This window comes from Stenotrophomonas sp. STEN083, assembly GCF_056759195.1.
In genome coordinates, this window is sequence record NZ_JBRRCU010000001.1 from 1 (window position 1) to 57,671 (window position 57,671).

42 protein-coding genes and 4 pseudogenes (1 of these 46 running past the window's edge) are annotated in these 57,671 nt (G+C 59.4%); 26 read left to right on the top strand and 20 right to left on the bottom strand.

Going from position 1 to position 57,671, the window contains the following annotated elements; translation table 11 throughout:
• From ACVOK8_RS00005 to ACVOK8_RS00030, 6 genes are all read left to right on the top strand, one after another.
• A partial coding sequence (locus ACVOK8_RS00005) for a VWA domain-containing protein (RefSeq protein ID WP_481565009.1) occupies positions 1-1,957 on the top strand: 1,957 nt, incomplete at its 5' end.
• Positions 1,923-2,888, top strand: coding sequence for an OmpA family protein (locus ACVOK8_RS00010; protein WP_481565010.1), 966 nt, complete (start codon positions 1,923-1,925; stop codon positions 2,886-2,888). The genes ACVOK8_RS00005 and ACVOK8_RS00010, both read left to right, overlap by 35 nt.
• A 194-nt stretch (positions 2,889-3,082) precedes the next feature.
• Positions 3,083-4,471 (top strand): TolC family outer membrane protein, encoded by a 1,389-nt coding sequence (locus ACVOK8_RS00015; protein WP_481565011.1) that lies wholly within the window; start codon positions 3,083-3,085, stop codon positions 4,469-4,471.
• Complete coding sequence (locus ACVOK8_RS00020) at positions 4,468-6,750, top strand: type I secretion system permease/ATPase (RefSeq protein WP_481565012.1); 2,283 nt, start codon at positions 4,468-4,470, stop codon at positions 6,748-6,750. The genes ACVOK8_RS00015 and ACVOK8_RS00020 overlap by 4 nt, the downstream gene beginning before the upstream one ends.
• A complete protein-coding gene (locus ACVOK8_RS00025) occupies positions 6,747-7,931 on the top strand; it encodes a beta-barrel domain-containing protein (protein ID WP_481565013.1) in 1,185 nt (394 codons plus the stop codon). Before ACVOK8_RS00020 ends, ACVOK8_RS00025 begins: the two co-directional genes overlap by 4 nt.
• A 571-nt stretch (positions 7,932-8,502) precedes the next feature.
• Complete coding sequence (locus tag ACVOK8_RS00030; RefSeq protein WP_481565014.1) at positions 8,503-9,903, top strand: sensor histidine kinase; 1,401 nt, start codon at positions 8,503-8,505, stop codon at positions 9,901-9,903.
• Positions 9,904-10,877: 974 nt separating this feature from the next.
• Here ACVOK8_RS00030 and ACVOK8_RS00035 read toward each other — a convergent pair.
• The 3 genes from ACVOK8_RS00035 to ACVOK8_RS00045 all read right to left on the bottom strand — a co-directional run bounded on the left by ACVOK8_RS00035 (position 10,878) and on the right by ACVOK8_RS00045 (position 17,621).
• Positions 10,878-11,903, bottom strand: a complete 1,026-nt coding sequence (locus tag ACVOK8_RS00035) for a response regulator (protein ID WP_481565015.1) — start codon at positions 11,901-11,903, stop codon at positions 10,878-10,880.
• Between the two features lie 5 nt (positions 11,904-11,908).
• A complete protein-coding gene (locus ACVOK8_RS00040) occupies positions 11,909-16,405 on the bottom strand; it encodes a PAS domain-containing hybrid sensor histidine kinase/response regulator (RefSeq protein WP_481565016.1) in 4,497 nt (1,498 codons plus the stop codon).
• Between the two features lie 826 nt (positions 16,406-17,231).
• Positions 17,232-17,621: a MerR family transcriptional regulator gene (locus ACVOK8_RS00045; RefSeq protein ID WP_481565017.1), complete on the bottom strand. Its 390-nt coding sequence runs from the start codon at positions 17,619-17,621 to the stop codon at positions 17,232-17,234.
• Between the two features lie 71 nt (positions 17,622-17,692).
• On the opposite strand from ACVOK8_RS00045, the gene ACVOK8_RS00050 reads away from it, so the two are divergent.
• The 7 genes and pseudogenes from ACVOK8_RS00050 to ACVOK8_RS00080 all read left to right on the top strand — a co-directional run bounded on the left by ACVOK8_RS00050 (position 17,693) and on the right by ACVOK8_RS00080 (position 26,256).
• Positions 17,693-18,763 (top strand): SDR family oxidoreductase, encoded by a 1,071-nt coding sequence (locus ACVOK8_RS00050; RefSeq protein WP_481565018.1) that lies wholly within the window; start codon positions 17,693-17,695, stop codon positions 18,761-18,763.
• A gap of 87 nt (positions 18,764-18,850) precedes the next feature.
• Positions 18,851-18,990 (top strand): annotated as a pseudogene (locus ACVOK8_RS00055) (transposase); the annotation flags it as partial.
• A 366-nt stretch (positions 18,991-19,356) separates the two neighbouring features.
• Positions 19,357-19,974, top strand: a complete 618-nt coding sequence (locus tag ACVOK8_RS00060) for a TetR/AcrR family transcriptional regulator (protein ID WP_481565020.1) — start codon at positions 19,357-19,359, stop codon at positions 19,972-19,974.
• Between the two features lie 82 nt (positions 19,975-20,056).
• Positions 20,057-21,175: an efflux RND transporter periplasmic adaptor subunit gene (locus ACVOK8_RS00065; protein ID WP_481565021.1), complete on the top strand. Its 1,119-nt coding sequence runs from the start codon at positions 20,057-20,059 to the stop codon at positions 21,173-21,175.
• Positions 21,172-24,258 (top strand): efflux RND transporter permease subunit, encoded by a 3,087-nt coding sequence (locus tag ACVOK8_RS00070; RefSeq protein ID WP_481565022.1) that lies wholly within the window; start codon positions 21,172-21,174, stop codon positions 24,256-24,258. The genes ACVOK8_RS00065 and ACVOK8_RS00070 overlap by 4 nt, the downstream gene beginning before the upstream one ends.
• Positions 24,259-24,352: 94 nt before the next feature.
• Positions 24,353-25,642 carry a beta-ketoacyl-ACP synthase II gene (gene fabF / locus ACVOK8_RS00075; protein WP_481565023.1) on the top strand — a complete coding sequence of 430 codons (1,290 nt, stop codon included), beginning with the start codon at positions 24,353-24,355 and terminating at the stop codon, positions 25,640-25,642.
• A complete protein-coding gene (locus ACVOK8_RS00080; protein ID WP_481565024.1) occupies positions 25,639-26,256 on the top strand; it encodes a TetR/AcrR family transcriptional regulator in 618 nt (205 codons plus the stop codon). The genes fabF and ACVOK8_RS00080 overlap by 4 nt, the downstream gene beginning before the upstream one ends.
• A 100-nt stretch (positions 26,257-26,356) precedes the next feature.
• Here the strand turns inward: ACVOK8_RS00080 and ACVOK8_RS00085 are convergent, their stop codons facing one another.
• The 5 genes from ACVOK8_RS00085 to ACVOK8_RS00105 form a co-directional block, all read right to left on the bottom strand.
• Positions 26,357-27,919 carry a GH39 family glycosyl hydrolase gene (locus tag ACVOK8_RS00085; RefSeq protein WP_481565144.1) on the bottom strand — a complete coding sequence of 521 codons (1,563 nt, stop codon included), beginning with the start codon at positions 27,917-27,919 and terminating at the stop codon, positions 26,357-26,359.
• Between the two features lie 496 nt (positions 27,920-28,415).
• Positions 28,416-29,429: an NADP-dependent oxidoreductase gene (locus ACVOK8_RS00090; protein WP_481565025.1), complete on the bottom strand. Its 1,014-nt coding sequence runs from the start codon at positions 29,427-29,429 to the stop codon at positions 28,416-28,418.
• Positions 29,430-29,486: 57 nt separating this feature from the next.
• Entirely contained in the window at positions 29,487-30,350 is an 864-nt protein-coding gene (locus tag ACVOK8_RS00095) for an alpha/beta fold hydrolase (protein WP_481565026.1), read from the bottom strand.
• A 26-nt stretch (positions 30,351-30,376) separates the two neighbouring features.
• Positions 30,377-31,165, bottom strand: coding sequence for an SDR family NAD(P)-dependent oxidoreductase (locus ACVOK8_RS00100; protein ID WP_481565027.1), 789 nt, complete (start codon positions 31,163-31,165; stop codon positions 30,377-30,379).
• Between the two features lie 59 nt (positions 31,166-31,224).
• On the bottom strand, positions 31,225-32,322 hold the full coding sequence (locus ACVOK8_RS00105) for an alkene reductase (protein WP_481565028.1): 1,098 nt from the start codon (positions 32,320-32,322) through the stop codon (positions 31,225-31,227).
• Between the two features lie 153 nt (positions 32,323-32,475).
• On the opposite strand from ACVOK8_RS00105, the gene ACVOK8_RS00110 reads away from it, so the two are divergent.
• Entirely contained in the window at positions 32,476-33,057 is a 582-nt protein-coding gene (locus tag ACVOK8_RS00110; RefSeq protein ID WP_481565029.1) for a TetR/AcrR family transcriptional regulator, read from the top strand.
• A gap of 230 nt (positions 33,058-33,287) precedes the next feature.
• Here the strand turns inward: ACVOK8_RS00110 and ACVOK8_RS00115 are convergent.
• The 4 genes and pseudogenes from ACVOK8_RS00115 to ACVOK8_RS00130 all read right to left on the bottom strand — a co-directional run.
• Positions 33,288-33,515: pseudogene (locus tag ACVOK8_RS00115) on the bottom strand (PaaI family thioesterase); the annotation flags it as partial.
• 344 nt (positions 33,516-33,859) lie between these two features.
• Entirely contained in the window at positions 33,860-34,216 is a 357-nt protein-coding gene (locus ACVOK8_RS00120) for a YkgJ family cysteine cluster protein (RefSeq protein ID WP_481565030.1), read from the bottom strand.
• A complete protein-coding gene (locus tag ACVOK8_RS00125; RefSeq protein ID WP_481565031.1) occupies positions 34,213-34,884 on the bottom strand; it encodes a class I SAM-dependent methyltransferase in 672 nt (223 codons plus the stop codon). The genes ACVOK8_RS00120 and ACVOK8_RS00125 overlap by 4 nt, the downstream gene beginning before the upstream one ends.
• Before the next feature lie 405 nt (positions 34,885-35,289).
• A complete protein-coding gene (locus ACVOK8_RS00130) occupies positions 35,290-35,550 on the bottom strand; it encodes a hypothetical protein (protein ID WP_481565032.1) in 261 nt (86 codons plus the stop codon).
• A 135-nt stretch (positions 35,551-35,685) separates the two neighbouring features.
• On the opposite strand from ACVOK8_RS00130, the pseudogene ACVOK8_RS00135 reads away from it, so the two are divergent.
• Positions 35,686-36,072 (top strand): annotated as a pseudogene (locus ACVOK8_RS00135) (DUF6766 family protein); the annotation flags it as partial.
• 25 nt (positions 36,073-36,097) lie between these two features.
• Here ACVOK8_RS00135 and ACVOK8_RS00140 read toward each other — a convergent pair.
• Positions 36,098-39,016, bottom strand: coding sequence for an EAL domain-containing protein (locus tag ACVOK8_RS00140; protein ID WP_481565033.1), 2,919 nt, complete (start codon positions 39,014-39,016; stop codon positions 36,098-36,100).
• Between the two features lie 815 nt (positions 39,017-39,831).
• Positions 39,832-40,056, bottom strand: coding sequence for a hypothetical protein (locus ACVOK8_RS00145; RefSeq protein WP_481565034.1), 225 nt, complete (start codon positions 40,054-40,056; stop codon positions 39,832-39,834).
• A gap of 56 nt (positions 40,057-40,112) precedes the next feature.
• Here ACVOK8_RS00145 and ACVOK8_RS00150 point away from each other — a divergent pair, with 56 nt between their 5' ends.
• Positions 40,113-42,008 carry a S9 family peptidase gene (locus tag ACVOK8_RS00150; protein WP_481565035.1) on the top strand — a complete coding sequence of 632 codons (1,896 nt, stop codon included), beginning with the start codon at positions 40,113-40,115 and terminating at the stop codon, positions 42,006-42,008.
• Between the two features lie 16 nt (positions 42,009-42,024).
• On the opposite strand, the gene ACVOK8_RS00155 is transcribed toward ACVOK8_RS00150, so the two are convergent.
• On the bottom strand, positions 42,025-42,519 hold the full coding sequence (locus tag ACVOK8_RS00155) for a YciE/YciF ferroxidase family protein (RefSeq protein ID WP_481565036.1): 495 nt from the start codon (positions 42,517-42,519) through the stop codon (positions 42,025-42,027).
• A 597-nt stretch (positions 42,520-43,116) separates the two neighbouring features.
• On the opposite strand from ACVOK8_RS00155, the gene ACVOK8_RS00160 reads away from it, so the two are divergent.
• Together ACVOK8_RS00160 and ACVOK8_RS00165 are read left to right on the top strand one after the other, a co-directional pair.
• Entirely contained in the window at positions 43,117-44,595 is a 1,479-nt protein-coding gene (locus ACVOK8_RS00160) for a SulP family inorganic anion transporter (RefSeq protein WP_282271294.1), read from the top strand.
• A 107-nt stretch (positions 44,596-44,702) separates the two neighbouring features.
• Positions 44,703-45,218 carry an arsenate reductase ArsC gene (locus ACVOK8_RS00165; RefSeq protein WP_197639855.1) on the top strand — a complete coding sequence of 172 codons (516 nt, stop codon included), beginning with the start codon at positions 44,703-44,705 and terminating at the stop codon, positions 45,216-45,218.
• On the opposite strand, the gene ACVOK8_RS00170 is transcribed toward ACVOK8_RS00165, so the two are convergent.
• Genes ACVOK8_RS00170 through ACVOK8_RS00190 form a run of 5 tightly spaced genes read right to left on the bottom strand, consistent with a single transcriptional unit; the run spans position 45,197 to position 49,206 of the window.
• Complete coding sequence (locus ACVOK8_RS00170) at positions 45,197-46,282, bottom strand: ArsO family NAD(P)H-dependent flavin-containing monooxygenase (protein WP_197639853.1); 1,086 nt, start codon at positions 46,280-46,282, stop codon at positions 45,197-45,199. The two genes, ACVOK8_RS00165 and ACVOK8_RS00170, sit on opposite strands and share 22 nt — an antisense overlap.
• Positions 46,283-46,306: 24 nt before the next feature.
• Positions 46,307-47,293 carry a thioredoxin-disulfide reductase gene (gene trxB, locus ACVOK8_RS00175; RefSeq protein ID WP_282272492.1) on the bottom strand — a complete coding sequence of 329 codons (987 nt, stop codon included), beginning with the start codon at positions 47,291-47,293 and terminating at the stop codon, positions 46,307-46,309.
• Positions 47,294-47,296: 3 nt separating this feature from the next.
• Positions 47,297-48,355: an ACR3 family arsenite efflux transporter gene (gene arsB, locus ACVOK8_RS00180; RefSeq protein ID WP_049402941.1), complete on the bottom strand. Its 1,059-nt coding sequence runs from the start codon at positions 48,353-48,355 to the stop codon at positions 47,297-47,299.
• A 20-nt stretch (positions 48,356-48,375) separates the two neighbouring features.
• Positions 48,376-48,867: an arsenate reductase ArsC gene (locus ACVOK8_RS00185; RefSeq protein ID WP_049402942.1), complete on the bottom strand. Its 492-nt coding sequence runs from the start codon at positions 48,865-48,867 to the stop codon at positions 48,376-48,378.
• Positions 48,868-48,891: 24 nt separating this feature from the next.
• Positions 48,892-49,206: an ArsR/SmtB family transcription factor gene (locus ACVOK8_RS00190; protein WP_099472789.1), complete on the bottom strand. Its 315-nt coding sequence runs from the start codon at positions 49,204-49,206 to the stop codon at positions 48,892-48,894.
• A gap of 40 nt (positions 49,207-49,246) precedes the next feature.
• Between ACVOK8_RS00190 and arsH the strand changes: the two genes are divergently transcribed.
• From arsH to ACVOK8_RS00230, 8 genes and pseudogenes are all read left to right on the top strand, one after another.
• A complete protein-coding gene (gene arsH, locus ACVOK8_RS00195) occupies positions 49,247-49,987 on the top strand; it encodes an arsenical resistance protein ArsH (protein WP_282272509.1) in 741 nt (246 codons plus the stop codon).
• A complete protein-coding gene (gene arsC, locus ACVOK8_RS00200; protein ID WP_197639835.1) occupies positions 49,984-50,403 on the top strand; it encodes an arsenate reductase (glutaredoxin) in 420 nt (139 codons plus the stop codon). Before arsH ends, arsC begins: the two co-directional genes overlap by 4 nt.
• Before the next feature lie 54 nt (positions 50,404-50,457).
• A complete protein-coding gene (gene chrA / locus ACVOK8_RS00205) occupies positions 50,458-51,660 on the top strand; it encodes a chromate efflux transporter (RefSeq protein WP_481565037.1) in 1,203 nt (400 codons plus the stop codon).
• A gap of 541 nt (positions 51,661-52,201) precedes the next feature.
• Positions 52,202-52,356: pseudogene (locus tag ACVOK8_RS00210) on the top strand (transposase); the annotation flags it as partial.
• Between the two features lie 101 nt (positions 52,357-52,457).
• On the top strand, positions 52,458-53,162 hold the full coding sequence (locus tag ACVOK8_RS00215) for a hypothetical protein (protein ID WP_481565038.1): 705 nt from the start codon (positions 52,458-52,460) through the stop codon (positions 53,160-53,162).
• A gap of 512 nt (positions 53,163-53,674) precedes the next feature.
• Positions 53,675-54,862, top strand: coding sequence for a non-hydrolyzing UDP-N-acetylglucosamine 2-epimerase (wecB, locus tag ACVOK8_RS00220; RefSeq protein WP_481565039.1), 1,188 nt, complete (start codon positions 53,675-53,677; stop codon positions 54,860-54,862).
• Positions 54,863-54,921: 59 nt separating this feature from the next.
• Positions 54,922-57,075, top strand: a complete 2,154-nt coding sequence (locus ACVOK8_RS00225; protein WP_481565040.1) for a cellulose biosynthesis cyclic di-GMP-binding regulatory protein BcsB — start codon at positions 54,922-54,924, stop codon at positions 57,073-57,075.
• Between the two features lie 6 nt (positions 57,076-57,081).
• Positions 57,082-57,671: the start of a glycosyl transferase family protein gene (locus ACVOK8_RS00230; RefSeq protein ID WP_481565041.1), read on the top strand. The gene runs 1,555 nt beyond the window's last position; the window shows 590 of its 2,145 coding nt (coding positions 1-590); its start codon is at positions 57,082-57,084; its stop codon lies beyond the right edge, outside the window.

Below are 57,671 nucleotides of genomic sequence, written 5' to 3' on the forward strand. Positions count from 1 at the left end.
CCAGGTCCAGGCCGGTGACGTGGATGGCGACAACGTGACCTTCGCCATCAGCGCGGGTAACGACAATGGCTGGTACGCGATCGATCCGACCACGGGTGTGATCACCCTGACGCCGGCTGGTGCAGCGTCGCTGGCGAATGACTACGAGTCGACCGGCAACAGCCACCAGATCACGGTGGTGGCCAGCGACGGCAATGGCGGCACGACCACCATCACCGTCACGCTCAACGAGTTGGACGTGGATGACAGTTCGCCGCTCATCATTGACGCTCAGGCGGCGGTGTATGAGGAGGGACTGCCGGGTGGCTTCCCGGACGGAAACAACAGTCCGACAACCGCGACCGGTCAGGTCGACATCAACGACCCCGATACCGTAGGCGGTCCGCTGACGGTTACTTTGGCTGGCCCGGTTGGCCTGACCTCTGGTGGCGAGGTGGTGACTTGGAGTGGTACCGGTTCCGTGGGCGATCCGTTGATCGGCACGGCAGGTGGCGAGGAGGTTATCAATGCGACCATCGACAACGAGGGCAACTACACGGTCACCTTGCTGAAACCGCTTGATCACTCGGGCAGCGAGGACCAGGCCCTGGATATCGACCTGACGGTAACCGCTGACGATGGCGTCAATCCTCCAGCTACTGGCACCCTGACGGTGACGGTGCACGACGATGCACCTGTTGCCAACCCGGGTTCGGTGGACGTGGTGCTGCCTGAGCAGGACACCAACGTCATGTTGATCCTGGATATCTCAAGCAGCATGACCGCTAGCAGGGTTGCCGGCATGAAGGCGGCAGTAACCGAATTGCTCGATACCTATGCAGGGCTCGGAAATGTCGCGGTACAGATCGTGGTGTTCGGCACAGCCGCAGGCACCCAGGCCTGGGGGACTTCATGGGGTGACATCGACGCGGCGAAGGCATATGTCAATGGCATCAACGCAAACAGCCTTGGAACCAACTATGACGCTGCCCTGCTCAAAGCGATGGACGCATTCGATGATCCAGGCAAGATCGCTGGAGGCAAGAATGTCTCCTACTTCCTGACGGATGGTGAGCCAAATCAGAACAGCAACTGGGGCATTCCTGGTTCAGCTGGAAACGGCATCAATGATGCGGAAGAGGCCGCATGGAAAGACTTCCTGGAAGCCAACCAGATCCTCTCCCAGGTATTTGGCATGGAGGTTCCGACGGGTCAGCAGGCCAATGCACGCGGCAACATGGACCGCATCGCCTATGACGGTATCAACAACGAAGACACCGATTCCGTCTTTGTGAATGATATCGACGATCTGCCGCCCATCCTGCGCGACTCAGCCATTGATGCTTCCAAGGGTGCAGTGGTGGATATGGACGGCACTCTGGGCGGGAACTCTGGTCTTGGTGCCGATGGCGGCGGATTGCTCGACATCACCGTCAACGGCCGGACCTACCATGACGACGGAAGCGTGACGGGTGGTGCTGCCAACGGCTTGTTCGATGCGGCGACCAACACCTGGAACATCCTTACCGAAGGTCCAAATGGCTCCGTCAATACCGGAGGTCGGCTGATCGTCAACATGGAGACGGGGGAGTACAGCTACACCCCGCCGATCATCGATTCGGGCACTCGGGTCGAGGACATCGGCTTCACACTGATCGACAACGATGGCGACACGGCGTCGTCGACGTTGACCATCACGGTCCATCCGGTGGGCACCGTCCTTCCGAATAGTGCAGATGGCGGACCGTCATTCGCCTTCCATGGTGACGAAAGCATCACAGGAGTGACGGGCGAACAAGCGCATGCCTTGCCGGCGTTGAGCGATCTGGTCGTGTCGTACGGGAGTGGAAGCCTGGATGCATCGCTGCCTGGCGGCGACATGCAGACCTTCTCCGGTCCGCTTACGCCGGTCGCGATGCCATTGCCCCTGGTGCATCCGCTGGATGAGCTGGACCAGCATCATCAAGCGATGGTGTGACGCATCTGGAGCCGGGTTGGCCAGCGGCCCATCCGGCTCCATCGGAATCGATGGCGTGGTACGCGCCCCGCAAGGGCTGGACGTTCCCGCTTTCCTGAAGAATCGAGGTCAAGAAATGAACAAGAAACTACTGACAAGCATGCTGGCGGTTGCACTCTTGGCTCCGTTTGCGAGCCATGCCCAAAGTCGCAGCAGCGCGGCGGACATCAATCCGCACGGGCTGGATTACAGTGACGTGACGATGGAAGTACCCGACTACGACGAACCGTTCCAGCGTGACGGACGGCGTATTCCAACTGCTCAGATCCTGAGCGTGAAGCCGGGGATCAACGATGGGCAGGTACGAGAGCTGTTGGGTGCGCCGCTGTCCACTGAGAACGGTGAGCGGGGGCCTGAATGGAACTACAACCTCAAGCTTGACGTGGCTGATGAAGACTTCATCGTTTGCCAGTACAAGGTGGTGTTCGAAGCCGACGGAACAACCGTGCGCGAGACCTCTTGGCGGCGTTACCAGTGTCGACTGGCGATGGCGGCATTGGCCCCGCAGACGACGCCAGCGACGCCTGAGCGGATCGACTTGTCGGGCGATTTCTTGTTCGACTTCGATAAGGACCTGCTCAGTGTCGAGGGCATGCAGGTTCTCGACGGCATAGCCGCCAAGTTGTTTGGGAACAACAGCAAGGCCGACATCGTTGGCCATACCGACCGGCTTGGTAGCGCTGCATACAATCAGCGATTGTCCGAGCAGCGTGCGCGGGCGGTAGCTACGTACTTGGTGAATCGTGGTATAGCCATCGACAGGATCACCACGTCCGGACGTGGTTTGGCTGAGCAGGTTAAGCAGTGCGAAGGCGAGCGTTCCACACCTGAGCTGCGCGCCTGCCTCAAGCCCAACCGCCGCGTCGCCATCACCATTACGCCGGTCGATTGACCAAGATTGAAACGGGGATGGAAGCACGTAGATCCTTCCTTGTTGCGGGCCGCCACAGCGGCCCGCTCTTTTTGTGTTGGATATCAAATCCGACGGCTGTTGATGGCGGCCCCGGAATCGGGGAGCTGCCGGGTGGATGCCGGCGTTCGGTTTGTTCCTCAGCCAATCCTCGACTGTAAAAACAAGTATCTGAAATGAAGAATCTCTTGATGGATCGACATGCGTTGGCTCGACGGGTGGCAGTCCTGCTTGTCGTCCTGATCAACACCGCACCGGCATCGGAGCTGACGCGTTCTGTCAGGCCGGGTCAGCAGGACATGACGGGCCCATCGCTACCGATGCCGCTGGAACTCGGTCCGGCAGTGGAAATGGCCGTGAAGTGGCATCCGAGCATACGCAATGCCGCGGGCTACCTGATGGAATCGGATGAAGCGATCCAGGTGGCGCGTGCTGGCTACTACCCGCAACTGCGTGCAGGGTTGGGCTCAGACTGGCGCAACCGCGCTCTGTCGGGATACGACAGTCGTAGCGCTCATCAGCTGACCGTATCCGCCTCGCAGATGCTCTACGACTTCGGGAAGGTCTCCAGTGGCGTCGATCGTGCACAAGCCGATCACGAGGGAGCCCGGGCGAGAGTCCTGTTGGCGGTTGATCAACTTGTGCAGGAAACCGCGCATGCGTGGATCGAAGTCAGTCGTTACGAGGCGCTGTTGGAACTCGGCAAGGCACAGCGTTCGGGTGTGGGGTCCATCGCTGATCTGGCACGCGAGCGACGTGCGAAGGGAGCCAGCCCGTTGTCCGATGAACTACAGGCACAGGCACGTGAAGAAGCTGCATTCGCCAATCTTCTGGAGGTCGCCGCTCAACTGGAACGTTGGCGCCTGCAACTGCGGCAGCTCACCGGTGCGCCACGCTTGCCCGTGACGGAAGGCCTGGCGGACACGCAACTTGCAGACGCCTGCGACATCGTTGGAGGCGATGCCGGACCACTGTCCGTGCCGGCGGTGCTGATCGCTCAGGCGCAACTTCGCGCGGCGCAGGCGGATTTGGAAAATGCTCGCGCGCAGAGTCGGCCGACCTTGTCCGTGGATGGCGCTGTAAGCCGTGGCCTGAATGCTGACTCACGCATCAACAGGCCCTACGACGCGTCGATTTCGTTGAACGTAACGGCACCTCTCTACCAAGGTGGCGGTAACGCCGCGCGGCGACGGGCATCGGTCCATTCGCTGTCAGCGGCAGAGGCAGCGTTGGAGCATGTGCGACTGCAGGCCAGTCAGGAACTGACAGACGCGCGATCACGCGCGAAAGGTTATGCAGGCCGAAGAAGCGTGTTGGATGAGCGCACCGGCAGCATCGAACACACGCGGGACCTGTACCGGCAACAGTATCTGGATCTGGGAACCCGTTCCTTGCTGGACCTGCTCAATGCCGAACAGGAGTTCCATGGTGCGCGAGTGGAAAGCGTGAACAACATGCTCGATCTGCAGCGTATGCAGGTGGATTGCCTGGCTGCAGGTGGAGGTCTGCGCCGTGCATTCCATCTGGATGGCCACACACTGGCAGGCGTGGAGCTGACCCCATGAGCGTCTCCGCAGGAACAGGGGCGAATGCCCCCCAAGACTTGAACGGCTGGGTCGATGCGATCCTGTGCGTGGCGAATCACTACCGCATTGATTGTTCGCCTGAAGCGATTCGTATTGCAGCGGATTGGGATGGCCAGGCCGGTGAGCGGCGGCCGGTGGAGCAGCGCGTGCCGCAGCTGGCACGCCAGGTTGGACTAGCGTTACGCTGGGTGGCGCCAAACCCTAGCCGCCTGACTCCGTGGCGCCTACCTTTGATGGTGCAGCTGAACGACGGACAGGTCGGTGTTGTGACGGCCATGACGGCGGCGGGGTTCACCCTGGAGCTCGGTGGCGATAGCGGCCTGCCCACCACATTGGATGCCGTGACGCTGAACGCGGCGGTGGTACGCATGGCAGTGGCACGCCCGATGCGTTCGGTGCCGGATAGTCGCGTCGATGATTACATCAAACCGTTCGAGCCGGGCTGGTTGCGCCAACTGGTATTGGCCGACATGCGGCCATACTGGCACATCCTTCTGGCATCGCTGGTCACCAACTTTCTCGGTATCGCCAGTATCCTGTTCTCGATGCAGGTGTACGACCGGGTTGTACCAGCCCAGTCGATGCCCACGCTGTACGTGTTGTTCGGTGGAGTCCTACTTTCCATGGTGTTCGCTTACGTGTTGCGGCAGGCGCGTACCCGGATCACCGATGTATTGGGCAAGCGCGCCGATCTGCGTGTATCCGACAAGGTGTTTGGCCACGCACTTCGTGTGCGTAACGCTGCCCGGCCCAAATCGACGGGTACGTTCATATCCCAGCTGCGCGAGTTGGAGTCCGTACGGGACATGCTGACCTCCACGACCATCGCTGCCGTGGCTGACGTGCCGTTCTTCCTGCTTTTCTGCGTTTTTTTCTGGTACATCGCCGGCAGCCTGGTGTGGATTCCGGTGCTGGCAGCGGTGATCATGGTGTTGCCGGGAATCCTATTGCAGAAGCGCCTGCGCGCATTGGCCCAGGAGGGAATGCGGGAGTCGTCGCTGCGCAATGCGATGTTGGTTGAGGCGGTGCAGGGGATAGAAGACATAAAGCTGCTGCAGGCAGAGTCCAGATTCCAGACGCACTGGAACCATTACAACGAGATCAATGCCGATACCGGCATGAAGCTGCGTGACCTGACAAGCACACTGAGCAACTGGTCCCAGATCGTTCAAACCGGTGTGTTCACCGTTGTGGTGTTCGTCGGAGCGCCCATGGTGATGGAGGGCGACATCACTACCGGTGTGCTGGTGGCTGCTTCGATGCTATCCAGCCGCATGTTGGGACCGCTTGCCAGCCTGACCCAGATTCTCAGCCGCTGGCAGCAGGCTCGCATTGCGAAGGAAGCGTTGGACAATCTGCTGCGGATGCCGGTGGACACCCCGGACCACGGCAAGCGCATCCATCGTGCGTCGCTGGCTGGCAGCTACGTGTTCACCAATGCGGTCTTCAGTCATGACGGCCAGCAGCCGGCACTGAAGATTGTGGGGTTGAAGGTCCGTTCCAGCGAGCGGATCGCGATCCTTGGTCGCAATGGTGCTGGCAAATCGACGTTGCTGCGGGCATTGTCCGGAATGATGGAGCCACAGTCTGGTCATGTACTGCTGGACGACACGCCGCTGGCACACATCGATCCAGCGGATGTCCGTAGGGACGTTGGTTTCCTCTCACAGGAGTCCCGCCTGTTCTATGGAACGTTGCGCGAGAATCTGATGATGGGGGCGCCAACTGCGACTGATGAGGAACTGATGATGGCGCTGCGGGCAGGCGGCGCATGGTCCTACGTGCGCTCATTGGCTGATGGCCTGGACCATATGGTGCTTGAAGGGGGCCTGGGCCTGTCAGGTGGCCAGCGCCAGAGCCTGATGCTGGCGCGGTTGCTGGTGCGAAATCCGACCGTACTGCTATTGGATGAGCCCAGTGCGTCACTGGATGAGGCGGCTGAACAGGGGGTCATCCAAACATTGGCGGGATTGCCTGAAGCCACGACGATGGTCATTGCCACGCATCGCATGGCGATGTTGCAACTGGTTGACCGAGTATTGGTCGTCGACAACGGCTTGGTGGTTTTGGATGGGCCTCGCGATGAGGTCATCGAGAAGCTGCGCGGAAAGGTTGCGGGAACCACCAGATTCACGCGAGCCAAACCCGCGCACAAGCTCTCCGTGGGGAACGTCAGGATGAGAACCCAGAATGACAAAGTTACCCAAGGTGGCGAAAGCGCGGATGGCAATGACGCACCGGAGGAGGGGAAGGCATGAGCGCATGGAAGGCAGATGACGTGTCAGGTAGCGACGAGGTCCGCGCTACGGGTTCCTCCAGGGTGGTGCTATGGATCAGTGGCTTCCTGTTGCTGTTTCTGGTCTGGGCGTGGTGGTTTGAAATCGACGAAGTCTCCAGTGGTACGGGCAAGGTGATCCCGATCTCGCGCGAGCAGATGATTCAGTCACTGGAAGGTGGCATCTTGGCTGAGTTGAACGTTGCCGAGGGCGACATTGTCGAGAAAGATCAGGTGCTGGCGCAGCTGGATCCTACCCGCGGCGAATCTAGCGTCGAGGAAACTGCGGCGAAGTACCGCGCTGCTTTGGCGAGTTCGGTCCGTTTGCAGGCAGAAGTGGAGGGTGCCGCTGTCTTGCACTTTCCTGAAGAGCTAGTCTCTGCGCACCCGGAGTTGATCACCAGCGAAAGCGCATTGTTCAGGTCGAGGCGTGCGAGCGTGGCCGAGTCGCTTGGGGGGCTACAACGTTCGTTGGACCTGGTGAGCCGAGAACTTCACATCACCGAGTCGTTGCTGGCAACCGGTGCAGCCAGCAGTGTGGAGTTGCTGCGCTTACAGCGGCAGAGCTCAGAGCTGCGTTTGAAGATTGCCGAGGTGCGCTCGGAATATATGGTGCGCAGCCGCGAGGAACTAGCGAAGGCGAATGCAGAGGTTGAGTCGTTGTCCTCGGTGGTCCGCGGACGTGCTGATTCGTTGACGCGACTGACGCTGCGTTCTCCGGTACGCGGCGTGGTGAAGGATGTCGAGGTCACTACCATTGGTGGCGTGGTGCCGCCAAATGGACAGGCGATGGTGATCGTACCGTTGGGTGATCAATTGTTGGTTGAAACCAAGGTCTCACCGCGCGACATTGCTTTCATACATCCCGGACAGGAGGCCTTGGTGAAGATCACCGCCTACGACTATGCCATCTACGGCGGGCTCTCCGGCAAGGTTGTCACCATTTCACCAGATACCATCCGCGATGAGGTCAAACCCGAGGTCGTTTACTACCGGGTGTTCATCCGGACTGACAGCGATGCGCTGCGAAACAAAGCAGGGAAAGAGTTTCCGATCGTGCCTGGCATGATAGCCACGGCCGATATTCGCACCGGCAGCAAGACCATATGGCAGTACCTTGTTAAACCGCTGAATCGTGCTGGAGAGGCGCTGCGTGAGCGTTGACCGCGCAACCACCTCTGATGGTAATCATGCCTGAGAACGACACGGTGGGCATATGAGCGGAGCACCCAGGGCGTCCATATATCTACCAGGGTATCTGGACGTCAGAGGGCTGTTGCCGCCAGCCGTGCGCAGATAGTTGTATCAACTTATCGGTCATCCTTGAATGCCATCCGAAAAGCTGCGCCATTTGGCTGAACTCATCGACGGTTTCGAGAGAGACCTCCCGCTTCTGTCTTTATACCAGCGGCATGATCGGCTCACCTCCATATTGCGATTCACCATGCGTCTTGGGGGAGTTGATGATGCCTGTGTTGAGTACGAGATTGATCGCCTTCTGTTACGCGCCTGCAATGCCGCGTTGTCGTCCAAGAATTCAGGCTCTATCGTCGTGTAGATGGCAAGGATAGGCTGGATGATGCAACGCTTGTGCTGCCGGTAATCTGGGTATTGATTAGACCTGTTTACGCCCTCGGAAGAGCGGCGGGCGCCCAGGCGCCGGCTGACTGTTACATTTTCGAAGTGGGAATGTGCGAACTGATGATGAATGCGATTGCGTCGAGGAGGCACAAAGGTGGATGACAAGGTCACGGCGTCACTGACGAGGCAGCTGGCCAAAGGATTGGGAGCATGGCGTCAAGTGTTGAAGTGGTTGCGGAACGTGCCGATTGCCGACGCGGTCGATCGCAGAAATGCGGCAATGCTTCAACTTATTTCATTTCTGCTGGCGGTATTGCCTACGGGAGCCTGGTGCTATCGGGCTTTTCTGGTGGATATCCCATGGAGGTCGGGCGAGATCGCCAATATGGCGCTGTCCTTGTCGGTGAGTTTCATCTCCGCAATGAGTTTTGTGCTCGTTCGCAAGGGAAGATTCAAGGCCGCCTCATATGCATTGCTGTGTGTATTCGTTGCGACGGTCATTCCTGCGTACTTGATCTCAGGTTTTGGCGCACAGCGCTTTGAACAACCGGTGTTGGCAATCTGGATGGCGATTGCTGCGTTGGTTGTGGGACGTGCGGCGCTATGGATGATGTTCTTCAGTATTGCGATCGCGTTCGCATTGGGCATAGGGGTCGACATCGGGCGGCAGGGCAGCGCGGTGGAGCTCGTCGGCGACGCGGCCTTCAGTGCCGCGATATTCCTGATGATCTCGGTGGTGCTGGATCGGACCTCAGCCGCTCTCCGCGAAAGCCTGCAGGAGGCGAAGGCGCGCGGAGATGCATTGACTGTTTCCAACCAGCGACTGACCGAGGAGATGACGGAGCGAGAGCGCACGTTCACTCAATTGATTCAAGCTCAGAAAATGGAAGCCGTCGGAAGGCTTGCCAGTGGAGTTGCGCATGACTTTGGGAATGTTCTAGCAGTAGCCAGTGGCTACGTGCATATCGGACTGCATTCCGGGGATGAAGCGAAGATGCAGGAATCGCTGATGGGTGTGGATCTGGCAGTGAAGCGTGCAACATTACTGAATCGCCGGTTGCTGTCGTTGGTTCGGCAGGAGGAAGGGGCGGAAGAGTGGTTCGATCCAGGAGAAGCGTTGATGGCGCTGTTGCCGATGATTCGGCAATTGATGGGGGCACGGGTGAAGATAGAAGTTGCAGTGGATGAGGGGTTGCCGGCCGTGTTGTTTGACAGACTGCAGTTCGATCTCATGATCCTGAATGTCGCCGCTAATGCAGATCATGCGATGCCTGATGGTGGGGAATTCTTCCTTCGAGCGTACATGGACGACAATCGGTTGGTGTTGGGATTGGCAGACTCTGGAGAGGGCATGGAAGGCGAGGTGCTGGCACAAGCATTCGATCCGTTCTTCACCACCAAGCCGCGCGGAGAAGGGAGTGGACTTGGTCTTTCTGTCGTTCGCGATCTTGTCGAACGGGCTGGTGGTAGCGTAAGCGCAGAAAGTCGGTTAGGCATTGGGACAACGATTTTCGTCCGCTTTCCTGACTATCTGCTGGAGCCGAATCGGGCCTGACAACGCTCCAGCAGGGATTTCCAGATTCGAGCGGGTGAGTGGGCGCCACGGCGAGGCAAACGTGTGCGCAACAGATGAATTTTTTGGGATTATGTGAGCAATGGTCTGGGGGCCACCGATGGATGCCATTCGGTCGGTTCTCCTATCTGGTCTGGCGGCAACGGCGGCTTTACTGCTAGGTGGATGGAATCGGATTCTTCGGCGCTTGTGCGCCAGGTCAGAAAGCTGCGATGGATATTGCCCTGGACAGAGAGGGAGGGGGTAAGCTTTGGGGCGGCGGCTCACCACCGCCGATGTTCTCTCGATGTTGAGGGGAAAACCTTTGCGCTGCGAGCCCAAACTCCAGTGCGCCGGCCGCGTAGCCAAAACTACGGGCGTGACGCCCGCAAGGCTCGTCGTGATTCCGGCACTCGTACGATTGGGCTGAGAGTGCCCTAACGAATCAATGTCGCAAGTTTAATCGTAGGTCTTCCAGTTGCTCTGTGGCGGCCAGCATGCTCTTGATTTTGTCTAGACGGCCTCGATTCCGTTCCGCTGCTCAGTTTCGTTCGGAGGCCAAGATGTCGATCTAAGAACCTTCTTTGCAAGGATCTCTAGGGAGCGAAGACTGTTCGGACGGTTGGAATAGTTCCAAGAGTGGGCGGAGTCCATAGTTTCGGTAGCGAGATCGTCCAGCTCTACTCTGGCATCTTCATGGTTCATGGGACATCCCTGGCGAAGAGTGCGTGGGGCAGTGCAAGGTCAGGGGGTGCAATCGTCACCGGAGGTGACTCGCGCATAGGAAGTACAAGATGAAGGACATTCTTTCGAGTACTTATGTTTGAAATAAGGAATTTCGCAGGATTTCCCCGCGACCGTACCTGAGGAGTTTCCACCAGCCCCCCATTGCCCTGGTCTTTGATGCCCCCTGTATCTGCCCGCGTGCCAAGGTCGCGAAGCGGACCTACGTGCTGCAGGCCACTTACGACCACGGCTCACTTCGTTTGCGGTGGCGGATCAGTAACGGCCGTTGGCTCTGCTTCCTTCTGATCCCAGTAACGCTTAATCACCAAAATTTCCGGCAAGCAATTTCCGAAGGCGTCCACCATCTGCGGATCGAAGTGGCCGCCTCGGCCTTCCCTTATCTTTTCGACGACGGCATCCACCGGCCACGGCTCCTTATAGGGACGCCGGCTTGCCAGGGCATCGAATACATCAGCAATCGCTACGATGCGGGCCGATTCCGGGATGCGGCTGCCGGCCAGACGGTGTGGATAGCCTGTTCCATCCCAGCGTTCGTGATGACTGAGGGCGATCTCGGCTGCCAGTTCGAACAAGGGCGCCTTGCTGCGGCTGAGAATCTCGAACCCGATAAGCGTGTGGCGCTGCATGATCTCCCACTCACCGGTGTCCAACTTGCCTGGCTTCTTCAGGATAGCGTCGGGAATCCCGATCTTTCCGGTGTCATGCATAGGTGCGGCTTGTTCCAGCAGTTTCGCCCTGGAAAGCTCCCAGCCCACTGCTTCGGCCAGAACGCGGGCATAGGCGGCCATGCGCCAGATATGCGCGCCGGTATCCGAATCGTTGTAATGCCCCGCCACGCTGAGCATCTGGATGGCATCCTGATAGCTGCTGCTCAACGCAGAGGCGCGAACAAGCGACAGATGCGTGTTCACCCGCGCGCGCAGAATGAAGGGCGAAACCGGCTTGGTAATGTAGTCCACCCCGCCACATTCGAAGCCGGCGCGTTCATCCACTTCCCGGTTCAGCGCGGTAACAAAGATGACTGGGATGTGCTCGGTGGCAGCATTGGCCTTGAGCGCGGCCGCGACCTGATAACCATCCATGCCAGGCATCTCCACATCCAGCAGAACCAAGCTTGGCGTGTGTTTGCCGGCGACGCTTAGTGCTTGTTCACCGTCGCGCGCAAATACCAGCTTGTATTCGTTTCCAAGAATTTGGCGAAGAAGCGCCAAGTTGCTGGGCTCGTCGTCCACGCAGAGGATCGGGCCGCTGGGCATGTCCGTCAATCCTGTGTTGATGATTGGGCAGGGGGGGAATGAGTGTTGACGCTTTTCAACAAGGCGCGGACCTCATGTTCGGCCGTGGGGTAATCAAACTCCTCGATACACAGCACGATGCGTTGCCGGACATCGTCGGGCAGCCCGGCCGGCAGGCGGTGGAGCGCATGCTCGATTGCTTCCGGGCTGGCGCCGTCCAAGGCGGCGAGCAATTCTTCAAGCGCGTTGACCGGATCCGCATGTGGAGCGGCACTGGCAGGGCGCTGATCGGTTTCACGGGTCTGCGAGTAGTGGTGCAGGCTTGCTAGTGTTTCTTCCAGCACTGGTGCCATTCGCCGGAGTGCGTCAGCGGCGTCCAATTCCTGTGCCAGGCATTCCTCGACCTCGGCGCATGCGGCAACCAGGCGCGATAACGCAAGCGATGCAGCTGCGCCGCGCATGCGATGCAGGTCGGCGCGTGCCTGTGGCGTGTCATGCAGGATCAGGTTGGCTTCGACTCCCTCCACCGCGCGTTCGTAGCGCTTCGCGAACAGCGCAAGGTTCCGCTTGTAGGGGCCGGCCTCCCGCCAATAGGCCAGTCCTTTGTCGACGTCGAGCAGCGGCATGTTGCTTAGCTCAAGCGCTGATGTTGCCGCACGCTCTGGATTTGTTTGTAGCAGATCCGGTTGTCGCGGGCGTGGCTGCGACGCAGCACGCGTGCTGCGGAGGATGGCCGCGATCAGGTCGGGCACTTCAAATGGCTTTGCGACGAAGGCATTCATGCCGGCGCTCAATGCCGCATCTTGCTGCGTTTTGAACGCCCCCGCGGTCAGCGCGATGATCGGTAATTCGGCTAGCATTGGCGACGCCCGGATATGGCGGGTAGCCTCGTAGCCATCCATCAACGGCATCTGCACATCCATCAGCACGGCGTCGTAACGATCGGGTTTGTCGTGCAGAAGGTTCAAGGCTGCACGACCATCGCAGGCTTGCTCCACGACGGCGCCCTCGTCCTCCATGATGCGCTGTGCCACCTCCCGGTTGATCTCGCTATCGTCGACGACTAGGAGGCGGAACCCCTCCAGTCGGCGGCTCGAGGGCGCTGCGCTGTTTCGCCTACGCAATGCGGGGTTTCGTAGGGCGAGCGTTTCGTTGATAGCGTTGTAGAGCACGGATGCGGTGACCGGCTTGGTTAGCACGGCATCAACGGCGCCGCGGTTTGCCTCGTCGTCAATCAGCTTTCGTTCGAAAGCCGTGACCATGATGATGATGGGTTGCCGTGCGGTCTGTACCCGACGGCGAATGTCCGCGGCGGCGGCAAGCCCGTCCATTCCCAGCATCTGCCAATCCATAAGGACCACATCACAACGCCTGGCGCTGGACGTGGTGACACGCTCGACGGCCTGCAGGCCGGATTCGACTTCCTCGATTGTCCAGCCGAACCCACGGATGAGTGTATTCAGGTGCTCGCGCGCCAGATCATGGTCATCTGCGACCAATACATGCCACGGGCCCTGTATCGGCAGCTTTTCGCCGGGCGCGCTGGCCAGCGGAAAATCGAGGGTGAAGAAGAACGTGCTGCCTTGGCCGGGGCTGCTCTCTACCTCCAGCGTGCCTCCCATCAGTGCCACTAGCTTCCGACAGATACTCAAGCCCAAGCCGGTGCCGCCGAAACGTCGTGTTGTCGATGAGTCGACTTGCGAGAACGGAGAGAAGACCATGGATTGCTTCTCCTGTGGGATACCCAGGCCGGTATCGAAAACGGAGAAGCGCAGGCGGATCTTCCGTTCGTCCGCGCAGGGCTGGCGCGTGACGTGCAGTCCTACCTCACCGCGCTCGGTGAATTTGATTGCGTTGCTGACCAGGTTCACTAGCACTTGGCCCAGGCGCAGGGCATCGCCGCGCAGGTAGCGGGCACCTTCCGGCGTCGGCGAAACGAGCATCTCCACCGCACGCGTATCAACCGCGGAGGCCATGAGCGTAGCGACGTTGTCGAGCACCTCGGCCAGATCAAAGGGAGCGTGCTCAATTTCGATCCGCCCGGCTTCAATCTTCGAGAAATCCAGCACATCGTTGATGATGCTCAGCAACGACCGTGCCGCTACATTGATCTTGCGGGTCATGTCCTGTGCGGGGGCAGGCAAGTCAGCGCGGTCCAGCAGGTAGAGCATCCCCAGGATGGCGTTCATTGGTGTGCGGATTTCATGACTCATGTTCGCCAGGAAGTCGCTCTTGGAGCGATTGGCCTGCTCCGCGGCGGTGATGGCATGGTGGAGTGCTGAATCGCGCTGTTTCTGCTCGGTGAGGTCCGAAGCCATTATAAGGAAGCCGGATGCCTCTCCTTGGTCGTCCTGCAATGCACTTACATTAAGCGCAACGGGAAGTTGTTTGCCGTTGGCGCATACGTACGTCCATTCGGCGATGTCGCTCCCATTGCAGGTGGTGAGGGCGGCAATCTGCGTAAAGGATGCGCCGATCTTGCGGTGATGCTGCGTCGACAGCGCGGACGCGCGGGAGCGCAGCTCTTCTCCGTCGTGCAGTCGATCGGCATTGGTGTCGCTCGTGGTGACTTCATTGGCTTCATACCCCAACATGCGCTCCGCTGCGGGATTGAAAAGTGTGATCCGGCCCAGCAGGTCCGTGACGATGATGGCGTAGCCGGCATGCTGCAGGATTGCGCCCAAACGTGAGGAGTAGGTGCGTATCTGAGCGGTTCGATCCAGTACCTGCTGCTCGAGGGTGGCGTTGAGGCGCATGATGCCTTCCTCATGTCGTTTGCGTTCGGTGATGTCGATGATGAAGGCGAGTGCGAAACGACCTTCTGCGGTGTTTATCGGGTTCAGCCCTATTTCCACCGGGACGCGCGTGCCATCGCGCCGTAGTCCGTAGAGGTCGCGGCCGGCGCCCATCGGGCGCGCTTGGGGTTGCTGGAAGTAGCGCTCGATATAGCCGGTGTGGTGGCCACGTGTCTCCATTGGAAGGAGTCGATCCATGGTCGTGCCCAGCAGTTCTTCCCGCGGGTAGCCAAAGAGTTCCTCGGCTTTCGCATTGGCCAGTTGGATGCCGCCGGTTTCATTAACCATCAAGATCGCACTGGGGGACGCCTCGACGACGCGCCTGAACTGTTCCTCGGCGCGAAGGTGGTGTGAGATGTCATGCAGGAAGAATGACGCGCCCTGCATATGACCGGCGGGGTCGCGGATCACCGAGAGGCTGACGAGCACATCAACTAGTCCCTGATCCTTGCGACGTAGTTGATGCGGTTCGCCGATGATGTCCTTGGAAAGATCGTCGAAAGCGGGGTTGCCTGCGTCGTCGACAAGTATGCTGTCGACGCGACGGCCGAGTGCCTCGTTCGCTGCGTAGCCCAGAGTTCGCTCCGCAGCCGCATTCCACAAGGAGATACGGCCAACGGGATTGCAGGCGATGATGGTCTCGCTCGAACCTGACACCAGGGCCAGTAGCTGCGCGTGATCCAGGAATGCGGCACGCCGGCGTACGCGTGCTGTAGTCACCAGGTACCAGACCGCGACGCTTAGCAGACCCAGCCCGGCGACTACAAGCGACGTCAGCCAAGGCGTTGGAAGATCAAGACTGGGGATGAAGGCTGGGCGGGCCTTGAATTGCACACGCCAGTCGCGCCCATAAATGTTCAAGTGACGGACCGACTGCGGCGCGTTCGGATCCAACGAGTCAAAATCGGGGCTGGTGTAGAACGGGCCGCTATTGGCGTTTTCGCCAACATCGGTGAGTGCAATCGCGTAGGGCCGCTGTTCATGCTCCAGGCGATCGAGGACGGCATCTATCGTCAGGGGCGCGACCACCCAACCTCGCGCGTCCATCCATCGTTCCTCCGCTGTCCCAAGGGGGTGGTGTGAGGCGTAGATCGGCAGCAGTAATAGGAAACCGTGCCGTTTCAGGCCGGCCTCCTGCACCAGGGTGATCGGCGGAGTGAAAGAAGCTTGGCCACTTCTTGCCGCAAGCTCCGCTGCCGTACGTCGCACTGGATCGGAAGCAATATCCAAGCCGAGTGCAGCCTCGTTGTCCACCATCGGCTCCATGTAGCGAATGACGAAGCGTTCGCCATCGTTGGGAGCTAGTGCGTGCACCTGGAAATTCGGCATGCCATCGGTGCGGGCGGCCTCGATGAACGCGTCGTGGTCTTCCGCAGCTACGCGCTGTATATATCCGTAGCCACGTATCCCTGGGAACTCACGCGCATAGTCCCGCGAGGCGCTGTAAGCACGGAAGCGATCTCGGTCCAATTGCGGGCCAGCGGCAATTATCGCTCCTCTGGTACCGCGCAGCCCTTGGTCGAACATCGCCAGCTGTGTTTGCAGCGTGGCAGCAGCTGCGTTGGCAACCTGATCGAAAAGGTAACGCTGGTGTTGCTGGTTGTCACGATGCTGCATGACACCAACAAGCACCGATAATCCTATGCCCAGCAGGCCCAGGCCGCAGGCGAGCCACCGGCGATCCAACGATCGCGGGGTAGAAGTTTCGTATCTATCTTCCTTCTCCATGCACTCCCCCACATGTCTCCAAGACAGTGGCCCTTCTGACGCCAAGGGCACGGCAAGCACGCTCGGCGCACTCTAAGACAGTATGGAGCGCGTCTCAAGTGATCACGGTCCAATACGTCCAATACCCGTGGTCATGCGCTGAGGCTTTGCGACTGCGCGAGGGGAGCGGGCGGAGAAAATGCCATTTTCTGGCATGCGGGAGACCCGAGTGCGCCTCCTATCGGGGGACTGCGCTTCGGGTGGGGACGATCCCACACAACGGTCCTGTGGCACCGCTGCCTGCAAGCGACCTTGAGGACAGCGTGCATAGGGAATTTGGAGGTCTCTACGGAGAAGCTGAGCTCATCGGTGTAGTGGGGTAGGACTACATCCGCCTTTTGGCCTGCGACGTTCCATGGCGGTCGCGCAGGGACACCGGGGACTCTGTTACAGCGCGGTGTTGGTGGGCCATGTTGCAGAGCGTCTAGCAGCAGGCATCACTGAGCTGCTTCTAATCACGATCACTGCAAAGGCCATGTTTGAGCGGTTCGGGAACTGATGCCCGCCTCGGAAGGAGGCGCCGGAACCAAACAGCATGTCTCAACTGGTTGCCGGTTTATGTCTTGTAACTGCAGCATCGATGGTCAGGCGTTTATAGCGATGATGTCTTCTTATGACCGACAGCGGGCATCGGCTGTGAACTGGTGCTTTTCCCGAAGACCTCCAACAACTTCTGGGCCAAATTTGTAGGCAGACGAAACTGCAGTTAGGAGAGATCCGACTGTGGCACAAAGGGAGACCTGGCTCGCTTTTCCAGCGCTGCCAACCCGCACCATGATATGGCTGCTCACTTGAAGGTAGTTTGCTGCTTCTGAAGTTCAAGCTGCTTGGCCGCACTGGCACTGAGAGTTTCGCGTTCCTGATTCAAATACTCATGAATCATTTTGAGGCGCGATATTTTGCTTTCAATGTCCGCCATCTTCTTGGAGATGATGGCGACGCCTGCAGCACAATCGATCGCCTTGCTTCGGCGAGCACCCAGGATTTCGCCTATTTCACCAAGCGAAAAGCCCATGCTCTGCGCATGCTGGATGAACTCCACGTCTTGGAGAGTTTGTGCTGTGTAAACACGGTAGTTGTTGGTTCGCCGTGACGGTGAGATCAAGCCGATCTTTTCGTAGTAGCGCAGGGTATGGCGACTAGCGCCGCTACGGATCTCGAGTTCGCCAATTCTCATAAATAAGTGCTTGACTGTAGAGTTAGGTCTACAGTTTACACTCGATTTTTCACCTACCAAGGAATTAGGAAGTGGGCGTCGAGTGCTTTGTTACGGGAGGGACCGGCTTCATCGGACAGCATCTAGTGGCATGCCTGAGTTCGAAGGGGCATACGGTTCGGGTGCTGATGCGTCGCCCGGAACGCTTGGCTGCGCTACGCGAGCAAGTCGACCAACTGGGAGGGGTAGCCACCAAGGTCTTTGCCGTAGCCGGCGACCTTACTCAAGAGAGCATTGGGCTGGGCCATGCGGACCGTGAGGTAGTACGACAATCCAAGGTTGTGTTCCATCTTGGCGCTAATTTCGCTTGGGGGCTTTCAATGGAGCAAGCCCGTGCGGTCAACGTTGAAGGTTCGAGGCGGGTGGCTCTAATGGCCGCAGAGCAAGATAGCCGATTGATAATGTTCGGCGGTTACATGCTGAAAAACGTTGAACACCTTCAACGCATCGGAATCGACATCGCCCATCCAGAGCTGACCAACTGGTCGGCCGTCTATCGTCGTGTAGGTGCTTACGAAGGAAGCAAGCTGGAGGCGCATTTCTCGACCTTGGGAGTGATGTCGGCCGCCGGAGGAGAGATGACCGTTGTCCATCCGGCTACTGTTTGCGGTCATAGTCGCACCGGGCATATTCTCGACGGGCAGCCACTAGTCGACTTGATGCGCAATCTTGCACAAGGCAAGCTGACGGCTGTCCCTGGTACTGCAGACCATTGGCTGCCACTGGTCACCGTTGACTATCTAGTTGATCTGGCGGTGCCATGTGCGTTTGATCCTGGCATGGGGGGAAAGGAGCTGCTGGCGCTTGATGGCCAAAGCCCTGGCTTGCGAGAACTTCTGGCGGAGGTGGCAAAGCCGCTTGGCGTAAAGCCGCCAAGACACCACGTTCCTCTTCGGCTGTTGAAACTCCTGCTGGGTATTCGTCCCGTTGCGCGCTATTTGAACGCAAATGCCGAATCCTTGGACTTTATACAAACGACGCGTTTCAATACGGCAGAGGTTGAACTATTCTGCCAACGGCATGGGATAGGCAAGCCGGACATGCGCCAGTCCCTTCGTAACACTGCAGCATTCGTTCACTCAAACTACCTGATTAGGGGCTAGTCTCGCCTGCCCATAAAATTGATCCCGGCATTCTTAGAGATCTCCGGACAAGCCAGCCCTAAGGGGACCGCCGGTGCGCCAGAGCAAATTCATCCAGAGATCGTTACGGCGTTGAATCAGGTTGATCTGGAACAGAGATGAAGGACGTCTGCCATGACCTGGGCATTTCCGATGCGACCGATTACGTATGGAAGTTCATTTACGGCGGAACGGAAGCTTTGGACTTGTAGCGACTTCGAGACGTTGGAGCCGAGCACGCCAAGCTAAACCGGATGGCTGATTAAAGCACCGAGATACTTCACGACAGGCCTTGGCGAGCTGACGTTCGCCTAGCTCCGTCGGTAACAGCCCGGACCGGAAATCCCTGCTGTAGCCTGACATTGAACTTCGAGGGGTCGACAACCTGCGATCAAAGCACGGGTTGGCCCATCAGAGAAGTTGCTTTCCGCTTTACTCGGGACGCGACCCTCGCTGCGATTCCCTTGCGTTCGTTTGGAGCGAGCGGCTCCCGATAACCGGCGGCGCCCCTCGGTGACTAGTAATTAAATGAGTCACAATTTGCTACGTCGGCAAGCCGGCGCTAAAGTACTCCGATGAGCAAAGAAACTGAGATTCCGCCTCTAGTACGGGGCCCCGAGGACCATGATGTCCGCCACCAGATTGTCGCCGCTGCGACCGAGCATTTCAGTCACTACGGGTACGAGAAGACCACCGTCTCTGACCTCGCTAGGGCAATCGGTTTTTCCAAGGCCTACATCTACAAGTTCTTTGCCTCGAAACAGTCGATTGGCGAGGCGATCTGCCAAACCTGTCTGCGTGGCATCGAGGAACAGATCGAGGCGGCCATCGCCAGTACTGACAGCCCGCCGGAACAGTTGCGGCGTATGTTCCGCGTGGCAGTGGAGGCAAGCGTGGAGCTATTCAATCAAGACCGGAAGCTGTACGAGATTGCCGCCGCGGCGGCGGCGGAGGGCTGGCCCACGGCCGTCGCTTACGAGGCACGGGTGCGTGCGCACCTGCAGAAGATAGTGGAGCAGGGCCGGGTGGCAGGCGATTTCGAACGCAAGACGCCGCTGGACGAGGCCTCGCACGCCATCTACCTGGTCATGCGGCCCTACCTGAATCCGTTGCTGCTGCGACAGAGTCTGCAGTACAGCGAAGAGGCCCCGGCGCGACTTTCCAGTCTGATCCTGAGAAGCCTATCTCCCTAGCTTGTCGGTAATGTGACTATTGACATAATTGGTCACTAGAAATAACAATGCCAGCCTGATCAGCTCCTTCTCAGGCTCTTCCATGCTGCTGCATCGCTCTCCGGCTCTCCTGTCCCTCTCCATCCTCTCTCTGGCTTTGGCTGCGTGTAGCAGCAAGCCCGAGCCAGATCCCAGAACCGAGCAGCCGTTGGTCAGGGTCGAGACCGTGCATGCTGGGGCCAGCGAGACCCGCACCTTTACCGGCACTGTTCAGGCCCGGGTGGAGAGCGACTTGGGCTTCCGGGTCTCCGGCAAGGTATTGGAGCGGCTGGTGGATGCGGGCCAGCAAGTCAAACGTGGACAGCCGCTGCTACGCATTGATCCGGCAGATCTCGATTTGGCAGCCAGCGCGCAGCGCCAAGCGGTGGCTGCGGCTCAGGCACGCGCGACGCAGGCGGCGCAGGACGAGGTGCGATACCGGAAACTGGCCGCAAGCCAGGTGGTTTCGCAATCTGCCTATGACCAGATCAAGGCCGCCGCCGATACCGCACAGGCGGAACTGCGCGCGGCACAGGCGCAGGCGGCGGTGGCTGCCAATGCCAGTGGCTACACGGTCCTGCTCGCCGATGTCGATGGCGTCGTTGCGCAGACTCTGGTCGAGCCTGGTCAGGTCGTCTCCGCTGGGCAGGTAGTGGTTCGTCTAGCCCGTTCTGGTCTACGTGAGGCAGTGGTGCAGTTGCCCGAGACTCTGCGCCCAGCCATTGGTTCCAGCGCTAAGGCAACCATTTTCGGCCGCACCGACGCGTCGGCTGGTGCCCGTCTTCGAGTGCTGTCCGGCGCGGCCGACCCGATGTCCCGAACCTTTGAAGCGCGCTACGTGCTGGAAGGGCAGGGCGAGCCAGCGCCGCTTGGTGCCACCGTGACGCTGGAATTGCCCATCCAAGGTACAGGACCGGCAAACAGCGGTGTAAGCGTGCCGCTGGCTGGTCTGAGTGACGTTGGCAAAGGCGCGGGTGTGTGGCTCATTGAGGGCGAGCCGGCCAAGGCGAGTTGGCGGTCGGTGCAGGTGCTACGCATCGCCGATGACACCGCGTATGTGGCCGCTAGCCTGAAAGACGGCGACCGCGTTGCCGCGTTGGGTGCGCACCTGCTTCGCGAAGGCCAGCCGGTACGCATCTTTGAACGCACTGCCGCGGCAACTGCAGGAGTGCCGGCGCAGTGAGTGGTTTCAATCTATCCGCGCTGGCCGTGCGCGAACGCTCCATCACGGTCTTCCTGATCTTGCTGGTGTCGTTGGCCGGCATCGTCTCCTTCTTCAAGCTCGGCCGCGCCGAAGACCCAGCGTTCACGGTGAAGGTGATGACCATCGTCACTGCCTGGCCGGGCGCCACTGCGCAGGAAATGCAGGATCAGGTGGCCGAGAAGCTGGAGAAGCGGCTGCAGGAGCTGCGTTGGTACGACCGTAGTGAGACTTTCACACGTCCCGGACTGGCGTTCACCACATTGAGCCTGCTGGACAGTACGCCGCCTTCGCAGGTCCAGGAGGAGTTCTATCAAGCGCGCAAGAAGCTGCAGGACGAAGCGGCGAACCTGCCCAGTGGCGTGATCGGGCCGATGGTCAACGATGAGTACGCTGACGTCACTTTCGCGCTGTTCGCACTGAAAGCTAAAGGTGAGGCACAGCGCAGGCTGACCCGCGATGCCGAGGTGCTGCGCCAACGCATGCTGCACGTGCCGGGGGTGAAGAAGATAAACATCATCGGCGAACAGTCCGAGCGCATCTTCGTCGAGTTCTCGCATGATCGACTGGCCACGCTGGGAGTCAGCCCGCAGGATGTGTTTGCGGCGCTCAACGGACAGAACGCACTGACCCCGTCCGGCTCAGTGGAAACAAAAGGGCCCACCGTGTTCGTGCGCCTCGATGGCGCGTTGGATGAGCTGGACAAGATTCGTAATACGCCGATTGTTTCCGGCGGCAAGACCATCAAACTGGCCGACATCGCCACGGTGAAGCGTGGTTACGAGGACCCGGCAACCTTCCTCATCCGCAATGGTGGCGAGCCGGCGCTGCTGCTGGGCGTGGTGATGCGCGATGGTTGGAACGGACTTGACCTCGGCAAGTCACTGGACAGCGAGGTCGCGCAGATCAACGCCGATCTGCCATTGGGCATGGCGCTCAGCAAGGTGACGGATCAGTCCGATAACATCAGTTCGTCGGTCAACGAGTTCATGGTGAAGTTCTTCGTGGCGCTGGTCGTCGTGATGCTGGTCTGCTTCGTCAGCATGGGCTGGCGGGTCGGTGTTGTTGTTGCCGCAGCTGTACCGTTGACATTGGCAGTTGTGTTCCTGGTGATGGCTGCAACCGGCAAGAACTTTGACCGGATCACCCTGGGTTCACTGATTCTGGCCCTCGGCCTGCTGGTGGACGATGCCATCATCGCCATCGAGATGATGGTGGTGAAGATGGAGGAAGGCTTCAGTCGCGTGGCTGCCTCCGCTTACGCGTGGAGCCATACAGCCGCGCCGATGTTGGCAGGCACGCTGGTCACTGCGGTCGGCTTCATGCCTAATGGTTTTGCACGCTCCACCGCCGGTGAGTACACCAGCAATATGTTCTGGATCGTTGGCATAGCGCTGATTGCGTCGTGGGTGGTCGCGGTAGTGTTCACGCCGTACCTAGGCGTGAAAATTTTGCCGCTATTGAAGCAGGTCGAAGGCGGCCACGAAGCCTTGTATGACACTCCTCGCTACAACCGCTTCCGCCATCTGCTGGCGCGTGTGATCGAACGCAAGTGGTTGGTCGCCGGATCGGTGGTTGCCCTGTTCGCGCTGGCGATCGTTGGCATGGGCGCGGTGAAGAAGCAGTTCTTCCCAATCTCCGACCGTCCTGAAGTGCTGGTGGAAGTGCAGATGCCGTATGGCACCGCGATTGCGCAGACCAGTGCGGCCACCGCAAAAGTCGAAGCGTGGCTGGCTACCCAGAAAGAGGCGCGGATCGTTACCGCCTATATTGGCCAGGGCGCCCCGCGCTTCTTCTTGGCTATGTCGCCGGAACTACCGGACCCAGCATTCGCCAAGATTGTGATCCGCACCGACAGCCAGGAGGAGCGCGAGGCACTGAAACATCGGCTGCGCGAGGTAGTGGCTGAAGGCTTGGCGCCAGAAGCGCAGGTACGCGTGAGTCAGCTGGTGTTTGGGCCTTACTCTCCATTCCCGGTGGCCTACCGCGTAAGCGGCCCCGACCCGGAGGTATTGCGCAGCATCGCCAGCAAGGTTGAAGCGCAGCTGCATGCCAGCCCGATGATGCGCACCGTCAACAGTGACTGGGGCGCGCGCACGCCAGCGTTGCACTTCACTCTGGATCAGGATCGCCTGCAGGCCATGGGCTTGAGCACCAGCAGCGCTTCGCAGCAGTTGCAGTTCCTGTTGAACGGCGTGCCGGTGACGACCGTACGTGAGGACATACGTACGGTGCAGGTGCTGGCCCGGTCTTCCGGCACGACACGCCTGGATCCGGCCAGGGTGCAGGATTTCACCCTCGTCGGGGCTTCGGGGCAGCGCGTTCCTTTGTCGCAGATTGGTAAGGTTGAGGTGCGCATGGAAGAGCCAGTGATGCGCCGCCGTGATCGTGTTCCGACCATTACCGTCCGCGGCGACATTGCCGAAAACTTGCAACCACCGGATGTCTCCGTGGCGATGACGGCTGCGCTAGCGCCGCTGCGTGAAGCACTGCCCAAGGGCTACAGGATCACCGAAGCCGGTGCGATCGAAGAGTCCGGTAAGGCGATGGCGGCGATGCTGCCACTCTTCCCGATCATGCTGGCGGCTACCTTGTTGATCATCGTTCTGCAGGTCCGCTCGATGTCGGCGATGGTCATGGTGTTCCTGACCAGCCCGCTGGGTTTGATCGGCGTGGTGCCAACATTGTTGTTGTTCCAGCAGCCATTCGGCATCAACGCGCTGGTCGGCCTAATAGCCTTGTCCGGCATCCTGATGCGCAACACGCTGATCTTGATTGGGCAGATTCACCACAACGAGCATGAGGGGATGAGTCCGCGGCAGGCCTTGGTGGAAGCCACGGTGCAACGTGCTCGGCCGGTGATCCTGACCGCGTTGGCTGCGGTGCTGGCATTCATTCCGCTTACCCACTCGGTGTTCTGGGGCACGTTGGCTTACACCCTCATCGGCGGCACGATCGCTGGCACGGTACTGACCCTGGTGTTCCTGCCAGCGATGTACTCCATCTGGTTCAAGATCCGGCCTGACGATGGCAAGCAGCCTGAGGCAGCAACGCAGATCGCATGACAAAGCGCCCGCCGCGAGAAAGGTAAATGCAACACGGAGGCGAAGCATCCCGAGGGGTGCTTCGCGAGGATGCAGCGCAGATGAGGTGTGGAACATGAGCATCGGGAATCCAAAGCGAATTGTTGTCACTGGCATGGGTCTGGTTAGCCCGCTGGGTTGCGGTGTCGACGAAGCGTGGCGTCGTCTGTTGGCCGGTCAGTCCGGTATCCGGGTTTTGCCAGTTGAGACCGTCGAAGGCACGGGCGTTGTTGTGGGCGGACTGGTGGCTTCGTTAGAAGAGGACGCGGTAGCTGGCTATGACCCTGACCGGGTGATACCTGCGAAGGATCGCAAGAAGATGGACCGCTTTATCGAATTCGCACTAGTGGCCGCGCACGAGGCACTGGCACAAGCCGGATGGCACCCAACCGATGAAGCACAGCAGGTGCGGACGGCAACAGTCATTGCTTCAGGTATTGGTGGCTTTGGTGCGATTGCAGAAGCGGTGCGCACGACAGATGATCGGGGGCCGCGCAAGCTGTCCCCGTTCACCGCGCCATCGTTTCTCGCCAACATGGCGGCTGGGCACGTTTCCATCCGGCATGCTTTGAAAGGCCCCTTGGGTGCACCGATCACCGCATGCGCTGCTGGTGTCCAAGCGATCGGCGATGCTGCCCGCCTGATCCGTAGCGGCGAGGCAGATATTGCGGTGTGTGGCGGGACTGAGGCCGCTGTACATCGCGTCAGCCTTGGCAGCTTCGCAGCGGCGCGTGCGCTGTCCCAGTATTCCGGTGATCGCCCCAGCGAAGCATCTAGGCCCTTTGACAAGGAACGCGACGGATTTGTTATGTCGGAGGGCGCAGGTCTACTTGTGATCGAATCCTTGGAGCATGCTCTGGCTCGAGGCGCACATCCGATCGCGGAACTTGTCGGCTACGGAACAAGCGCCGATGCCTACCACCTGACGGCTGGTCCGGAAGATGGAAGCGGGGCCCGACGCTCCATGGAGCTGGCTTTGCAACAAGCCGGTGTAACGCCAGATCAGGTCCAGCATATCAATGCACATGCCACCTCAACGCAGGTTGGCGATCATGGCGAACTGGTTGCGATCCGCAAGGTGTTTGGCATAGACAACGGTCTGGCGATTAGCGCAACGAAATCCAGCACTGGCCACTTGCTGGGAGCAGCTGGTGGGATCGAAGCTATCTTTACGATTCTGGCCTTGCGTGACCAGACCGCACCGCCAACGCTGAATCTGGAACAACCCGATGAGGCAGCTAATGGCCTTGACCTAGTAGCCGCTAGCGCGCGTCCGATGCCCATCGAGTTTGCACTGTCGAATGGCTTCGGCTTTGGTGGCGTAAATGCCAGCCTCTTGTTCCGTCGTTGGGAGGCATCGCCGTGACGGTCCCCAGTGGAGAAAGGAATGGCGTATCGGGGCGGTGGGTAAAGGCTCGCCGCGAGAGACGACTAGCTTTGCTCAAGGCAGCAGGCGAAGTTTACGCCGAGTATGGCTATGAAAACAGCAGCATGGAGATGTTGGCATCGGCGGCAAATGTTACAAAAGTTACGCTTTATGCCCACCTTGGGAAGAAGGTTCAGTCGTTTGAGGCTGTGTTCACTTATTTGTTGGAAGCTCTGCCTTCGCCTGAATCCCTACCCATCGGGGGAGTTGAGCTACGTGTTCAACTCAAAGCGGTTGAGCAACACCTCCGTCACCCGGCTTCAAAAGCAATAGCTGGCGCCTTGGCGCGATCTATTCATGCTCCGAAGGCCTCGGTTGAATCCTGGCATCGGCACCATGGACTGCTAACTCAGTATGTTGAGGATGCGCTGTCAAATGGCACCAATCGCGATAGTGCAAGACAAGCAGCAAAACAGTTTATGGACCTTCTAATGAGCGACGTCATCCATGGCCATGCCGTCGATTGTGAGGCTTCGGTGGGCATCGTGGATATCTTCGTCCGCGCATACGATGCGACCCGTCGTGCAAGCGATGGCGCCGCCAGACAACAGTGAACACAGTTTCGATTTGTTCGATGCTAATCGGGTGCTCCAGAAAGGGCGCATCATTCAAGAAGAACTATGAAAGCCATCAACATTGTCGCTTAGCTACTCGCTATATGACTGGCTCAAGCGTCACCAGCACGATATCGTTACTTCGCATGGGAATGACAACGTCTACGTGCCCGTTGCTCCCGACCTCAAATAGCCGACTGCTCTCAGGTCTATCTGTTGTTGCTTCACGCAACTGTGAAAGTTGATCTGCAGACAACTCACTGGGTAGTCCCATATCGATGTACAGCGACATGGGGTCGTTCTTTAAGTATCCAGTGCGGCGCACCTCCAATCGGTAGCTTCCTGTAGGTAGATGTTCGATCTGGAATGCAATAGAGCTGGCTTCGGTTGAAGGCAGTTTTTTTGTGTAAAACGGCGTATTGCTGGTCTTCTGGACAGGTTGCTGCCAATCCCAAACCAAGGCTGCGACGCGCTTACCGTCCACTGTTGCCATTGCTTGAGGATCGTTTAATGTGACCTCATTTCCGGTCAACTGGTTGAGGTATTTGTACGCGAACCATGAGGGCTTACGAATGCCATCGCGATTCATTAGGCCAAAGCCGCCGTGGAATGGCCTGTCTGGTGGGCCAGGCTCTTCGAACAGATCAGTGTATGCCCAATAGCTCATGGCCTGGACGGTTCCCTTCACTTGCTTCAGTTTGGTTAGGACATAAGGTGCATTGATGTAGCTGTCGTGGATGTAATCACGCGGGGAGTAGCTGCTGCTCCATTCCGTAAAGTACAGCGGAAGGTCGGGGAACGCTGATGCTTTGATTTCCTCTCGGACTCTGCGTACGTCAGCCACAATCGCATCCGGTGTTTCTAGCAATTTGGTGTCCTGCTTCCCATGCTCGTCAAGGAATCCGCCTTCTACTCCGTACGTATGGGTGGTTACGAAATCTATAGGAAGCTGGTTATCGGCGACGAAGGTAAGTAGTTCGGGGATCCAGTCGCCACCTGCAGTTGAAGGGCCTCCTACCCTGAGCTGTGGGTCTATCGCCTTGATCGTTCTTGCGGTATGCGCATACAAGTTAAAATAGGCTCGCTGATCAGCGTTCTCCCAGAAGTCCTTGAGGTTTGGCTCGTTCCACACTTCGAAATACCACTTGCGGGTCTCTTCGACACCGTAACGTTCTTGTACGTGCCGGACGAATGCATCAACTAAGTGGATCCACATGTCTTGCTTTGGATGCGAAGTATTGCCCTTCCAGTAGAATAGGGTTTGCTGTGAGGTTCTGAGTTCATTTGGCGTAAACCCAAGCTCAACAAAAGGCCGTATGCCTTTGGCCAATAGCATGTCGTAGAGGCGGTCTATTTCTGTCCAGTTATAGACGATTTCGCCGTCGATGCGTCGAACGGTACCGAGCGTATCGTGGAAGACGTCATGGAAACGAATGTATTCGAAGCCGAGCTCATCAATTGCGAGCGCCAGTTGAGCTTGTGTATCGTCACGAATCAGGGTGCCAGGGAAGTCCGAGCCCACCGAAAGCGAGTAGAAGCGGTCAGCCGCTCCCGTCGTTGCAGTAACATCGATCTTCAATTCTCGTTGAGTGGAAGTGTCCGCAAGCGCTGGATTCACTGTCTGAAATGTCAGGGCGACTGCAAGCAGGGTCTTTGGAGGCATAAGCCCAACGAATAGTTTGTCAGTACCTATCGTACGAGATGATTCGCGCGTGTAGACCATTCAAGCTATTCCAGAATTCACGGAATCTATGCTGCCATTGGATAGCGGTGTCGCCTGCTTAAGCTTGAGCCAAGAATTCTTAGAGGTCGCCGAGCGAACAGCATCAGGAGGACCATCGATGTGCGAAAGGAAATTAACGTGGGCCAGATAGTTACGGCGTTGATACAGGTTGTGGTCGCGAGGTAGGTTAAAGGTGGCTGCTGATATCTGGGAATTTCCCGATGCGATCTTCGCCTAGAGTTTATTAGGCGTTCTCCGCATGTGGGCAGGCAGTACGCGACTCAGCTTTCGTCTGTGTGTGATCAGCAACATTCCCGCTGCCTATGACATCGTCAGTATGGTGAGTCAGCCAGTTGAATCCCGCCAAAAGCGGCCTTGCCCGGATGCATCAACGAGCATCTCGTTAGCTCGCATCTAAGCCCGGTGCATTGCTCATTTAGGACAGAGCCTGCGGAAATTCGACAACAACCTTGCCCTTGGCCCGGCCACTCTCGACATAGGCCAGCGCGTTCTGGGTGTCGCGGAACAGGAAGACCCTGTCGATGACAGGGCAGATTGCACCGGACTCGACCAGCGAGGTGATCTCGCTCAACTGTTGCCCGTCAGCCCGCATGAACACAAAGGTGTACTTCACCCCTTTTTTCTTGGCCTTGCTGCGGATGCTGTGGCTGAGCAGGCGCATGACCTGCTGAAGCGGCCAGGCAAGGCCGCGCGCGGCGGCAAAGGTGGGCGTGGGCGGCCCGGAGATGGATATGAGATGACCACCCGGCTTGAGAATCTGCAGCGAGCGCTTGAGCTCATCTTTGCCAAGGCTATTGAGCACGACATCGTAGTCGCGGAGTTCCGTGGCGAAATCCTGTTGCTTGTAGTCGATGACGACATCTGCGCCCAGGGCCTTTACCCACGCCACATTGGGTGTGCTGGTTGTAGTGGCAACGAAGGCGCCAAGATGCTTGGCCAGTTGGATCGCCACTGTCCCGACGCCGCCGGAGCCCGCCTGGATGAAGACCTTCTGTCCACGTTTCAGCTGTGCGGCTTCAACCAGTGCCTGCCAAGCCGTCAGCGCGACTAGCGGCAGCGAAGCTGCTTCCACCATGTTTAGGTTGCTAGGTTTAGGAGCAACAGAGGCGGCTTTGACAGCAATGAGGTCCGCGAACGTGCCGATACGATCATCATCGGGGCGGGCATAGACGTTGTCGCCCGGTTTGAACTGACGAACGCCGGCACCGACACGCTCCACCGTGCCGGCCAGGTCGTTGCCCAGAACAAGCGGCAGGCGATAGGGCAGGATCACTTTGAACTCGCCGGTCCTGATCTTAATGTCCAGCGCATTGACGCTTGCGGCGTGCACGCGGATTAGGACATCGTCATCGCGCAGCGGCGGCGATGGCACGTCGTCGATACGACCCGTTTCCTTCTTGCCATATCGGTCGATGAGGAACGCTTTCATTGGCGATGTCTCTGGTTGAGTGATGCCGTCGGGCTTCGCGGCAGGTGGGGAGGGGGCTCAATTGCTGAGGAACGCTAGCGCTTCCGAAACAAACTCGGCGTGATACTGGAATATTCCGCCATGACCGGCGTCTTGGTAGATGATCAACGTCGCATTGGGGATGCGGCGTGCCAGTTCGGCACTGTTGGACGTGGGGACCATGATGTCGCTATCCCCATTGGCGATCAGAACAGGGATCCTGATGCCGCCCAGGTTCTGGGGCGATTGCCTGCCCCATGCAGTGATGGCCTTCAGCTGCCGCAGGAACGCATTGGGTAAGGCGGCGTTGTCGCGATCACTCGTACGTTCATTCAGCCGGTGCAGGAAGTCGTTTGCCGCACGTCGACCGCGGGCGGTTGCGGTGAAGAACAGGTAGTACTTTGGATCGCGCCGCGTCAGTAGGCCCTTGATGATCAGGGGCCAGGACACACGACCCACCCGATCGATACCACGGCCACCTGCGGGCCCGGTGCCGGTCAGGATGAGTCTGCGCACGAGGTCGGGCGCGTCCAGTACGACCTGCTGCGCGACGAAGCCACCCAGCGAGAAGCCCAACAGATCGATGCGGGTCAAGCCCATCGCGTGGATCAGCGCGATGGTGTCCCGCGCCATCTCTGCAATGGTCACCGGCGCTTTTCCCCCTGATCCACCAATGCCCTGGTAGTCGATGGCGATGACGCGATGCTTGCTGGCCAGCCCGTCCACGATGCGCGGATCGAAGTTATCCAGCACCGCGCCCCAGTGATTGAGCATGACCAGCGGGAGGCCGTCCGACGGGCCGAGTTCGCGGTAGGCGAACTCGGTGCCGCCAACGCTGAGCGATTGGGTCGCTGCGTTCTGGAAGGAGGTGTTCATTAAGGGCCGAATACCGGAAGCCTTCATGGACGAGTACCTGTGCTGTCAGGACGTCAATCAGCGCTGCGGTAGCGTTCAGCAGCCTGCGCCTGCCGGATGTCTGAGAGCAGGCCCTGACGCGCCGCATCCAGCGTATCCCAGCGCTCAGCCACATGCAGCGGCGGAATGGTCACGGTCTCGCGACGATCGAAGCCGGCCAAGGCGGCATCGACCAGCTCGCCGACATCCATTACCTCTGGCAACGTATTGATGTCGATGCCGGCACGCTCCCAGATCTCTGTGCGCGTTGCCGCAGGTAGCACGGCCTGCACGTAAACCCCCTTGGGCGACAGCTCCAGACTGAGTCCCTGTGAGAGAAATAGCACGAAGGCCTTGGTGGCACCGTAGACGGACATGCCGAACTCCGGAGCCAAGCCAACTACGGAGCCGATATTCACGATCGCGCCTTCTCCGGCGAGGGCTAGTCGCGGGGAAACGGCCGCTGCCAAGCGGGTCAGCGCGAGGGTGTTGAGGGTCACCAGCTGTTCGATGCTGTCGGCCGATTGTTCGATGAAGCCACCGGACTGGGCGATGCCCGCGTTGTTAATCAGGATGCCGATGCGGGAATCGTCGCGCAGGCGCGCTTCAACGGTGGTTAGGTCGATACTCTGGGTAAGATCGGCAGGCAGCACATCAACGTTGACCCCGGTGTCCTGCCGCAGTCGCGCAGCCAGGGCCTCCAGTCGCACTTTGTCGCGCGCGACTAGTACCAAGTCGTGGCCCCGGCGTGCGAAGCGTTCGGCATAAACGGTGCCGATGCCGCTGGAGGCGCCGGTGATGAGGACGGTGGGAAGCAGGCTCATGGTGTGTCTCTTGGAGATTGGTGGACGAACGGGTGTGCAGCGCGGCGCGGACGAACGGGTTACTGCGGCGTCGTATCGGTCAATGCGGGATAGTCGATATAGCCCTCTGCGCCGCCGCCGTACAACGTGGCGGGGTTCAATGGATTCAAGGGCGCGCCGGTCTTCAGGCGCTCAACAAGATCGGGATTGCTGATAAAGGCACGGCCAAAGGCAACGAGGTCCGTCTTGCCTTCGGTGAGGTGTGTGCTGGCCAAGTCCAGGTCGTAGCCGTTGTTGGCCAGATAGGTGCCCTTGAAGCGATCACGCAGCCCGTCGAAGTCGAATGGTGCGACGTCACGTGGGCCGCCCGTCGCGCCTTCGACCACATGCAGATAGACGATCCCCAGCGCGCTTAGCTGATCGACGATGTAGTCGTACTGCGGCTGCGGGTCGCTGACCGTGGCAATGGCGTTGGCCGGCGAGACCGGGGAGATGCGCACGCCGGTGCGATCGGCTCCGATCTCCTCGGCCACGGCGGTGGTGACCTCCAGCAGCAGGCGCGCGCGGTTCTCGATCGAGCCGCCGTAGGCGTCGGTGCGCTGGTTGGCGCCGTCCTTGATGAACTGTTCGAGCAGGTAGCCGTTCGCACCGTGGATCTCCACGCCGTCAAAACCGGCGGTGATGGCATTGGCGGCGGCCTGGCGGAAGTCGTTGACGATGGTAGGCAGCTCGTCGATCTCCAATTCACGCGGTTCGGACACATCGACAAAGCCGTTGTGGACGAAGGTCTTGGTCTGCGCACGAATGGCCGAGGCAGAAACCGGCGCGGCGTTATTGGGTTGAAGATCAACGTGAGAGATGCGGCCCACGTGCCATAGCTGCACGAAGATGCGCCCGCCCCGGGCATGCACGGCATCGGTGACCTTGCTCCAGCCATCGATCTGGTCCTGCGTGTAGAGCCCCGGCGTGTCCTGGTAGCCCTGAGCCTGGGCCGAGATTTGGGTGGCCTCGGTGATGATCAGGCCGGCAGAGGCGCGCTGGCCGTAGTAGGTGGCGGCCAGCGGGCTGGGCACCAGGCCGGCGGCGGCGCGGTTACGCGTCAGCGGTGCCATCACGATGCGATTTGCCAGGGTCAGTGGGCCAAGGGCGTAGGGCTGGAAGAGTGTCGTGGTCGTCATGTGGTGTGGGGCCGTGATCGTTGAGGGGGCTGCCGAGGCAGCGGGTTTAATAATGATGAGCGTAATCATTAATGTCAACATTTTGATTATGAACATAATCAATGTGTGGTAGAGTGCACTTCACTGCAGGACAGCATCACCAGGTATCGAGTCATGAAGGTCTCCAAGGCTCAGGCGCAAGCCAACCGCGCTCACATCGTCGAAACAGCGTCCCAGCTCTTCCGCGAGCGCGGATATGACGGAGTGGGCGTGGCGGATCTGATGTCGGCGGCCGGTTTCACCCACGGCGGTTTCTACAAGCACTTTGGTTCGAAGGTCGACCTGATGGCCGAAGCCGCAGCCTGTGGCTTTTCGACATCAGCCGAAGCGCTCGTGGGGATGGGTAATCGCACGTTCCTGACCCATTACTTGTCCCGTGCGCATCGGGATGCGCCGGGGCAAGGCTGCACAATGGCAGCGCTGTGCAGTGACGCCTCTCGTCAGCCAGATTCGGTCAGAGAATCGTTTATGGCGGGCATTGAAGCTCGACTCGAAGCGGGTGCGGAACAAGATGGTCAGGCAGATGCAGCGACTGTTGCACTTAAACGGGCTCAAAGAATTGCGCTGATCGCCCAAGCGGTTGGAGCAGTGGTGTTGTCGCGATCATGCCCGGATGATTCATCGCTCGCAGATGAGATTCTGGACGCCTGTCGAAAGGAAGTTCTTTCTAGGCTGCCGAATGAAACCGCTACTTGAGCTGTTGCCCATGTCTGCTTATGGCCCGAAGCGGACATCGCCAGATAAGCGGTAACTAATCCGTGGCCGGGGCCTCAACGTATCTACAAGCAACTGGCGTAGAGCTTGCACCGCAGAGTTCTCATGTGGCTCTCGGCTCCGGCAGTTCGGAACGTCCGTCGCACGCATGGTGACCCGCTCGAGTGGTCCAAGTGCAGTGTCTCAGACGCAGGTCCGGGCGAGCAGGATGCTCAAGCTTCCGCCCGCGAAACAATCATGATCGTCTGCTGGCCCACCGCAATCCGCTTTCTCTGCGCTCCGGGAAGCGCTAGCAACTCTAACTGACAGATCACAAGCGTTCTGCCTGAACGCAAAACGGTGCCGACCGCTTCAAGATGGTCGCCCTGAGTGGGCGCTATCAGATTGATCTTGTACTCGACGGTGAAGACGCCGCTGCCTGCTGGCGCTCGTGTTTGTGCTAAGTACCGCCGGCAGTGTCAGCGATGGCGGAGTACGCAGGTACGCAGGCATCGCCAAACTAGTTAGAAGTAGACACAGAGAAATCACCTTGTGTCACGATTTAGGTTCAGTTCGCTTAGGAGCAGCCGCGCCATCTGTTGTGGCGCGGTAGGGCATACGGCCATTAGTCGTAACCTTGGTAACAGGAGGCTTCCACCGGAATGGTGTGTTCCCGAGCACTTCAATTTTGCCTCCCGATGTCTGAAATTCTGCGACATCTTCGGCGATGCGGTCGTGACTTAGATCATTGGCATGGACCTTCGGGGCGTAGACCGAGTCCGACCTTGTAGCCGGGTATCGGCCTTTAGTACGCTTTATTGCCGTCATGACTTGTTTCTCCTATGAGTTGAATTGCGATGAGGCGAGCACTGTGCTTAGCATGCTCGTCGCGTTCAGCGCGGCAGTAGGGGCCGCCCATGGCAAAGGACCTGCAGACGATAGGTCTGCTGGCATAAATTCGACACTTCATCTGTTTCCCATCTAGTGCTGCGCACCACCCATCTTGGTCCTTGGCCATGACATGCAAGCCTCCGACCTGATGGGTTGTTAGATGGGAAGGCACTGAATCTTCTTTTCCCAAAATTACTGTGAGTCGGCAGCACAATGAATCACAAGCAGCGCACGTGATCTTGGCGTTGCTTTCCCGGTTAGCACGGTTCATGTCGTAGCAGTGATCATGTTGCGTGAGTAGTGCAATAGCCGGCCGCGATATGGCTCTTGGTCGGAGTCATTCATTCGACACCTTGTCGATTTGAGGGCGAACATTTGCTTGATCAACATGCGGCTGAATTCTTCGCTGCTACTCAAGCCCGGATCTGTTATCACGACCTCGGCACTAGGCTTGGCATGGTGCAGCACGACATCCGCTATGAACTCAGCTTGGGCTCGTTCATGTAGAACGTCACTGGCTATGATCAAGTCAAAGGCGCCCAGTGTAGTTGCCTCCCGCTCGTGACGAAGTTGGTGGAATTGCACGGACGGCAAACCGTTCAGGGCAGCATTGTGAGCAAGAAATGGTTCGGCCAATGGATGCTCGTCGCAGGCAATTACCTCGACGCCGCGCCGCATCAGCACAATGCTGGCGAGACCAATTCCACAAGAAAGCTGAAGTACTCGCTTGCCTGAGATGTCGAAGCGGCACATTGCCTGGGCAAGTAATTGACCCGATGGCCACAGCTGACCAAACAAGCCCCATTGCGCCGAGGAAATATGAAGACGCTTCCTATGCCCCTCCAAGTCGCTGACCTGGTGCTTATCGCTGAGGATGCGTAGCAAGTAGGAGTCGCCACCGATGGTGACCTTCACGTTGCGTGTCTTAAAAGCGGGCATTGCACACTCCCGTCGAGCGACCACCCATGGATAAGGGCAGGTAACGCATGAGAAGGAGCGATATGCGCAACCGTCGAAACCGCTGCACCGAGCGCGAAGCAGGCTAGACCTGTGATTTGATGCTAGCACGTCTCAGGATTGATCCGCTTTGGCCCCACGTGTGGCAGAGACGAATTCAGTATCCGCTTTCTGTAAATAGCTCTTCGTTCTTCGTGACGATCACCCAGTTGGGCATGAAGGCTGTGGGAAATTCGAGCACGCCAAATGCGTGGCTGCCTCAAGCAAGATGAAGTAGATTGAAAGAAACGCCTATGTCCCGCCTTTTGGCGGAAAGAGCTTTGGTTGCTGAATGCGCTCAGCAGCCCATGAATGCAGTGAAGTCCGCACTGGAATCAGGCTGCTGGCTCAATGCCGATAGTTGCTTTTCAGCAACTCGAGCTGCTCGGTAGCTGCCAGCATGCTTTTGATCCTATCCAGCACTGCTTCAATGCCATTTCGGCGCTCGGCTTCATTAGGTAGCCCTACTATCGAGCGCAATGCCTTCTTTGAAAGAATTTCCAGAGAGCGCAAGGTGTCCAGCCGTTTGGAATAGCTCCAAGAATGGGTAGACGCCATCATTTCGGCCGCGAAATCATCTAAGTCGGCCCGTGCATCGTCATGGTTCATGGCTGATCCGTGCGCGAAGTGCGCGTTTGAACATTCACCATAGACTCTTTCTAGCGGTCGTGTGTGACGAAGCTGGGTAGTGCCATGTAGCGAGGCGCCTTTAGACAACCGGATGGGAGCTGGCGCGGCTCTGCAGAGTCGCGACCCTTGGACCCCGCTGACGAGGACGACGAAGTAGAACCTGGCCTTACCCTTTGGCCGGTCAAAGCAGGGGGAATCTGGCGATGTCTCCATGCACACTCGCCGGCACTGGCTTACTTGGTGCTGTTCCTGCTTGCATTTTCCGGCCACGCATATGGAAGCTGGTTGCACGAAAATGAACAACTTGGCGCAGAAGGGGAGCGGCCAATTTCGTTGGCGCAGCATCTGGCGGGGGCCCAGTTCTGGTTCGAGTCGATGCAGAATTGGCAGAGCGAGTTCCTGGCCGCGCTGTCGATCGTGCTATTGAGCATCTTCCTGCGGCAGGACAAGTCCCCCGAATCGAAGCCGCTCGCCGCGCTGCACTCACAGACCGGCACCTGAGTGCCGGCCTGTATGAATTGCGCGATCAATCTGCGGCGTCAGCTTCTAGCCATGCGATAAAATCGCCCAAAGGCATCGGCCGGGCGATGTAATAACCTTGGACGCAATCAACGCCATGGGCGGTTAGCCACTCGAGCTCGGCGAGGTTCTCGACACCTTCGGCAACAATACTCAGTCCCAAGCCATGCCCCAGCGCAACCAATGCGTTGCAGATAGACGCATTACGCGGGTCGTTGTGCACGTTCTGCACGAAGGTCCTGTCGATCTTGAGGTGATCCAGCGGCAAATCTCGCAGATAGCTCATGCTGGAGAAGCCGGTGCCGAAGTCATCTATCGAAACGCAGACACCATCCCTGCGGAGTTCCTCCATTGTGGCCTGCGCCATTTCCGGACGCTGCAGCATGGCGCTTTCGGTAAGTTCCACATGCAGCGCGCCTCGAGGTAATTCGTAGCGCTTATGGGCGTCGCGCAGCATGCTCGACACCTCCCCTGCCATGAACTGCACTGCGGATACATTGATGGCGATTGCGATATCGTCGTGGCCACACAAACCTAGCGTCTGACGAGCGCGTGCCGCTGCATCAATAACCCAATCGCCAAGAGGCGTTATCAGGCCGGATTCCTCGCACAGCGGAATAAAGGTGGCTGGTGAAACATACCCGTCCGAAGTGCGCCAACGCAACAGGGCCTCGGCGACGATGATGCTTCCATCGGAAAGCCTTTTTATGGGCTGAAAGAAAAGCTCAAATTCCTCGCTAGCCAACGCGCTGCGTAGACGTTGCACGGTAGCAAGCCGGTCCGCTGCACGCTCGGCCATGCGCGATGAGTAGTGCATGGTCGGCAGATTTTGCACTCGCGCCTCAAACGCTGCCAGCGCGGCGTGGCTGGCTACCTGCTCAGATACCTCGAGGGGCTGTTGGAACGCAATGCCGATCCAGCCCTCCACGCGGTGCACACCGGTCTCTGATTCGATGGAATCGGTAAAGGTTGCAACCAGTGCGTCCACCAGCTCGCTCCACTTCTCTCCCTGCGTAATCGCGAGTACGAAAGCATCCGATGGCGAGTGAGCCAAATGACCGTGGCCTGCGCATATCAGCTGGAGACGATGGGCAACGGTGCGAATGAGGGCATCGCGGGTCTTTCGCCCGAAGGTAGATGACATTAGCTCCAGGTCACGCAATTGGATGTGGATTATCGCGTAAGGTCCGCTGTGCGCCTCCCCGTTTTGTCCCGCATCCACACGCTCCAGAAGCGTACGCAGGTGCAGTAGCCCTGTGCTTTCTTCGTGTGAGGCTCGCCATTTGAGATCTGCTTCATATGCCACGCGGTCACTGACATCTTCAGCGAGAACTAATCGAGCATCGCGTCCATTAAAGCGAATGCTACTGCTGTGGACACGCACGTATATGCGACGGCGGTCGCGGGTCATATGCAACCAGACGGGGGCAGCGTCACGGGGCTCGGCCGGGTCATCGACCGAATCCTGCACCGCGACGGCCTCTTCGGATGGACGAATCTGAAGAATGGTCATTCCCAGGAACTCGTCGCGCGAATATCCGTAGTGCTGTATCGCTGCCGAGTTCACTGCCAGGAACCGTAGCGACTGAATGTCGAACACCCAGAAAGGAAGCGGATTACGCTCAAACAGCTCGCGGAACTGTGATTCGGCACGCTCTAGTTCGGTCTGCTGGAGCCGGCGGTCCGTTATGTCCACGATGGTGCCCGTCATGCGTTGCTTCGCATCGTTGTCAGGAACAGGTGCTCCCCGTGCGCTGATCCAACGCTGCTGTCCATCAGGAAACACAATCCGGTATTCGGCTCGAAATGGGCTGCCGTTCTCTAACGCCTGTGCGAATGTCTGTTCTACCCACGGCCGGTCGTCCTGGTGCATTCGGTGAAAGAATTCTGTCAACGGGAGCAGCACTTCTTTGCGCGGAAAACCAAACAACTCAGCTGCGTGCCCGGACGCCCGCACTTGGTCACTTTCCGTATCCATCGCCCATACTCCTGCGCGTGAGGCTTCTTGGGCCTTACTGAGCCAGTCAGCGTGATGCTGCAGTTCAACATGGACCTTATGACGAGCCGCCTCAGACGCGGCCATCCTCCGCATCAGATAGAGCATGCCCAGCCAATACAGCAACAATAGCGATACCAGGAGCGCGGCGTAGTTTCTCCACGGTTTAACCGCCTCGCTTTTGGAAAGGGCAACGGCCACCACAAACGGATACCCGCTAGATGTTGCCAGACTAGTCAGGTGGACGCCGTCTTCAACGGCGTGAAGCCGTGACGGGCGGCTCGCGTCATTGATGAGGGCGTATTCGGTGCTTGTACCTTGATGAGCAAGCACTGCCCCGGCGGTCGTCATAATTGTGGCGCCACCGCCCCTGCCAACGTCGACGTCTTCAAGCATTTTACGTAACTCCGATGTTCGCAGCCGTGCTACAAGCCAGTTGCCCTGCGGAGTACGAACCACCAACTGCACCACCGGTTGCGAACGCCCCTGGTGTAACAGTGCGCCTACACCCAGCTGGCCTGGCTGGAGTGACGACTGCAATGCGGAAGGAACGCCCGCCGGTGCGCTTGCTCCTTTGTGGAGCGGAGCCCCGTCTCGGTTGAGTATGTCGATGTCTTGGAGCTCACTATTGCGAGAAATGACGCCGCGTATCGTTTCGGGGATATTCCAGAGCGCAGGGTTGGTCGCATAGCTGTCCGCCTCGGTCGCCATCCCATTCAGTGCTCTTTCAAGATTACGTATCTCGTAGTGGAGTACCCGGCCTACGCCTTGAGCTATTGCCGCACTCTGATGCTGCGCCGCCTCCAGACGTGCCGACCGGTCTTGGAGGATTGTTGAAATCAAGCCGGCGCTGAGCGCCAGACCCAGTACCGTTCCTACCCATCGAGCCCCGCGTGTGGCCCCAGCATTTCTTGTTGAAGCAATTGTCATCAATCCCTCCGATCCCCCTACTAAGTCGCCGGGCGTCCACACGGAGATGGCATACCCGCGAAGAAGGATACCGCTACGGGGATGTCTGAGCTTAGGTAGCAATCACATTCCAATCTGTCGTAATGCGCACCACCCATGCTGCCGAAACGTAGCGGTCGTCGAGCGAGTAACAAGGCAGGTGGATTTGTTGATTAAAGTTCTTAAGCGACATAAGTAGAGGGAAACTGACCTAAGTGTGTAAGGCGTTCACTAAATTTCACCGCTACCCAATTGCACGGCTCATTGCATCGCCTAGACGCTCTTTATGATGCGCGGTTTATGACAGCCAATCCGATGGGGGATCTTTCGATGCGTGAGTCCTCGGAAACTGCATCAAGAAGCAGGCGAGGGCGCTGCGGAGGATGGCGAAGGCCTGTTCGCGGGCGTAATTATCAGTACGGTGAAACTACCTTCGGCCTTGGCCACCGCTATGAAAGCACCTTCTGCATCCACCGGGTCGGTGTCGGCATGTGACCACGCATATGAACAGTGAGAGAGAGTACGTTGATACGGAGTTGGAGGAGTTGGAGCGACTCGCCGCGACACAGAAAGAGCTCCCGCCCACTGCGCGGGACTTCGCGCCGCTGTTGTCTAGAGCTGCCTTGCTTCTCAACGAACTGGAGGGTGCTGCTAAGAATTACGTAGATCAAAGAGTGGATCGATTGTGTTTGGCTGCAGGAAGTGTCTACGTGGTACCTCAAAGCGACATGCACTCTTGGCTACGTGTTCACGAAGATCAGTAGTATTTTTGCTTCTCACGACTACCTCACAACGCGCTATCGGGAGAATCGTCGCTGCGGCATACGGCCGCAAGGAGAAGGATCATGGGAAACCAGAACCAGAACCAGAACCAGAACCAGAGCCAGCACAACCAGCAGAGGCAGCAGGATCAGCAGGATCAGCAGAACCAACGGGACGGGCGGAATCAGCAGAACCAGCAGGATCAGGATCGCAACGATCAGGAATGTAACGAACGCCGTGAACGCTAATGCTTCGAGCATCGGTCGGGGCCCCCGTAAGGGGGCCCTTTTTTTCATCTGTAAGTACGAGGCCACTTATGTCGTCCGCCAACGTCGAAGATCTCTACCTCCACGTCACACTTACGTCGCTGGTTGCGGACGGTCCCCGCGTTGCTTGGGTGGCCACGCGTGTTCAAAGAACTCAGGATAGTTCCGCTACGTCCGTTTGGGCGTGGAGCCAAGAAGACGGTATCGAACAGGTTGCCAAAGAGGGACGTTCACCTCAAGTCAGTCCCGATGGGCAACGGGTTTCCTTCATCGCCTCGGGGGATCGGCCTGACGTATGCATTTGGCAGGGTCGCGATAGTGAGCTTCAACGTGTTTCTACTGCAAACATTGAGGTGATCTCCATTCTGCAATGGAGAGCGGCGGGGAACCAGCTCCTGGTCATCAGTAAGCCTCGTGCCGGTACCGGTAGTGACGATCCTTATCGGGTTAGCGAAATCCCCTACAAGCAAGACGGTATGGGTGTGGACGTTGAGCATGTGGCTAACCTTGGATGGCTCAACATTGACGATGGCACGATAGAGTCGATAGACGCTCAAGGGCTTGAGGTGCTAGAGGCTCGCTGGTCGTCGCTAGGGGACAGGTTGGCCTTCGTTACACGAAGCCGAGGTCCTCAGAGACATCGTATGCAGCTATGGATAAAGGCAGGCGATGACCGTCCGTATCGCGCAGCGAAGGACCATGTCTCGTTCTCTGGGTTGCGTTGGTCCCCTGGCGGCAAGTGTCTGGCCTTCTCAGGATCAAAGATCGAGGGAGATTCTATCGGGCTGCTTTGCTTGTGGGAATTTCAAGCCGGACAAGTTGAGATGCAAAAGAATGTTGAGCTAGCTGTTCCGAGTTCGATCACATGGGACGGAGAGAGCCGGCTAATCGTTAACCAAGTTCATCACGGCCTTCAGCGGGTCATTGGTGTCAGCCTCAACGGGAATATTGAGCAGATAGTCGCTGAACCGATGAGCCACTGCTTGGCAATGGCGGCGGGATCGGCAAAGTTGTCGGTTGTGCTCTGTTCGCCCACTGCCGGCCCCGAGCTTTTCATGGTGGACAAGCAGGGCAGATCGTTGACTCAGGTGAGCAGCTTCAACGCATGGAGAGAGGATCGGCCGGACTTGATGTGTTCAGAACGGTGGTTTCGAGTGCCTGATGGAAATGGTGGCTTCGAGGACGTGCAGGGCTGGGTTCTTAGTGCTCCCGGCAAAGGGCCCCGCCCGTTGTTGATGGACATGCATGGCGGGCCCCACAGCATCGCCTCATTTGAATTTGAACGCCAGGTTCACTGGCCTGTTCTGGTGGAGAAGGGGTGGGCCATCTTAGCGCTCAATGCGGTGGGCTCGAACAGTTACGGGAGCGACTTTGCGCATCGCCTCCGTGGCAAGTGGGGAGAACTGGACTATCCCCAGTGGCAGGAGGCACGGCGACAATTGCGCGCAGAAGGCATCGCATCTGACGTCGCGGCCTGCTTTGGCCATTCGTACGGCGGCTTCTTGTCGGCCTGGGCGCTAGGCCACGATGAGGCTTTGTCCTGTGGCGTAGTGTCTGGAGGGGTGATTAATCTTATTTCGCACACCGGGAATTCAGACACCGGCTACTACGTCGGGCCCTATGCGATGAGTGGGGAACTCAGTGAATGCGTCCAGCGCTATTGGGAGCTATCCCCATTGGCCTATGCCAACAGTATCCACGCTCAGACATTGATGCTGCAGGGCGATGCCGACGAGCGCTGTCCGCTGGGCCAAGGCGAAGAGCTTCTTGCAGGGCTACTGCGGAGGGGCGGCGTCAAGGCCGAGATGCTTGTATTCCCAGGTGGTTCGCACCACCTCTCATCTAGGGGCCGCCCAAGCCATCGTGTGTGCTACTACTCTGCGTTGGTGGAGTGGCTCGAAGATGCCAAGAGTTCCACCAATAACAGTATCCGGGCGGGCCAATAGGCCCGCCCGGTAAGCTCTACTGCTGTGCCGCAGCCTTATTGCCGCCCTGCTTCGCCAGCAAAGTCAGCTTCTCGTCGGTGGCCTTCTCCTCGTCCAACGTCTCGAGGAGGAGCGGAAGGGCATCCTTATAGCCGAGCTGTTTCGCCAAGGCGGCGATTGTGCCGTAAGACGCGATTTCATAGTGCTCAACCTTCTGGGCACCACCAATCAGGGCGGCATCTCGCACCGGGCCTTCCTCGATGCTGTCGATTGCATCCTTCCCCTCTTCGACGAGGCCCTCCATCGCTGCGCATTTGATGCGCTTAAGGCGAACACCGAGGAGCTCGACTACTTGGTCAATGCGCTCGATCTGACCTTGTGTCTCTTCGAGGTGAGTCTCAAACGCGGCAGCCAAGTCTGGATTGAAAGCAGCGCGGGCCAGACGGGGCAGAGCCTTGGTAAGTTGCTTCTCTGCACTGTAGATGTCTGACAATTCGTGGATGAAGAGATCTTCCGCAGTCTTAATCGCCATGTCCAGCTCCGATTGTTGAGGAGCGGATACGGTAGGGAACCGTAGGTTACCAACCCGCCTACGTATGTGAATGTTGGGTGGACAGGGTAGCTTGCTTTCGTGCTTGCCACTGGTTTGGGAACGGCGTTCCACCCATGCGCCACCCGCCATGCGCATGCAGCCGACATCACACCGGAGTCTGTGCGGATTTATATGCGGACGCTGTTCTAAATCGCCCTCACTTTTGTGCGAGGCCTCCATTCGGGGGATGTCCGCTCTTGGCCGATAGCGGACGTAGGGACCGCGGCGCATGTCTACTTCATCCTTGGCGATTCGGTCTCAGCTCGATGCAAGCTGACCATCTGCCTGCCAGCTTGTCGACCTTGCCTGAAAATGGGATCTGCAAGCTACCGTTGACACTGTGCCGGGACAGCGATGACTCCGCATTTCCCCTTAGGCCATCTATCAGTATACAATTGGGTGTCAAATACTGAACGGATCGGCCAGCGATGACTCCACCCTGACGCTTGATTGAAGAAGCGATCCAGACTCTTAGGTCTGGAAGGGTGCCTGTTTATTTCGTTTGGCGCGCACGGCTGTGCGCGGAGATCATTTCACATGTCCGTAATTTATACCCTGCGCCAGCAATGGCTCGGCAATATCCGTGGTGACCTGCTGTCGGGCATCGTCGTTGCGCTGGCACTGATTCCCGAGGCGATCGCCTTTTCCATCATCGCTGGCGTCGACCCCAAGGTGGGTTTGTATGCCTCTTTCTGCATCGCCGTCATCACCGCCATCGCCGGTGGTCGCCCTGGCATGATCTCGGCTGCGACCGGCGCCATGGCGCTACTGATGGTCACGCTGGTGCGTGAGCACGGCATCCAATATTTGTTTGCCGCCACCATCCTGGCTGGCGTGCTGCAGATGCTGGCCGGCGCCCTGCGCTTGGGCTCCCTGATGCGCTTTGTGTCGCGCTCGGTGGTGACCGGTTTTGTGAACGCGCTGGCGATTCTGATCTTCATGGCACAGCTTCCCGAGCTCATCGATATGCCGTGGATGGTGTACGCGATCTGTGCTGTGGGTCTGGCAATCATCTACCTGCTGCCGCTGTTGACCAAAGCCGTTCCTTCGGCATTGGTGGCGATCGTGGTTCTCACGGCCGCCTCCATGTACTTTGGCTTCGAGGTGCGCACCGTCGGCGACATGGGCGCGTTGCCTGACAGCCTGCCTTCGTTCCTGATTCCGGACGTGCCATTTACCTGGGAAACACTCCAGATCCTGCTGCCGGTATCGGCGACACTGGCGGTCGTTGGCCTGTTGGAATCGCTGATGACCGCGCAGATCGTCGAGGACATGACCGATACCCCCAGTCAGAAGAATCGCGAATGTGCGGGCCAAGGCTTGGCTAACACCGTAACGGGCTTCTTCGGGGGCATGGCGGGCTGTGCAATGATCGGCCAGTCAGTGATCAACATCACGTCCGGTGGCCGGGGCCGCCTCTCGTGCCTGGTGGCCGGCGTGGTTCTGCTTTTGCTGGTTGTTTATGGGTCAAACCTGGTGAGTCAGATCCCGATGGCCGCGCTGGTCGCGGTGATGATCATGGTCAGCATCGGCACCTTCAACTGGCGCTCACTGCGCGAACTGGCCATTCATCCCAAGAGCTCTTCAGTCGTGATGATTGGCACCGTCATCGTGACCGTGGCTACCCACGACCTTGCTAAGGGCGTGCTGACAGGCGTGGTCCTGTCGGCGGTGTTCTTCACCCGCAAGGTCGGCAAGATGCTGATCATTGACGACACCCAGGTCGACACCGACTCGCGCGTCTACGTGGTGAAGGGGCAGGTGTTCTTTGCGTCTGCTGGACAGTTCGTGAGCAGCTTCAACTATCTGGATGTCCCCAAGAACGTCAAAATCGATCTGAAGGATGCCCACTTTTGGGACCTCACGGCCGTTGATGCGCTCGACAGGGTAGTGATGAAGCTGCGCGAGCACGGCGCGACCGTTGAAGTGTTCGGTCTCAACGATGCAAGTGAGACCTTGGTTGACCGCCTAGGGAAGCACCGTACTCCAGGCGCCGCGCTGTCGTCGGGCCATTGAATGAGCGAAGCGGGCACCGAAAGGTGCCCGCGTCCCTTCCGGCAGTCATCGAACTGACATATGGGACGGTAATACTTCGATCATTCTAGATAAATGGTTGCGATGATATGCGTACGCTGAATGTTCTGTTCCTCTGCACAGGCAACTCGGCGCGCAGCATTCTTGCCGAGGCCCTAGCCAACCATTTAGGGCGCGAACGTATCCAGGCTTACAGTGCTGGCAGTCATCCCAAGGACGCAGTTCATCCAGTGGCCCTGCAGGCGCTCTCGGAGATTGGCTTCGACACTGCCGGGCTGTCGAGCAAGTCGTGGGAAGCATTCGCAGGTCCGGGAGCACCACAGATGGATCTCATCGTGACCGTGTGCGATCGCGCTGCGGGCGAGGCATGTCCAGTGTGGCCAGGTCAGCCGGCCACCGCCCACTGGGGTATCCCCGACCCAGCTGCAGTGCAGGGCAGCGCGGAGCAGGTCCACAGGGCGTTCCTGAGCACGCTTCACCAGCTCCAGCACCGTGTGGGACTGCTGTTGGCGCTCAAGCCTGAAGCGCTGGACCGCATGACCCTGCAATCGCAGGTGCGGGCGCTGGACAATGGCGCCGAGGCTCAGGGGCCAGATGGCGGCTGAGAAACGGCCCCAACGTAGTCGCTGATCTGCCTTACTGCCTCGCGCGCGTAACGGGTCACTCCGATCAGCGTGGCCGACGCTGCCCCATTCCAGTCACCATACCCAAGCAGCCAGACCGATGGCGCTGCGACCGAACGGACCTGGGTGTCATCCACGTCGATACGACCCTGGGCGTTGACCAGGCCCAGTCCTTCCAGGTGGGACAAGGCCGGCCGGAAGCCGGTGCACCAGATCACCGCGTCGAAGTTGCGTTCGCTGCCATCTGCCCACTGCATGCCGGTGGTGGTGAAACGGACAGGTGGCGTCATGGAGACCAGTACACCGCGGCGCCGTGCGTCCACCACCGGCGGCACCATGACGATGTCGCCTAAACCACCCTGCGGAAGATCCGGTCCGCGTCCTTCCTGCTGAGCCCTCCACTTCTCGGTTGCGCGTGCGAACAGAACGCGCCCGTCGACATCGTCGGCCAGGAAGGCTGGCTTGCCCTGGGTGATCCAGGTGGTGTCGGCCACCTTTGATACCTCGGCCAGAATCTGTGCCCCTGAGTTGCCGCTGCCGATGATCGCCACGCGCATTCCGGCAAAGGATCCAGGATGGCTGTAGTGGGCCGAGTGCAGCTGCACGCCGCCGAATGCGTCCATACCTTCATAGTCGGGCGTGTAGGGATGCCGCCAGGTACCTGTGGCGCTTATCACTGCACGCGTATGCCACTGTCGGCCGTCATCTGCTTCCACCAGCAGCCGGGTTCCCGAACGACTGACGCGTTCCACCTGCACGGGACGGATGACGGGCAGCGCATATTTATGCTCGTAGCGCGCGAGGTAGTCGAGCACTTCCGCCTGCGACGGGTACGGTTCCCGGGTGGGAGGCATCGGCCAACCGGGAATCGAGCTCCAGCCCGCTGGCGAGAACAGATGCAAGGATTTCCACGCATGCTGCCACGCCCCACCAGGTGACGTTTCAGCATCAAGAATCACATAGGACAGCCCGCTGCGACGCAGGAAGTAGCCGGCCGAAAGACCCGCCTGGCCACCTCCGATCACCACCACATCGACGTTGTCCATCTGGACTTCCTCCCACCGCTGCACTCAGGCGGCGTTCTTGTGCTGCTGTTGATCGGAGATCTTGAGTGCATCCAGATAGCGCTCCGCGTCCAGTGCGGCCATGCAGCCGAAGCCGGCCGAGGTGATCGCCTGGCGATAGTGCTGGTCGGCCACGTCGCCGGCGGCGAACACGCCTTCCACCGAGGTCTGGGTGGCGTTGCCGCCCAGGCCCGAACGGATTTCCAGGTAACCGTTGTTCATGGCCAACTGGCCGTCGAACAGCTGGGTGTTCGGGTGGTGGCCGATGGCCACGAAGAAGCCGTGGGCATCGATGTCGCGGGTGCTGCCGTCCAGGGTCGACTTCACGCGCACGCCGGTCACGCCCGCCTCGTTGCCCAGCACTTCCTCCACCTGGTGGTGCCAGACGGTTTCGATCTTGCCGGCTTCAACCTTGGCGAACAGCTTGTCCTGCATGATCTTTTCCGCCTTCAGGGTGTCGCGGCGGTGGACCAGATAGACCTTGCGGGCGATGTTGGACAGGTACAGCGCTTCTTCCACGGCAGTGTTGCCGCCGCCGACCACGACCACGTCCTGGTCACGGTAGAAGAAGCCGTCGCAGGTGGCGCAGGCGGAGACGCCGCGGCCCTTGAATTCGTCTTCGGTGGGAATGCCCAGGTACTTGGCGGTGGCGCCGGTGGCGATGATCAGCGCGTCGCAGGTGTATTCGGCGCTGTCGCCGATCAGCTTGAACGGACGCTGCTGCAGGTCGGCGGCATGGATGTGGTCGAAGATGACTTCCGTCTCGAAGCGCTCGGCGTGCGCCTGCATGCGCGCCATCAGATCCGGGCCCATCAAGCCATGGGCGTCGCCCGGCCAGTTGTCCACTTCGGTGGTGGTCATCAGCTGGCCACCCTGCTGCAGGCCGGTGATGACGACCGGCTTCAGGTTGGCGCGGGCAGCGTAGACGGCAGCGGTCCAACCGGCCGGGCCGGAACCGAGGATCAGCAATGGAATGTGTCGGGTGGTGCTCATGGCTCAGCGGCTCCGTGCATCGGCAGGAAAGTAGCGCTTGCCCAGCCGCAGGGCGACATGGACCAGCAGGATCAGTACTGGCACTTCCACCAGCGGGCCGATGACGGCGGCGAAGGCGACCGGCGAGGCCAGGCCGAAGGCCGCGATGGCTACCGCAATGGCCAGTTCGAAGTTGTTGCCGGCCGCGGTGAACGCGATCGCAGTAGTGCGTGGATAGTCCTTGGCGATCAGCTTGCCCATGAAGAAGCTGATGACGAACTGGATGATGAAGTACAGCGTCAGCGGGATCGCGATGCGTACCGCGTCCATCGGAATGCGCAGCACGTCACCGCCTTTCAGGCTGAACATCGCCACGATGGTGAACAGCAGTGCGGCGAGCGTTATCGGGCTGATGGCAGGCAGGAACTTCTCTTCATACCACTGCACGCCCTTGCGCGTCTTCAGCCATCGACTGGTGAGGAAGCCGGCCAAGAATGGGATGCCCAGGTAGATCAGAACCGCCTCGGCGATGGTCCAGACGCTGACATCGATGACGCTGCCCTGTAGCCCGAACACCGGTGGCAACCAGGAAAGGAAGAACCACGCGTAGACGCTGAACAGCGCGATCTGGAAGATCGAGTTGAATGCCACCAGGCCGGCCACGTACTGGCCGTCGCCGCGGGCGAGCTGGTTCCACACCAGCACCATGGCGATGCAGCGCGCCAGGCCGATCAGGATCAGGCCGGTCATGTACTCGGGGTAGTCGCGCAGGAACAGCACCGCCAGCCCGAACATCAGGAACGGGCCCACGATCCAGTTCTGCAGCAGCGAGAGCATCAGCACGCGCTTGTCGGCAAAGACGGTGGGCAGTTCCTCGTACTTCACCTTGGCCAGCGGCGGGTACATCATCAGGATCAGGCCAATGGCGATCGGGATGTTGGTCGACCCTACGGAAAGGCTGTTCAACGCGCTGGGCACGCCTTCGAACATCGCGCCCAGGCCGACGCCGAGCGCCATGGCGGCGAAGATCCACAGCGTCAGGTACCGGTCCAGAAACGACAGGCGGGAGGTGTCAGTGGTCATGGGGTTTTCCGGGAAGACGGTCAGTGGATCTGCGCAATCGGATCAAGCTGGGCCTTGAGAGACTCACGGTCATCCCATGCCCCGTCAGGAATCTCCAGGAAGGCCTTCAGGCGGGCCTTGATGATCTGATGCGCCCGGTCGAACGCTTCAGCCTTCTGTGCATCCGAGCCTTCCACACCGGCCGGGTCGAAAAGGCCCCAGTGCACGCGCACGAAATCGCCAAACACAACCGGGCACGCCTCGGCGGCCGCGCTGTCGCACACGGTGACGATCAGATCCATGGCAGCCGCATCCGCTTCGGCAAACTCGTCCCAGGACTTGCTGCGCAGGCCCTCCACCGGGAAGCCCTCGCGCTGCAATTGGGCAATGGCGAACGGATTGACCCGACCGGCTGGCTGGCTGCCTGCACTGAAGGACTGATAGCGGCCTTCGCCCCACTTTTTCAGGGTCGATTCGGCCAACACGCTGCGCGCGGAATTGCCGGTACAAAGGAACAGAACACGACGGGTCATTTTGGCGATCTCTGGGGTAAGGGGTCAGCAGCCTGCGGGGCGTTCACAGGCCTGTTCGTCGGCACAGCAGTTTTCGGTGAGGTAGGCCACCAGCGCGTTCATCGCCACGAACTCGGCCCGGTAGCAGATGGTCCGGCCACGTTGCTCGGCGCTGATCAGTCCCGCAGCCAGCAGTTCCTTCAGGTGGAAGGAGAGCGTGGCGCCAGGCAAAGAGAGGGCTTGGGCAATGTCGCCGGCCAGCTTGCCGGCGCTGCCAGCCTGAACCAGAAGACGGAAGATCGACAGGCGGGTGGCATGACCTAGGGCTGCCAAGGCGTGGGTTGCGTTCTTATGTTCCATGATTCTAGAATAATCGAAGAAAAATGACAGGACAACCCCCGTGCAGCAGATCCCCAACGTGGTCCCGGGTGCCATGGACATTCCCACGGCCGCCAAGCTCAACGATCCGGCCGCGCAGCCACACCGGCCACGCATCCTGATCCTGTACGGGTCGCTGCGGCCGCAGTCGTTCAGCCGCAAGCTGGCGCTTGAGGCGCAGCGGCTGCTGGAGCAGCTTGGGGCGGAAACCCGCCTCTTTGATCCACATGAGCTACCCATGCTTGACTCGGTGCCGGCCACGCACCCCAAGGTGCAGGAGCTGCGCCAGGCCTCGCTGTGGTCGGAAGGACACGTTTGGGTCAGCCCGGAACGCCACGGCACCCTTACGGCGGTATTCAAGAACCAGATCGACTGGCTGCCGCTCGAAGAGGGCAGCGTTCGACCCACCCAGGGCCGTACGCTGGCAGTGATGCAGGTCTGCGGCGGTTCCCAGTCGTTCAACGTCGTCAACGCGCTGCGCGTGCTCGGCCGGTGGATGCGGATGGTCACAATTCCGAACCAATCCTCGGTGGCCAAGGCCTGGCAGGAGTTCGATGACGACGGTCGAATGAAGCCTTCGGCGTACTACGATCGCGTGGTGGACGTGATGGAGGAACTGGTCAAGTTCACCCTGCTGGTGCGCGGGCGTAGTGACTACCTGGTGGACCGCTACAGCGAGCGCAAGGGGGCCGTCGAGGCGGCAGCGCTGGCCGCTGCCGCAGGCGTGGTGGAGACCGTTTTGAACCAAGAGGAAAGTGCGTGAACGCTGTCATCTATCACAACCCAAAGTGCGGCACCTCCCGCAATACCTTGGCGCTGATCCGCTTTGCCGGGATCGAGCCGGAAGTGATCGACTACCTGACCCACCCGCCCAGCCGTGCGCGCCTGGTCGAGCTTATTACGGCGGCGGGGTTGAGCGTGCGCGATGCCATCCGGCAGAAGGGAACGCCGTATGACGAACTCGGGCTAGGCAACGCAGCACTGAGCGAGGACGCGCTGCTGGATGCGATGCTGGCGCACCCGATACTCATCAATCGTCCTCTGGTACAAACCGATAGGGGTACTCGTCTGTGCCGGCCTTCGGAAGTGGTGCTGGAGATCCTGCCGCCGCTGCCCGGACCGTTCCGAAAGGAAGATGGAGAGTGGGTGACCGGGCACGCCGGAAGCTCGACGCCGTGATCCCATTGCCAGGCTGGGCTTGCTGCCGCTGAGAACCACAGGAGGTCATGCCCCATGTCGGCGCTGGATCCCACGACAAGCGACAGCGCATGGCGCGTCTTCCTGGTGTTTGTGCGACTGGGACTGACTTCGTTTGGCGGCCCGATTGCCCACCTGAGCTATTTCCGCAACGAGTTCGTCGAGCGTCGCCGTTGGCTGACGGACCGTAGCTATTCCGATCTGGTTGCCCTGTGCCAACTACTTCCGGGCCCGGCCAGCAGCCAGGTTGGAATGGCGCTGGGCTTGCGTCGCGCCGGCTGGCCTGGCCTGCTGGCCGCCTGGGCAGGCTTTACGCTGCCATCGGCCGTGCTGATGATCCTGTTCGCCTTGGGCGTTACCGAGTACCAGGGCATCGTTGAAACCGGCTGGCTGCATGGTCTGAAGATCGTGGCAGTTGCCGTGGTGGCCCAAGCAGTATGGGGAATGGCCCGGTCCCTTTGCCCGGACCGTCTGCGGGCAGCGATGGCGTTTTTTGCCGCTGTGTTGACTTTGTCCATACCCACGGTCGTCGGGCAGATCGTGGTGATCATCCTCAGCGGATTGATCGGTCGCTGGATGCTGAAGATCGAACCGGCCTCCGGCCAATCAGACGGCGGCTATTCCGTCTCGCGAAGAACCGGCACGGTGGCACTGGTGCTACTGGTGCTGCCGCTTGTTCTGCTGCCCTTGTGGGCGGTAGCTAGCGGCTCCCCCTTGGCCGTGCTGTTGGAGGGTGTGTACCGCGCTGGCGCCCTGGTCTTCGGCGGCGGCCATGTCGTGCTGCCGTTGCTGCAGACCGCAGTCGTCCAGAGCGGCACCGTGAGCACGGTGGATCTGCTCGCCGGGTACGGTGCGGCGCAGGCGGTGCCGGGCCCTCTCTTCTCCTTTGCGGCATACCTGGGGGCTATGGCCGAGGGGCCGCTGGGTGGCTGGGCAGGAGGCCTTGCGCTGTTGGTGGTCATTTTCCTGCCAGCCGTTCTCGTGCTCGTAGGGGTGCTGCCGTTCTGGGAGTCCCTGCGCCCCCGCAAGGATCTCCAAGCTTCGATTGCAGGCGTCAATGCCGGGGTGGTCGGCATCCTGTTGGCGGCGTTGTATGACCCGGTGTGGACGAGCGCGATCCATGACCGATGGGATGTCGCGATGGCGTTGGTTGCGTTTGGGCTACTGGTCGTTGCGCGTGCTCCGCCGGTCCTGGTCGTGTTGCTGGCTGCCGTGGCGGGTTGGGCGATGACGGGATAGCGCCGCCAGGACGGTCAGGAGCGTTTCGGCAGCGCAACCTGATGTCCGCTTCTGGCCGACAGCGGACGTCAACTTTGACTTTGGACTTTTTGTCCGGAGACCTTCAGGAATGCTTGGAGGTATCCGGGCAGGCCACAGATCCATGCCTCTGCCTCTCAAGGTGAAGAGGTAGAGGTCCATAAGTGGGGTGTCATCGACAGGCGGCGCCGCTGTCCGAGTAAGTCCAACAGCATCCAATCAACTAAGGGGTACAAATGGGGGTATTTTCAACGTAGGATTTATATTTATTGCATTTAAAACAATTGGTTGTATCGACTATTTGGGTCAGATAAGCGCACCATCGCCTGATCCTATGGCGTCCAAGCAAGTCCAGAATTCATACTAAGCCCGCAGAAATGCGGGTTTTTTTGTGCGTTTTGGTCCGGGCGTGTCCACGTACATCCAGCGGCGTTGGGGGTACAAGTGGGATGTCGCCTATCCGTAAACTTGATCCAGGTATTTCTAGCGATCTCCGGGCCAGCTAGCCCCAAGGAGACCACTGATGCGCAGGGGCAAGTTCACCGGGAGCAGGTCGTTGCGACGTTTAAGCAGGTTGAGGCTGGAAGGCAGATCAAGGATATCTGCCATGAGCTGGGAGTTTCCAATGCGACTTACTACGGGTGGAAATACAAGTGCGGCGGCATGGATGCTTTGGAGCGACTAGCTGCGGCAATACTGTTGGAGGCGATGCAGGCTCCCCCTGAGCTTTCTGCCAAGCCAAACAAGCCCGGCAACGCGATTTTCCAGGAGTGTGAGCGATGACAAAGCGGAAAAGTTGGGCGCCATGTTCTCCTCCACCCACTGCCCGTTCCAAATGCTGCGCGTTCGCAGCCTGCATTCTGCTGATAGCGCCTGCCTCATCGACGGCGGCGGTGGAGCAGGCATCATCGAAGCAGTGCGCCAATCCGGCCTTTGTTCTCGAAACGTTTCGTACAGATGAGTTGCCCTCAACTGTGAAAAGCAGTTTGCGCGTTGTGAGTGACTACGTTGCGCCAGTATCGGCATCGGAGATATCGAGCTCATGCGGCCAGTATCTGACCAGCTTTCGAGGCTCCACCTATGGATTCTCAACAGACGTGGTGATCGGGCCGAACCGTGCTTCTACTGGCCTTGAGGCGAGAAGGGTAGAAGTCCCGCATGGACGAACATCTCCAAGAATCGAAGATAGACGCATCTATTTCAGCGAAAATAGAATCGCCTCTGCACGCGATGGCAGATCGGTCGACCTTATTTTGTCGAGCAGCGATGGCCACTCCGAAGTCTCCATCGTTACCACCGCAAGCTCAGGTGCTGTCAACCGGTTGGTGCTACTGAACGCTGATGCCACCATCCGATCTGTCGACTGGATTGGCTCAGTGCATGGCGACCAAGGCGTTCTCTATGTCCTTGAGGAAGGCAGCGGACTCGTTGGTCATATGTATGTTCTCAAGGTCGAAGCCGCGCTTGGAGAGGCCACGCCTTAGCCGGACGTGGTCCGCGTGACCATCTCCCAGTTTTCTGAGCAATTCAAAAGTAGAGAAATCCGGCGAAACCGACCCCGGGCAGAGAGGTGGTTTGGTCATGGCGAAGTCGTAGTCCACCGAAGCGCCGATCTCGTTTGCTCTGCGTCGATGAGAATGCACTACGTCGCTCGACGAAACGTGCCGGGGTGGGAACTCCCAAGATCACATTTCGGCAGCTGCGAGAGTGAGTGCCTGGGCTGTCTGAAACCAAGAAACATCATTGCCATAGGGCGTGGCGCAGTGCCGGCTCGGGCAGTTTTTTTCAGCTCGCTCCCCGCGATGACTTGAGCATGGCATTAAACGTTTGCGTCGAATGTCGCCGTGTCGCAACGAAGATTCAGGTTTCGTTCTGTTTGTCACCCTCGCTCTTACGATAATGTGATGAGCATCCCGTTTTTAACATTTCAGGGGTACAGCACATATATGATGCAGCGGCGGACAAATCGGTACGCGTAGCCTCTGGGGGAGGGGTCTTGAGAATTCTGTCTGTTTTCGGCACTCGTCCTGAAGCGATCAAGATGGGGCCATTGGTGGGGGCTTTGGCGAAAGCACCCGGTATCGAGTCGATCGTGGCTACCACTGGTCAGCATCGCGCGATGTTGGATCAGGTGTTGGGGTTGTTCCAGATAACGCCGGATCATGATCTCGATGTAATGGTTGGCAATCAGACTTTGAATGGGCTGTGTGCACGCCTGTTCGAGCGTCTGGATGAGCTCTATGCACGCGTCCAGCCTGATCTGGTGCTGGTGCATGGCGATACCAGCACGGCGATGAGTGCGGCAATGGCCGCTTTCCATCGTCGTATCCGTATCGGTCATATCGAAGCGGGGCTGCGCACTGGCAACCTGCAGCAGCCTTGGCCGGAAGAGCTCAATCGCCGCATCGTTGATCTGGTCGGTGACTATCTGTTTGCGCCGACGCCAGAGGCTGCGCGGAACCTTGCAGGTGAGCGACCGTTTGGAAAGCTCATCGTGACCGGCAACACCGTGATTGATGCCTTGAAGCAGACCGTGGAACGCATTGAGCGGGATGACGCGCTGCGTGGGTCCATCGACGCCGGCTTGCCGTTGCGCGAGGGCCGCCGCCTGCTTTTGGTTACCGGCCATCGTCGTGAGAGTTTTGGCGGTGGCTTTGCCGAAATATGCACTGCGTTGGCGGCTCTGGCGCGCGAGCCAGACCTGGACATCATCTATCCGGTGCACCTCAATCCGAACGTGCAGGGGCCGGTGCATGCGCAGTTGGCGGGGCTGGAGAATGTCCATCTGCTGCCGCCGCAGGATTACCTCAGTTTCGTCAGGCTGATGCAACTTGCCGATGTGGTGCTGACCGATTCCGGCGGCGTCCAGGAAGAGGCCCCGGCATTGGGACGTCCGGTCCTGGTCATGCGCGATGTCACCGAGCGCCCGGAGGCGGTGCAGGCGGGTGCGGTAAAGCTCGTCGGAACCTCCGCCACACGCATCATCGATGGTGTTCGCCAAGCGCTCGCGGCGCCGGCCAAGCCCGCCATATTCAATCCGCTTGCCAGCCCCTACGGCGATGGCAGTGCGAGTGATCGCATCGTAGCGGCGCTGTTGGGGGCGCCGTATTCCGAGTTCATGCCACAGCTGTCGTTACGGGCAGCGCGGGCGAACGCACCACATCTTATCGAGCACGCCGAATGAGTAATTACGCATACCGAGCCGGAAATTTGAGTACGTCGTTGTCGTTGGTGGCGCTTTCCATGGCAGTTTCGCTGCAGGCCTTCGCCGCCGATTCGGTCAGTGGTCAGTTCCGCGAGTGGGGCGAAAATACCGTTGTTTCGCGCAGCATGACGCTGCGGGATCTCGGTTTCACCGAGCCGGTGAGCCTGCGTGGGCAGGACAACCAGCGCGAGCTCTATTTGCCGGTGCCGGCGGGTGTCGCCACCCGCAATGCGCAGCTGCAGTTGGATGCGCGCTATCTGCGCGGCCATCCGGGCCGTACTTCGAACCTGTTGAGCATCGACGATGATGCCGTGGCCGCACGTACCATCACCGACGCGCAGGGCGACCTGAGTCAGTTGATCGGCATTGATGGTTTTCCGCGCGCCACCGGCTTCGTGCGCTTCGGCATCGGCTGGTGGTCGGTGGTCTCGGACTACCAGTGCACGGACCAGAGCGCTCCAGCCAATGTGTTGCGGATTGGCCCCGACACACGCTTCAGCTATGAATTTGATCGACGTGCAATTGATACCGTTGCCAAGGCGTGGACCGCATTGCCGCGGCAGGTGCGCTTGCTGGTGGATGGTCGCCAGCTGGACGCGGCCAGCTACGACACGGCGTGGCGGGTCGGGGCGGTGCTAGAAGCAGCTGGCAAACGTGTGACCGTGCAGGCATTGCCCAAGGTCGGTGACACGTTGGACACCACCGGCTTGCAGATCCCGGCCAGCCTGTCGTCGGTTCCGGCCTATGCGGCGCTGTCTGCGGCAAGCGCGCAGCACCGTATAGCCAATGAAGCCGAGATCGGCGCGTTGTTGTCATTGGGCAAGGACGGTGTGCTGCCGGTAGATGTGGCCGTCGCTGGCCCGGCCTTGCAGAGTGCGGTCAAGCGCGCATTGGACGCGTTGGGCAGCCAGGTGGCGGCAACGGATGCCGATGGCGCAGCCGCGTTCAATGCGTGGCGCAAGGACAGCATGGCGACGTTGGAAGCCGCCATGCCCGGCAACGGCGTGGTTGCCGGCGTGGTCGCCGGGCAGCCTGTGTTGGCGGTCGGTACCGGTGCTGCGGCTGAAGTGGCGGGGCTGTTCAGCGCGCAGTGGCGCGCCTATGCATTGGGCCAGAACCTTCAGGTTGCCAAGGCACAGCAGCTGATGACCGACAAGGGTGTGGTGTTGCTGGATCGCCTGGGTGCGTTCTCCGGCACCCAGGACATCATTGCGCGCAGTGACCGCACCGCCAATGCCGACCTTGGTCTGCTGTCGGGCGAGGGTCGCCTGCCGAAGGAAGTGGTCATCGACGTATCGGCCGCGCCCAATGCCAGTGGCGAAGGCGCAGTGGCGTCGATCTTCTTCAACGATTATCTGCTGGGTGCCAAGGTGTTGAACACCGACGGCAAGCCGCAGCGTATCCGTGCAAACGTGCCGCTTTACGCGATTACTGCGCGCAACCAGGTGCGTGTTTCTTTCCTGCGGCAGCCGGCGCGCCCGTATTGCCACGACCCGGCGACGGCGTATCCCGTGACGGTACTGCCCAGCAGCCATATCGTGCTGGCCGAGCGCGGTACCGCACCGGATTTCGTCGGCGCGGCTGCTCATCTTTCCGGTGCGCACAAGGTGTTGGTGCCTGCGGCGTGGTTGCAGAATGCGCCTGCAACGCTGCAGACCGTCATCCGCGTCAGCAGCGCGGTTGGGGCCTCGGTGGAACGCGCAACGATGGAAGTGGTGAAGGAAAAGAGCGCTCCGGCCCAGAGCCAGTCGTATCTGGCGTTCAACGTGTCACCGCAGGGCAGCACCAGCGCGGCCGCAGTTGAAGGCGGTCATCTGCGCATCACCGGCAAGGACCAGGACACGGTGCTGGATCTGGCAGGTCTGGATCGTTCAGCGTTGGTGGAGGTGAGCGGTGATGGCGCCAATACCGGTGTCATCTACCGCGAGCTGGGCAACGGCATTGCAAGCATCGCTGAGCCGTTCCGACTGGTGCGTGGCTCGGTGGCGCTGCTGGATGGCCGTGGGCTTGTACAGGACTTCGATCGCGAAGATCCCGAAGGGCTGCGTATCGCCGTGGATGGCAATCCGCAGCCGGTGTGGCAGCGGCACATGGTGTTGTTGCTGGTGCTGGTCGGGGTGATCGTGTTGATGCTGCTGGCTGCACGCATTGCGCAGATCCGCAGGCGTCGCAAGACCGACGGTGCGCACTGATCGGTCATGAGCTCCGTTCTCTGGAACATTCATCTGGCCAACTACCACGCAGCCCTTGAAGCGGCTGCGGTGGTACTGGCTGTGCTGATCCTGCTGTCGAGCCTGGACGATCTGTTCATCGACGCCTGGTACTGGACGCGGCATCTGTGGCGCAGGCTGACGGTGCTGAAGCGCTCTTCCTACCGGCCGCTGTCGGTCGATGCGCTGATGGAACGCCCGCAGCAGCCCATCGCGATCATGGTGCCAGCCTGGGCCGAGTACGACGTCATCGCGCAGATGGTGGCGAACATGATCGACGTGCTCGACTACCAGGAGTACGTGATTTTTGTCGGCACCTATCCCAACGACACGCAGACCATTGCCGAAGTGGAGCGCATGCGTCGACGTTACCGTCGACTGCAGCGGGTGGAGGTGCCACACCCCGGACCAACCAACAAGGCTGACTGCCTGAACTGGCTGGTACTGTCGATCTTCGAGTACGAAAAGCGCAATGACATCGAGTTTGCTGGCGTGGTGTTGCACGACAGTGAGGACGTGCTGCATCCGTGGGAGCTGCGTTTCTATAACTACCTGCTGCCGCGCAAGGACATGATCCA

What these genes read in the sequence shown, in the direction of transcription:
- chrA (WP_481565037.1), top strand. Translation starts at nt 50,458, where the DNA reads ATGTCGGCGCTGGATCCCACGACAAGCGACAGCGCATGGCGCGTCTTC.
- ACVOK8_RS00025 (WP_481565013.1), top strand. Translation starts at nt 6,747, where the DNA reads ATGAGCGCATGGAAGGCAGATGACGTGTCAGGTAGCGACGAGGTCCGC.
- ACVOK8_RS00020 (WP_481565012.1), top strand. Translation starts at nt 4,468, where the DNA reads ATGAGCGTCTCCGCAGGAACAGGGGCGAATGCCCCCCAAGACTTGAAC.
- ACVOK8_RS00035 (WP_481565015.1), bottom strand. Translation starts at nt 11,903, where the DNA reads ATGCCCAGCGGCCCGATCCTCTGCGTGGACGACGAGCCCAGCAACTTG.
- ACVOK8_RS00165 (WP_197639855.1), top strand. Translation starts at nt 44,703, where the DNA reads ATGCGTACGCTGAATGTTCTGTTCCTCTGCACAGGCAACTCGGCGCGC.
- ACVOK8_RS00185 (WP_049402942.1), bottom strand. Translation starts at nt 48,867, where the DNA reads ATGACCCGTCGTGTTCTGTTCCTTTGTACCGGCAATTCCGCGCGCAGC.
- ACVOK8_RS00100 (WP_481565027.1), bottom strand. Translation starts at nt 31,165, where the DNA reads ATGAGCCTGCTTCCCACCGTCCTCATCACCGGCGCCTCCAGCGGCATC.
- ACVOK8_RS00170 (WP_197639853.1), bottom strand. Translation starts at nt 46,282, where the DNA reads ATGGACAACGTCGATGTGGTGGTGATCGGAGGTGGCCAGGCGGGTCTT.
- ACVOK8_RS00130 (WP_481565032.1), bottom strand. Translation starts at nt 35,550, where the DNA reads ATGAACCATGACGATGCACGGGCCGACTTAGATGATTTCGCGGCCGAA.
- ACVOK8_RS00145 (WP_481565034.1), bottom strand. Translation starts at nt 40,056, where the DNA reads ATGCTCGAAGCATTAGCGTTCACGGCGTTCGTTACATTCCTGATCGTT.
- ACVOK8_RS00095 (WP_481565026.1), bottom strand. Translation starts at nt 30,350, where the DNA reads ATGAAGGCTTCCGGTATTCGGCCCTTAATGAACACCTCCTTCCAGAAC.
- fabF (WP_481565023.1), top strand. Translation starts at nt 24,353, where the DNA reads ATGAGCATCGGGAATCCAAAGCGAATTGTTGTCACTGGCATGGGTCTG.
- ACVOK8_RS00190 (WP_099472789.1), bottom strand. Translation starts at nt 49,206, where the DNA reads ATGGAACATAAGAACGCAACCCACGCCTTGGCAGCCCTAGGTCATGCC.
- ACVOK8_RS00060 (WP_481565020.1), top strand. Translation starts at nt 19,357, where the DNA reads ATGAGCAAAGAAACTGAGATTCCGCCTCTAGTACGGGGCCCCGAGGAC.
- ACVOK8_RS00120 (WP_481565030.1), bottom strand. Translation starts at nt 34,216, where the DNA reads ATGAACCGTGCTAACCGGGAAAGCAACGCCAAGATCACGTGCGCTGCT.
- ACVOK8_RS00140 (WP_481565033.1), bottom strand. Translation starts at nt 39,016, where the DNA reads ATGACAATTGCTTCAACAAGAAATGCTGGGGCCACACGCGGGGCTCGA.
- ACVOK8_RS00015 (WP_481565011.1), top strand. Translation starts at nt 3,083, where the DNA reads ATGAAGAATCTCTTGATGGATCGACATGCGTTGGCTCGACGGGTGGCA.
- arsB (WP_049402941.1), bottom strand. Translation starts at nt 48,355, where the DNA reads ATGACCACTGACACCTCCCGCCTGTCGTTTCTGGACCGGTACCTGACG.
- ACVOK8_RS00215 (WP_481565038.1), top strand. Translation starts at nt 52,458, where the DNA reads ATGACAAAGCGGAAAAGTTGGGCGCCATGTTCTCCTCCACCCACTGCC.
- trxB (WP_282272492.1), bottom strand. Translation starts at nt 47,293, where the DNA reads ATGAGCACCACCCGACACATTCCATTGCTGATCCTCGGTTCCGGCCCG.
- ACVOK8_RS00105 (WP_481565028.1), bottom strand. Translation starts at nt 32,322, where the DNA reads ATGACGACCACGACACTCTTCCAGCCCTACGCCCTTGGCCCACTGACC.
- ACVOK8_RS00040 (WP_481565016.1), bottom strand. Translation starts at nt 16,405, where the DNA reads ATGGAGAAGGAAGATAGATACGAAACTTCTACCCCGCGATCGTTGGAT.
- ACVOK8_RS00010 (WP_481565010.1), top strand. Translation starts at nt 1,923, where the DNA reads ATGAGCTGGACCAGCATCATCAAGCGATGGTGTGACGCATCTGGAGCC.
- ACVOK8_RS00155 (WP_481565036.1), bottom strand. Translation starts at nt 42,519, where the DNA reads ATGGCGATTAAGACTGCGGAAGATCTCTTCATCCACGAATTGTCAGAC.
- ACVOK8_RS00090 (WP_481565025.1), bottom strand. Translation starts at nt 29,429, where the DNA reads ATGAAAGCGTTCCTCATCGACCGATATGGCAAGAAGGAAACGGGTCGT.
- ACVOK8_RS00085 (WP_481565144.1), bottom strand. Translation starts at nt 27,919, where the DNA reads ATGCCTCCAAAGACCCTGCTTGCAGTCGCCCTGACATTTCAGACAGTG.
- ACVOK8_RS00045 (WP_481565017.1), bottom strand. Translation starts at nt 17,621, where the DNA reads ATGAGAATTGGCGAACTCGAGATCCGTAGCGGCGCTAGTCGCCATACC.
- ACVOK8_RS00160 (WP_282271294.1), top strand. Translation starts at nt 43,117, where the DNA reads ATGTCCGTAATTTATACCCTGCGCCAGCAATGGCTCGGCAATATCCGT.
- ACVOK8_RS00225 (WP_481565040.1), top strand. Translation starts at nt 54,922, where the DNA reads ATGGCAGTTTCGCTGCAGGCCTTCGCCGCCGATTCGGTCAGTGGTCAG.
- ACVOK8_RS00125 (WP_481565031.1), bottom strand. Translation starts at nt 34,884, where the DNA reads ATGCCCGCTTTTAAGACACGCAACGTGAAGGTCACCATCGGTGGCGAC.
- ACVOK8_RS00110 (WP_481565029.1), top strand. Translation starts at nt 32,476, where the DNA reads ATGAAGGTCTCCAAGGCTCAGGCGCAAGCCAACCGCGCTCACATCGTC.
- ACVOK8_RS00150 (WP_481565035.1), top strand. Translation starts at nt 40,113, where the DNA reads ATGTCGTCCGCCAACGTCGAAGATCTCTACCTCCACGTCACACTTACG.
- ACVOK8_RS00065 (WP_481565021.1), top strand. Translation starts at nt 20,057, where the DNA reads ATGCTGCTGCATCGCTCTCCGGCTCTCCTGTCCCTCTCCATCCTCTCT.